This is a genomic window from Nocardioides sp. NPDC127514 (assembly GCF_040302125.1).
Taxonomy (GTDB): domain Bacteria; phylum Actinomycetota; class Actinomycetes; order Propionibacteriales; family Nocardioidaceae; genus Nocardioides.
In genome coordinates this window covers 56398-111346 of record NZ_JBEORF010000010.1, presented here as the reverse complement: position 1 = coordinate 111346, position 54949 = coordinate 56398, and the positions used below count along the sequence as shown (strand labels likewise).

The following is a 54949-nucleotide window of genomic DNA, read 5'->3' as shown; positions in this document are numbered from 1 at the left end:
CACGGCGAGGAGACCGAGCACCGCGAGATCGGGCTCGACGAGGTGATGGCCTACCTCGAGGAGCTCGCGGTCCCGCTCACCGACGACGAGCGGGACCGCCTGCGCGAGAGGCTGGCCGGCCTCAGCTCGTGACGGCGCCCGTCACCGGCGACGCGTTCCGAAGGGCCCAGTCCAGGGCGTGGTCGGCCACCTCCTCCCACCCTGGAGCGGCACAGATCCAGTGATCGCGGCCCGGGAACTCGTGGTAGTCGGTGAGCGCGGGCGACTTGGCGTAGTGCTTGGCGTTCGACCTGTTCACCGACGGCGGCATGATGTGGTCCTTCTCCCCGGCGATGAACAGCAGCGGTGCCCGGTCGGCGCCGTAGTCGACCCAGGTGTCCTGGTGGCCCGGCTTGAAGTTGGCGAACAGGCCGTACTCCCACACCCAGTTTCCGGGAGCGGCGATCGCGTAGCGCTCCCAGGCCGCGAGCGACTCCTCCTCGGTGAGCGTGTTGGTGAAGGCGTAGTGGAACTCCTCGGGTGTGAACGCGACCGCCTTGTGCCGGTTGGCGGGGTTCTTCAGGGCCGGGAACAGCGAGCGGGCCTGCGAGATCGGGTTGACCCGTACGCCCTCGGTGGGTGCCGAGTCCACGACGACCCCGGCGGCGCCGAGCCCGCGTGCGAGCAGCAGCTGCGTCAGGGTTCCGCCGAAGGAGTGACCCATGATGATCGGCGGCGCGGAGAGCGACTCGATGACCTTCGCGAGGTGGTCGACCGTTTCGGTCACGGTCAGGTTCGCGATGATGTCGGGGTTCTCGCGCAGGGCCTCGACCTCGATCTCGAAGCCGGGGTAGGTGGGGGCGACCACGGTGAGGCCCTTGGCCTCGTAGTGCGCCACCCACCCCTCCCAGCTGCGTGGAGTCATCCACAGTCCGTGGACGAGGACGACGGTGTCGGGGGCGGTGTTCGGGCGGTCAGGCATGGTGTGCTCCTTGTCTGTCGAGCGATGTCGGTGATGAGTCGAGGAACCGGAGCAGGTCGGCGCTGAGCTGCTCCTTGTGGGTGTCGGTGATGCCGTGCGGGGCGCCGGGGTAGACGACCAGCTCGGCGCCGTCGACCAGCTCGGCCGACCGGGCGCCACCCACGGCGAGTGGCACGACCTGGTCGTCGTCGCCGTGGATGACCAGGGTCGGTACGTCGAGCCCCGTCAGGTCGGCGCGGAAGTCGGTCGCCGAGAACGCCGCGATGCACTCGTAGGCGTTCCGCGCGCCCGCCTGAAGCCCCTGGAGCCAGAACGAGTCGCGTACGCCCTGGGAGACGGTCGCGCCCGCGCGGTTGTTGCCGAAGAACGGGCCGTCGGCGAGGTCCCGGTAGAGCTGGGAGCGGTCGGCCCGCGAGCCGGCGCGCAGCGCGTCGAAGCCATCCGCCGGCAGGCCCTCGGGATTGTCGGGCGTACGGAGCATGAACGGTGGCACGGCCGAGACCAGAACGAGCTGGCGTACCCGGGCGGACCCGTGCCGGGCCAGGTAGCGGACCACCTCGCCGCCTCCGGTGGAGAAGCCGACCAAGGTCACCTCGCGCAGATCGAGGGTCGAGATCAGGCAGTCCAGGTCGTCGGCGTAGGTGTCCATGTCGTTGCCCTCCCACGTCTGGGTCGAGCGGCCATGGCCGCGCCGGTCGTGGGCGATCGCCCGGTAGCCGTGCTCGGCCAGGAACAGCTGCTGCGACTCCCAGCTGTCGGCGTTGAGCGGCCAGCCGTGCGACAGCACGACGGGCCTGCCGCTGCCCCAGTCGCGGTAGTGGATCTCGGTGCCGTCGTCGGTGATGATCGCGTTCATCACGGTGCTCATGGCCGGCCGGACCGGCTGGTGGCGTAGGCGGCCTGGAGGATCATCTCGGTCGTGGCCCGAGGGTGGCTCATCATCGCGACGTGCGAGCTGTCCACGGTGCGGGTGCGAGCGCCGGCGCGCTCGGCCATCGCCGCCTGGGCGAGCGGCGGGATGAGGTGGTCGTCGCCGGCGATGAGGTACCAGGACGGCACCGTCCGCCAGGCGGGCTCGGCCGACGGTGTGACCAGCGCTCCGAAGGTCGCGGGCCGCTGCCCGGCCGCCATCGCCACGGTCTGCGCGCGCGGCAGGTCATGGGCGAAGATCGAGCGGAACGCCGCGGGGTCGACGTAGACGTCTCCGTCGCCTTCAGGGGCGCCCGGGTAGGGACGTACGACGATGTGCTCGAGCAGGTCGGAGTGCCCGCCGCCGAGCTCGTTGGCCGCGGCGACGTTCTCGCCCTCGTCCAAGGCGTACGCCGCGATGTAGACGAGCGCCTTGACGTCCGGGTCGCCGGTGGCGGCGTTGGTGATCACGGCGCCGCCGTAGGAGTGGCCGACCAGGACGATCGGTCCCGAGATGGTGGAGAGGAACGTCTCCAGGTAGGCGGTGTCGGAGGTCAGCCCGCGCAGCGGGTTGGGCGGCGCCACCACGGGGTATCCCTTCGCGGCCAGGCTGGCCGCGACGTCGTTCCAGCCCGACGCGTCGGCGAAGGCGCCGTGGACGAGGACGACGGTCGGCTTGGCCGCCGATGTTCCCGCCGGGAGAGCCGTGCCGGCCACCGAGGGCTGGGTCGCGCCGGTCAGGAGAGCAGTCAGCAGGACGAGGATCGGTGCCAGCACCGCTGCACGGGCCGGCCTGGGTGAGAAGTGAGGTCGTGACATCGGATGCTCCTTGGGTCGGATGCGTTGCGTCGACACCACCCGATCGGTGCCTGACCTCGATCGTGGCGCCGGCGGCCGCCCTACGCGCCGGTCGCGGCCACGGAGGGCGCGTAGGGGCATGCGCTGTGCACCCAGGGACGCGGATTCCGGGATATCGTCGTCACGTCGGGCACCTCGGGCTCCCGTCAGCCCGTCCCCACCTCCGGAAGGCTGTCATGCTCGTCTTCGACAGTGCCTCAGTGCCGGTGCGCGAGCGACGCTCGGCGATCACCGAGACCATCACCAGAGCCGCGTCCGCGACGTTCATGACTCCCGACCGCGCCGGCGAACGTCTCCACATGGCCATGGACGTGTGGGACGTCGGCGGGGTGACCGTCTTCGACACCCGCTGCTCGGCCCACACGCTGCGTCGTTCACGACGTAGCCCGGCCCCCGAGGAGGACGCGGTGCTCGTGACGTGCGGTCTGGAGGGGCGCGGCATGCATCAGCATCTCGGTCACGACATCTCGGTCGCGCCCGCTGGTATCTGGGCCACGCTCGTCACCGAGCCCTATCTCCATCATGTGACCGACACCCGTACGTTGACGGTCAAGGTCCCGCTGCGTCTGCTCGGTATGCCCGAGGGCATGGTCGCGCCCGCCCTCAGGCTCATCGGCACCAGTCCGCTGGCGCCGCTGTTCTGGCACCATCTCGCCGGTGTACGCCGCGTGGCGGACGATCTCAACGCCGCCGCCGCGACCTCCTTGGGGACATCGACGGTCGCTCTCACGCGGGCCCTGCTGGCCAGCGCGGTCGGAGACGAGCTGGATCGTGAGGAGCACGAGGACGCGTTGTTGATGAGCGTGAAGGCGTACGTCTCCCAGCATCTGGGGGAGGCCGACCTCGATGCCTCGCGCATCGCGGCGGACCACCACGTCTCCGTCCGGCAGCTCTACAAGGTGTGCGCGCGTTCCGGCGTGCACCTCGAGCAGTGGATCATCCGTCAACGGCTCAACAGGGCGCACGAAGAGCTCGCCCGCGCCTCCATCACAGGTGTCTCGGTCGCCGGCGTCGCGTATCGCTGGGGTTTCAAGAGCCTCTCCCACTTCGGGCGACGGTTCCGGGCCACGTACGGGATGTCGCCCAGCGAATGGCTCGAGATGAGCCGTTAGACGTCGCGGACGATCTGCATAGCCATCGTGGGGTCGTCGGAGAGATCGGTGATCAGCTGCCGGCGGTCCAGGACGGCCTCGTCCAGGTGCGGGCCGAGCGTGCCGAGCAGCTCGCCGGTGGTGGTGGCCGGCATCGCGTTGAGCACGCGCGGCGTACGGCGCCCGGAGTAGGGCACCACGCGCGCCAGCGCACCGGCCACCGACCGGGTCGCCTCCGCGAACGGTGCGGTGATCGGGTCGGTGATGGGGCTGAGCCAGTCGGCGGCGCGCTCGGCCTCGGCGAGCGAGGTGCGCGCCTTCAGGTCCGCGAGGCGTACGTCCTCCAGGGCCTGCTCCAGACGTCGCTGCTCCAGGAGGGCGAGAGCGACGACGACGCCGGTGCCGAGCACGCCGAGCAGGGCGAGGCTAGCGACCAGCATGGACCTTGACCTCCGCCACGACGCCCTCGTCGGCGAGCCGCTCGCGCAACGACTCGGCGGCCTGGTCGTAGACCATCTTGGAGAGCAGCGCCGGCCGCACCTTGTGCAGCATCGTCGCCGCCTTGGTCTGGGCGGAGGCCAGCTCGAGCGGGTTGAGGATGCGGATGCTCAGCAGCCGGTCCTCGGGCGGAAGCTCGGCGTAGGCGGTGCGCGGGGCCGAGATGTCGGCCTGCTCCAACCGCCACAGCAGACCGATGGTCTCGGCACGCAGCGCCTTGTTGGCGCGCCGCAGGCGCCATGCGACAGCGGCGGCGGCCACGGCGATCACCAGCGCCACGACGGCGATCAGGGTGCTCAAGGCTCTCCTCAGTTCATCGGGGTCGGGCCAATCATGGAGCATCCGAGGATCGCTGTCAGCGGCGGTGGTCACAACACGGCGCGCCGTGGTGATTCGAAATGTCGTTCGACATCATGTATCTTGATATCAAGAGATCGACGGCACGTCCGTCGTAAAAGGTTAGGTGAGCCTTTGTTTTCCCGGCCCGGGTGGCCGGGGCAGGATGGGCCTCAAAGACTTGAATTCGTACGTCTGTAGACGCGAGCAAGGAGATGAACGCGTTGGCCAGCAAGGACAGCTTCGGTGCCAAGAGCACCCTGGACGTGGACGGTAAGTCCTACGAGATCTTCCGCCTGGATGCGGTCAAGGGTGAGGGCCTCGACGTCGCGTCGCTGCCCTTCTCGCTGAAGGTGCTGCTGGAGAACCTCCTGCGCACCGAGGACGGCGCGAACATCACCGCCGAGGACATCAAGGCGCTGGCGGGCTGGGACGAGACCGCCGAGCCCGACAAGGAGATCCAGTACACGCCGGCGCGCGTGATCATGCAGGACTTCACCGGCGTGCCCTGCATCGTCGACCTGGCCACCCTGCGCGAGGCTGCGGCCGAGCTCGGTGGCGACCCGACCAAGATCAACCCGCTCTCGCCCGCCGAGATGGTCATCGACCACTCCGTGATCGCCGAGGTCTTCGGCACCCCGGAGGCCTTCGAGCGCAACGTCGAGATCGAGTACGAGCGCAACCGCGAGCGCTACCAGTTCCTGCGCTGGGGCCAGACCGCGTTCGAGGACTTCAAGGTCGTCCCGCCGGGCACCGGCATCGTCCACCAGGTCAACATCGAGCACCTGGCCCGCACCGTCTTCACCCGTGAGGTCGACGGCGAGCTGCAGGCCTACCCCGACACCTGCGTCGGCACCGACTCCCACACCACCATGGTCAACGGGCTGGGCGTCCTCGGCTTCGGCGTCGGCGGCATCGAGGCCGAGGCCGCGCTGCTCGGCCAGCCGGTCTCCATGCTGATCCCGCGCGTGGTCGGCTTCAAGCTCAACGGCGACCTGCCCGAGGGCTCGACCGCCACCGACCTGGTGCTCACCATCACCGAGATGCTGCGCAAGCACGGTGTGGTCGGCAAGTTCGTCGAGTTCTACGGCGACGGCGTCACCGCGCTGCCGCTGGCCAACCGCGCCACCATCGGCAACATGAGCCCGGAGTTCGGCTCCACCATCGCGATCTTCCCGGTCGACGAGGAGACCATCAACTACCTCAAGCTCACCGGCCGCTCCGAGGAGCAGCTGGCGCTGGTGGAGAAGTACGCCAAGGAGCAGGGCCTCTGGCACGACCCGGCCGCCGAGCCGCGCTTCTCGGAGAAGCTCGAGCTCGACCTCTCCACGGTCGTCCCCTCGATCGCCGGCCCGAAGCGCCCGCAGGACCGCGTCTCGCTCACCGACGCCAAGACCTCCTTCGAGGGTCACCTGCCGACGTACACCTCCAAGGCGACCGACGCGAAGATCCCGGTCACCCTGGCCGACGGTCAGCAGTTCGAGCTGGAGAACGGCGCGGTCACGATCGCCTCGATCACCTCCTGCACCAACACCTCCAACCCGTCGGTCATGATCGGCGCGGCGCTGCTGGCCAAGAAGGCCGTCGAGAAGGGCCTGACCCGCAAGCCGTGGGTCAAGACCACCCTCGCGCCGGGCTCGAAGGTCGTCACCGACTACTACGACAAGTCGGGCCTCACGCCCTACCTGGAGAAGGTCGGCTTCAACCTGGTCGGCTACGGCTGCGTGACCTGCATCGGCAACTCGGGCCCGATCATCCCCGAGGTCTCCGCCGCGGTGAACGAGCACGACCTCGCCGTCGTCTCGGTCCTCTCCGGCAACCGCAACTTCGAGGGTCGCATCAACCCCGACGTGAAGATGAACTACCTCGCGTCGCCGCCGCTGGTCATCGCCTACGCCCTGGCCGGCAACATGAACCTGAACCTGTTCGAGGACCCGCTGGGTCAGGACCAGGACGGCAACGACGTCTTCCTCAGGGACATCTGGCCGACCCCGGCCGAGGTCGAGGAGACCATCGCCACCGCGATCTCCTCGGACATGTTCACCAAGGACTACTCCGACGTCTTCGCGGGCGACGAGCGCTGGCAGAACCTGCCGACCCCGACCGGTGACACCTTCACCTGGGACGAGGAGTCGACCTACGTCCGCAAGGCTCCCTACTTCGAGGGCATGGCGAAGACCCCGGCGCCGGTCACCGACATCGAGGGCGCGCGCGTGCTGCTGAAGCTGGGCGACTCGGTCACCACCGACCACATCAGCCCCGCGGGCAACATCAAGAAGGACTCGCCGGCCGGCAAGTACCTCATCGAGCACGGTGTCGAGCAGCGTGACTTCAACTCCTACGGCTCGCGCCGAGGCAACCACGAGATCATGATCCGCGGCACCTTCGCCAACATCCGGATCAAGAACCAGGTCGCCCCGGGCACCGAGGGTGGTTACACCCGCGACTTCACCCAGCCCGACGCTCCGGTCAGCTTCATCTATGACGCGGCGCAGAACTACGCCGCGGCCGGCACCCCGCTGGTCGTCCTCGGTGGCAAGGAGTACGGCTCCGGCTCGTCTCGCGACTGGGCCGCCAAGGGCACCTCGCTGCTGGGCGTCAAGGCGGTCATCACCGAGTCGTTCGAGCGCATCCACCGCTCCAACCTCATCGGCATGGGCGTCATCCCGCTGCAGTTCCCCGCGGGCCAGAACGCCGACAGCCTCGGCCTGACCGGTGAGGAGACCTTCTCGATCTCCGGCATCACCGCGCTCAACGAGGGTGTCACCCCGAAGACGGTCAAGGTCACCACCGACACGGGCGTCGAGTTCGACGCGGTCGTCCGCATCGACACCCCCGGTGAGGCCAACTACTACCGCAACGGCGGCATCCTGCAGTACGTCCTGCGCAGCCTGGTCAACGCCTGAGTCTGACCTGACGAACGGCCCGTCGCCCCGAGTGGGTGGCGGGCCGTTCCCCATCCTGCCGAGCGGTCAGCCAGGTCGGCCGAAGCGTCGCGTACGCCGGTCGAGATGGCAGCGGTGTGCCAACTCGGCCGACGCGGGTGACGTCTCGGCCTCAGGTCAGTGAGGCGATCCTGGCGCGGCTGTCCTCATGGAGCGCCGCGAGAAGGGCGTCGGCGGCCTCGCCGTGCTCGGTAGTGGCGGCAGCGATCTCCGCGACGGTCTCGTCGGAGAGCCCGGCGAGGATCGGGTCGACCACGGCGGGCTCGTCGATGAAGAGCGCGAGCTGGAGGATCTCGGCGCCGGAGGCGCCGTCGACGACCTCGAGCGACGTCTCGGGGCGTACGACGCCGGTGAACCTGGCCAGGGTGAGCAGATGTCCCGCCGCGAGCAGCCGGCGGCCGACCTCGACGACGAGAGCGCTGTCGAGCTTGGCGATGATGCCCTCGACCCGGCTCGGGTCGAGGTGGACGGAGAGCTCGGCGAGGAACTCCGGCTTCAGGTGGCCGGCGAGCTTGGCGGCATCGGCCGGGTCCATCACCGCCGCGACCCGGGCGCTGAGCATGGGACCCATCGCGATCTCGGTGATCTTGGCGGTGACGGCTGCGGGGAGCTTCTTGCTGACCGCGGCCAGCCCCTTCACCCGGGACTCGTGACGGCTGAACATCGCGTGCGAGACGATCCCGCGCAGGTCGCGGAGGTCATCAGGAGAAGTAGTCGCGAGGAAGGCGAGCTCGGACTCGTCCACGTGCATCTCGTGGGCGAGCTTGGTGATCTCCAGGGAGCTGGTCAGGGCGGTCATCGGCCACCTCCGAGCATCTTCTGCACGACCCCGCGCAGCATCTTCGGCACCAGCTTGAGCGCCTCGTCGAGGGAGGCGTCGAACGCCTTGTCCTCCGCGGTCATCGCGCCCTGGACCAGATCGTTGAACCGGCCCAGCTGCTGGTCGTCGTACGCCTCCAGCGGCGCGAGCCGCGTGGCCGGCACGCCCAGCGTGGCAGCGAGCCGTTCGAGTCCCTCACTCATCGCCTTCCTTCCCGCCGGCGGTGCGCCTTCGGCCCCCGGCGGCGCCACTATATGCAGGGCGCCGAAACGTTTGGATAGTGTTTCGACATGCTCGTCGCCTTCTCGATCGCCCCCACGACCACCGACGACCCCGATGGTTCGGTGGCCGCGTCTGTCGCGGAGGCGATCCGCATCGTCCGCGAGTCCGGACTGCCCAACGAGACCAACGCGATGTTCACCAACCTGGAAGGTGAGTGGGACGAGGTCATGGGTGTCATCAAGCAGTGCGTCGACGCGGTCGCCGCCGTCTCCCCGCGGGTCGGGCTGGTGCTCAAGGCCGACATCCGGCCCGGCTACACCGGCCAGCTCACCGCGAAGGTCGAGCGGATCGAGCAGGAGCTCTCCGAAGACTGACCGGGGCTAGAGACCCCGGGCCATCGCGTCCTGACCGGTCTTGATGGCCTCCCGGATCCGGGAGTAGGTCCCGCAGCGGCAGACGTTGCGGATCGTGTCGAGGTCGGCCTCGGTGATGGCTCGGCCCTCCTTGCGGACCTTGTTGACGAGGGCGACCGCGGTCATGATCTGGCCGGGCTGGCAGTAGCCGCACTGGGCGACGTCGTGCTCGAGCCAGGCCTCCTGCATCGGGTGCAGGCCGTCGCCCGGCGCGGTGTCCGCGAGGCCCTCGATGGTCGTGATCTCGTCGTCGGCGCCGATGTCGGCGACGCGCACCGAGCACGGGTTGAACGCCTTGCCGTTGATGTGCGACGTACAGGCCTTGCAGACGTTGATGCCGCAGCCGTACTTCGGGCCGGTGACGCCGAGGATGTCGCGCAGCACCCACAGGATGCGTACGTCGTCCTCGACGTCGACGGTGACGGTCTCGCCGTTGAGCTGGAAGGTGTGAGAAGGCATCGAAGACCTCAGAACGTGTAGGCGAGGCCGTCGGTCGGCGACTCGGGAACGGACGGGATGAAGGACTTGGGCTCGAAGTGGAGCGGCTCGTGGAAGTTGATCGGGAACTCGGTCGGCATCTTCCCGGTGGCCCGGGCGTAGGCGCAGGCGACGGCGGCCATCGAGGCGGCCACACCGGCCTCGCCGACCCCGCCCGGCTGGCTGCCGTGCGACTCCATGACCTCGCACTCGAACTCGAACGGCACGTTCCACTGACGGGTGTAGGCCGAGTTGTCCCAGCTGGCCTCGAGGAATTGACCGTCGATCAGGTGGTTGCTGTAGGTCAGTGCCTGGCACATCCCGTCGGAGAAGCCACCCATCATCTGGGCCTTGACCCCGGCGGGGTTGATCACCAGGCCGACGTCGGCGACCACGACGGCCTTGGTGACCCGCGGTCCGGTGACCGCGTCGCGCACCTCGCGGTTGACCGTCTCGGGGCGGCAGTCGATCTCGACGAGGACGGCGGTCGCGCCCTTGTACTCCTTGTGGACGGCGATGCCCTGCGCCGTGCCGGCCGGCATCGATCGGCCCCAGTCGCCGATCTCGGCGGCCCGGTCGAGCACCCGCTTGACGGTGTCGCTCTTGAGGTACCTGCGCCGGAAGGCGACCGGGTCCTGCTTCAGCTTCTTGGCGAGCTGGTCGACCATCAGCTCGCTGGCCGTGGCGACGTCGGGGGAGTAGATGTTGCGCACCGAGCTGGTGTTGAACCGGTCGACGGCCGGCTTCGGCTCGTTGAGCAGCTGGGTGACGACCCCGAAGTTGTAGGGCAGCTCGGTGGCGAGCATGAAGATCGTCTCTGAGAAGCTCAGGTTCGACAGGCCGGTCGGCAGCGCCGCCACCTCGGCGGTCAGTCGCTCGCCGAGCCCATGGGTGAAGTCACAGGCCACGCTGGCGTGGCGCTGCTCGAAGGTGAGGATGCTGCCGGCCAGCACGGTCGCCCGGACCTGGGAGACGGCCATCGGGTGCACCCGACCCTGGCGCGGCTCGTCGGCGCGGTGCCACATCAGCTTGACCGGCGCGCCGAACGCCTTCGACGCGTGGGCGGCTTCGAGCGCGGCATCGAAGAACAGCTTGCGCCCGAAGGAGCCGCCGCCCTGGACGACGTTCACCGTCACATCGGTCGGCAGCAGGTCGAGAGCTGCGGCGATCTTCTCCTGGGCTGTGATCGGCGACTTCAGGCCTCCCCAGATGGTGGCCTTGCCGTCGCGTACGTCGGCGACCGCGCAGTTGGGCTCGAGGGCCGAGCCGCTGCGGAAGTGGAAGGTGAACTCGCCGTCGACCGAGGTCGCCCCGATCTTCGGCACCGCCAGCGGGATCTGCCCGGCCTTGAGCTCTGCCTTGATGTGCTTGGCCGACATCGTGGTCACGGTGCCCGAGTTCCAGGTGACGTCCAGCGCACGTACGGCGTCGATGCACTGACCGAAGGTCTTGGCCCGGACCGCGACGCCGGTGGGGATGGTCGCGACATGGGTGACGCCGGGCATCTTCTCGACGTCGGCCTTGTTGTTGATCGAGTCCGGGGTGCCGTTGAGCTCGGGGGCGCGGCAGACCATCGTGGGCAGCGCGTCGGGGACGTCGAGGTCCATCGCGAACTTCTTCTTGCCGGTGACGGCGTCGCGCGCGTCGACGCGGCGATGGGGCTTGCCGACGACGGTGTGCTCGGAGGTCTCCTTCAGCTCGACCTCGACCTTCTCGGTCGTCGGCTGGGCCGCCTTGGCGGCCGCCTCGCCGTACGTCACCGAGGAGCCACCCGGGGCGCTGATCACGCCGCCCTTGGCGATCAGCTGGGCCGCGGTGGTCCCGAGCAGGATCGCGCCCGCCTCGAGAAGCGCCTTGCGGGCGATGGCGGCGGCCACGCGCACCGGGGTGTAGACGGAGATGATCGTGTTGGACCCGCCGGTGAGCTGGTTGAAGAGCAGCTCGGGCCGCGCCGGCGCGAGCGTGACGTGCACGTGGTCGACCGGGAGCTCCAGCTCCTCGGCGATCAGCATGGCGACGGCCGTGGTGATGCCCTGGCCCACCTCCATCCGCGGGAGTGCGAAGTGGGCGTGCCCCTTCTCGTCGACCTCGATCGCGATCAGGTTCGAGGTCGGCATCGCGCAGTGGGTCAGGAAGTCGTTGAGGTCATAGATCTCGGGGACCTGTGGAACCGATGGGATCGGTGCGGCGTGGGCAGCCGGCGGAGCCAGGCCCAGGTCAGCGGCTGCGATCAGCGTCGTGCCGCCGATGACGTATCCGACGAACGATCGTCTGGAGACCCGAGCAGGGCCCTCCGGGTTGTGCGTCCCCATGTGTAATCACTCCTGGCGTGGGCAGGGTCCGAGTTTTGTGACCCCCGACACATAGCACCATTCACCAGCCAGATCTCGGTTGGGAAGGGCGCGTCGGGAAATGTGTGAGGGCGCGACAACGCGGATGGAGACAGATCACAAACGAGTTGGAGCGTGACCGTCGCCACACTCGTACGTTGATCTGGTTGACGCCGCAACCGCCAGCGAAACACCGAGGGAGCGCGATGAGCATGGAGCCGATCAAACGCATCGTCGCGGGCATCAGGGAGGACCTCCCGCACACCGTGGAGCTGTTCCTGAAGCACAACTGGGACCAGGTCCCGGCCTACGCCGTCAGCCCCGATCCCGAGCTGCGCAAGGAGGTCGGCGACCACGCCGAGGCGGTCTTCCTGGCGGTGCTCACCACGCTGGAGGAGGGCCGCCCGGCCGTACGCGAGGACTTCCGGTTCACCGTGGACCAGGCGACCCGTCGGGTGCGTCAGGGGGTCGCGCTCGCCGACTTCCTGCAGGCGTTCCGCATCGGCCAGGTGGCGCTGTGGGAGCGCATCGTCGAGATCGCTGCCGCCGACCCGGAGACCAGCCGCGCGGCGCTCCCGGTGGCCTCGCACGTGATGCAGGTGATCGAGGTCGGCAGCACGGTTGCGGCCGAGGCCTACCTCGCCGCCCACCAGGTCGAGCTCGCCGAGGGCGACCGGATCCGCCGGGACCTGGTCGAGGATCTGCTCGCCGGGCGCGGGGTCCGGCCGGGCCCGATGCTCGAGGTCGCCCGCCGGTGCGGGCTCGAACCGGACGACCGGATCATCGTCCTGGTCGCGGTGCCGGTGCGGCCGCTACGCCCGGGACGGAGCCTGCGGGAGGCGCTGCGGCACGTGCGCACCGAGCTGGGCCCGGCGCGGGAGGGGGTCACGGTGATTCGTCAGGAGCAGCTCGTCGGCATCCTGCCCGTCGCCACCGACGACGTCCGGACGATCGTGCCCGACCTGAGACGGATCTACCGCCAGCTCGCCCGGGAGGGGTTCGAGCTGGCCGTTGGCGCCAGCACCGTGCACACCGGCCTGGGTGCGGCGCCGGCCGCGTACGCAGAGGCCGCGATCGCTCGCGACGTCCTCGGTGCGGATCCGGGTGTCGTCGCCCTTCCGATGATCTCGACGATCGACTACCTGGTGCTGCGCGAGGACCCGACCGCCCGCCGGCTGGTGCGCCCGGCGCTGCGCCAGTTCGTCGAGGAGGACCTCGCGCGCGACTGCGTGATGATCGAGACCATGCTGGCGTACGTCGCCTGCGACCTCAACGCCAAGCTGGCGGCCGAGCGTCTGCACGTCCATGTCAACACCGCCTACCACCGTCTCGAGCGGATCGCCGAGCGCACCGGCTGCGATCTGCGCCGGTTCGCAGACGTCGAGGAGCTGATCTTCGCGATCCGGCTCCTCACCGAGCCTCGCGGCGTGGCGAGGGCCTAGGCGGCGGTCGGCTTGCGACCGTAGAACCAGTAGACCGCCGCGCCGAGCAGGTTGGTGCTGCCCCACAGTCGCCACAGCGTCCGCGGCCCGCGGATCTCGTCGTCGGAGCGGGTCTGCAGGTCGCGAAGGATCACCGGGGCGACTGCCGCCTGGGCCACGAGCGCGCTGGTGGTCAGGATCGTCTTCTGCTTCTTGGTCAGTGCCATGGAGCCAGTCTTTGCCTTGGCTTGTGTCCAGTCAAGGAAGGTAGGTCTCACAGGAGTGTCGGCAGGTCGGCCGTCGAGGCGAGGAGGTGGGTGTGCGGCTCGGCGGCGAGCCGGTCGTGGGTGAAGGAGCCGGTGGCGACGCCGACGACCAAGCCGGCCCCGGCGTTGGTGCCGGCGCCGAGGTCGTTGGGGGTGTCGCCGGCGACCAGCACGCGGCGTACGTCCCAGATGCCGGTGGCCTCCATGCAGTGGAAGACGAGATAGGGGGCGGGGCGGCTGGCGGCAACGAGGTCGGAGGTGATGAGGGCGTCGACGGTCGAGTCGGCGCCGGGACCGACGGTCCAGCCGAGGCCGTCGAGGATGGCGGCGGCGATCTCGGTGGAGTAGCCGGTCTGCAGCGCGACCTTGACACCTCGCGAGCGCAGCGTCGCGAACATCTCGGGCACGCCCGGGAACGGCTGCGGCGGGGTCTCCCGGTAGACGGTGACGAGGCGCTCGCCGAAGCCGTCGAAGATCTTGTCGACCTGGGCGGTGGTCGGGTCCTGACCGAGCCCGCGCAGAAGCCCCTGGATCGCCTCCCACTTCGAGGTGCCCTTCCACCGCAGCAGCAGGTCGTGGGGGACCGGCTCGCCGGCGGCGTCGGCGACGGTCGACTCGAGCACGTCGTAGACCAGTCCGCCCTCGTCGACGGTAGTGCCGGCCATGTCGAGGGCGGCGAGCTGGAAGGCGGTGGTCACGAGATCTCCTTGAGGATGCGTACGTCGGTGCGGATCCCCGCCGCGGACGGGCGGGTGTTGTCGATGGTGAACGTGACCCGGTCGGGCCGGTAGCGGTCGTCGGCGTACTCCAGCGGGGTGCCGTCGGTGGCGGTCGCCCGGCGGCGTTCGCGCAGGAGCGGGCTGCCCACCGCGATGTCGAGCAGGTCGGCGTCGGTCTCGTCGGCCGCGACCGCGTCCATGGTGTGGCGCGCGGCGTGCAGGTCGACGCCTGCGGCCGTCAGGTATCCGTAGAGCGAGCCGGTGTCGGGGTCGAAGTCGAAGAGCAGCCGCCCGACACGCTCGACGAAGGTGCTGCGCTCGAGCATCGCGGGATGACCGTCGAGAAGGCGGAGCCGGAGCACGTCGACCACCGGGTCGCCCTCATTGATGTCGAGCGCCTCGGCGGCAGCGGCGGTGGCGCCGCGCCGGGCGACCTCGATGGTGCGCTGCCCGGCGGTGTGGCCGATCTGCTGCACCCACGCGCTGAACGAGAGAAGCTGCTCGAAGGGCTGCCCGAGCGCGGTGTCGCGCACGGTCGGAGGTCGTCCTTGGCCGCCGCTGAGCAGGCCCTCGCGGCGCAGGCTTGCCAGGGCCGTACGGATGGTGCCCCGGGAGGCGCCGAACTGCTCGCACAGCTGCGCCTCGGAGGGGATCGGCGCGCCGGTCGGCAGCTCGCCGGCGATGATCCGGGCGCGGATGGCCTCGGCGACCTGGACGTGCAGCGGGCTCCTCATGGGCAGCAGGTTACAACTTGATCAGACAAGTGTGATGAAGCGCTTCGTGAACGCCCGGATAACGCTCAGAGGACCAAACGGTGCGCAGGAAAACGACTGGTTAACTTGTATGTACATGTTTGTCGGGCCTGTTGACCGGTGCTGTCGCGAGACAGAAGTGTTCGGGCCGTGCCAACTCATACGACCACCCCCGACGGTGCCGCCGACCTTGTCGTCGTCGGTGCCGGGATCGTCGGCCTCGCGCATGCCGTCGAAGGGCTCGCGCGCGGCCTGAAGGTCCACGTCATCGAGCGCGACGAGCGCGCCGTCGGCGCCTCGATCCGCAACTTCGGGCACATCTGCGCCACCGCCCAGTCGGGCCAGGCGCTGGCCTACGCCCTCGCGGCCCGTGAGCACTGGCTCACCCTCGCCGCCAAGGCGGGCTTCGGTCTCCGGGAGACGGGCACGGTCGTCGTCGCGCGGACCGAGGCCGAGATGGCCGTGCTCGAGGAGTTCGCGGGCAACCGTGGCACCGAGCAGGCCCGCCTGCTGGACGCCGACGCCACCCGCGAGCTGTTCCCGCCGGCCACCGGAGAGGTTCTCGGCGGCGCACACCTGCCGCTCGACCTGAGGGTGGACCCGCGCGAGGCGCTGCCGACGATCGCCGCATGGCTGGAGTCCGAGGGCGTCCGGTTCAGCTGGGCGACCCACGTCGGTGCCATCGACCCGGTCGCCGATGGGATCGACGTCCGCACCAGCCGCGGAACCATCCGTTCCGCCCGGGTCGTCCACGCCGCCGGCCATGACATCGACCGGCTCTTCCCGCAGGTCGCCGAGGAGGCAGCCGTACGCCGCTGCCGGCTGCAGATGCTCGAGGTCGCGCCTCCGGGCGATGTCGAGATCGGGCCGGCGGTGCTGACCGGACTCTCGATGCTGCGCTACGGCGGGTTCGCCGAGACCGCGGCGGCCACCGGCGTACGCAATGAGCTCGCGGCCACCGCTCCCGAGCTCCTCGACGTCGTCATGAACCTCATGCTCACCCAGCGTCCCGGGAGCGGCGGCCGACCCGGGTCGATCGTCCTGGGCGACACCCACCACTACGACCGCACCCACCTGCCCTTCGACGACGAGCACGTCGCCGAGCTGGTGCTGCGGGAAGGGGCGCGGCTGCTCGGGGCTCCGCTCAGCGTCCGACGTCGCTGGCGAGGGGTCTACGCGGACTCCCCGCGGACCGACTTCCTCGACACCGAGCCGTTCCCGGGCCTCCGGGTCGTCTCGGTGACGTCGGGCATCGGCATGACCACCGCACTGGGCCTCGCGCCCACCGTCCTCGATCAGCTGTTCTGACCACAGGAGAAACCGAACATGTCCCCCCTGCGCTCCCTCACCGCCCTCGCCGGCGCCGCCACCCTGACTCTCGCCCTGGCCGCCTGCGGCAGCGAGGCGACGACCGACAAGGCCGCCGCGGGCGGCGAGGTCGGTCCCGACCAGATCTGCCCCGACGGCACCCTGACGATGGGCGTCGAGCCCTTCGAGGACCCCAAGAACCTGATCCCCGTCTACGAGACCCTGGGCAAGGCCCTCGGCGAGGAGCTCGGCTGCGACGTCGAGGTCCAGATCTCCGACACGTACGTCGCCGAGATCCTGGCCATGCAGAACGGCAAGCTCGACATCGGCCAGTTCGGGCCGCTGGGCTACGTCTTCGCCCAGAAGCAGGCCGGCGCCACGCCGCTGGCCTCCTTCGCGGGCGAGGACGGCCAGGTCTCCTCCTACACCGGCGGCATCTGGGTTCCGAAGGACTCGCCGATCCAGTCCGTGGAGGACCTGGCGGGCAAGACCCTGGCGCTGTCCGAGTCCGGCTCCACCTCCGGTGACGCGGTGCCGCGCAAGGCGCTCATCGACGCCGGGATCGAGAAGGACGTCAAGGCCGAGTACGCCGGCGGCCACACCGAGGCGCTGCTGGCCCTGGTCAACGGCAAGGTCGACGCCGCCGAGATCAACAGCCAGACCCTGGCCTCGGCGACGGCCGAGGGCCAGTTCGACGAGTCCGCCTTCCGCCAGATCTGGATGTCCGAGCCGATCCTGAACGACCCGATCGCGGCGGGCCCGAACATGACTCCCGAGGTGTCCAAGGCCGTCCAGGAGGCGCTGCTGAACCTGCCTGCCGACTCGGTCGCTGAGATCGGCGAGTACCTCGACTTCACCCCGCCCGCCGGCAAGCCGGCGCTGGTGGCGGTCACCGACGAGGACTACCAGCCGGTGACCGAGCTCGCCGAGGCCCTCGACCTGACCACGGACGACCTCTGATGGGCGCTGATCACCTTCCCGGGGCGGCCATGCTGCGTATCGACGGCCTGAGGAAGGCGTTCGGGGAGAAGACGGTCCTGGACGGCCTGGCCTTCGAGGTCGCCTCCGGGGAGGTGGTCAGCCTCCTCGGAGCCAACGGCTCCGGCAAGTCCACCTCGCTGCGCTGCGTGGTCGGTCTGGAGCGTCCCGACGGTGGCACGATCACGGTCGACGGCGTCAGAGCCAAGCCCGGCGAGGCGGTGCCGACGGTGGCGATGGTCTTCCAGAAGATCCATTTGGTGCCCAGTCGCAGCGTGCTCGACAACGTCTGCGCGGGTGCGCTCGGGCGGCTCGGCCTGAGCCGGTCCTGGTCGGTGCTGGCCTTCCCGCGCGAGGTGCAGGCGGAGGCGATGGCCTGCCTGGACCGGGTCGGTCTCGCCGACCGGGCCCGGGAGAAGGCGGGTCGCCTCTCCGGCGGCCAGCAGCAGCGGGTCGCGGTGGCCCGCGCGCTGTGCCAGCGCGCCAAGGTGCTGCTCGCCGACGAGCCGGTCTCGGCGCTCGACCCGGCCGCCTCCGAGCAGGTGATGAACCTGCTCCGTTCGCTGGCCGACGACGACGGTCTCGCGGTGGCAGCGGTCCTCCACCAGCCTGACCTGGCGCGCCGCTTCTCCGACCGGATCCTCGGGCTGGCCGGTGGCCGGCTCGTCTTCGACAGCAGCAGCGCCGAGGTCACCGACGAGACCGTCGCGGGTCTTTACCGGCCCGCCCTGGAAGCGCTGGAGGCCGCCGAGGCGGCCCAGGTCGCTGCGGGCGCCGAGATGAGGGAGTTCGCATGAGCAGTCTGACCAAGGCCCCGGAACCACGTCTCGATATCCCACCCCGGTTCCGGCCCTCCGGCATCGCCGTCGGGGCGGCCATCACGGTCGCCCTGGTCCTCGTGCACTGGTACGCCGCGGTGCAGACCAACACCTCGCCCAAGGAGCTGCTCGAGGGCTGGCGGGGACTGTGGAACTTCCTGTTCGGGGTCGACCGCACCTACCCGAACGGCAAGACCATCCATCACGACGGTGCCTTCCCGCTCGATCTGCGCTGGTCGGAGACCATCCGGCCCGGCCTGGAGTACTGCCTGCTCACCATCTGGATCGGCCTGCTCGGCACGACCCTGTCGATACCGGTGGCGCTGCTGTTCGCGGTCATCTCCTCGCGTACGACCAACCGGTTCGTCCCGCTGTGGCTCCTGGGTCGCGCGGTGATGTCGGTGCTGCGGGCCATCCCGGAGACGGTCTATGCGCTGATGTTCATCGCCGCGGTCGGCTTCGGCGCGTTCCCGGGGGTGATCGCGCTGGCGATCCACAACGTCGCGGTCATGGGCAAGCTCTGGTCCGAGGCCATGGACGAGGTGGACCAGGGACCCGTCGAGGCGCTCCGGGTGGCCGGAGCCTCGCCCGCGCAGTCGGCCGCGCACGCCGTGCTGCCCGCGGTGATGCCGTCCCTGCTCGGCCTGCTGCTCTACCGCTTCGACACCAACGTACGCAGTTCGGTCATCCTCGGCACGGTCGGTGCCGGCGGCATCGGGTTCTTCATCAAGACCGAGGTGGACAGCTTCCACTTCGACACGATGATGACGTACGTCTGCATGGTGATCGTCCTGATCATCGTCATCGACCTGTTCAGCGCCTGGCTGCGCCGGAAGGTCGGCGCGCTCTGATGGCACGGCCCGTGGCGCGGCTCGCGGTGTGGCGCGGTGGCGCCGAGGTGACGCTGGAGACCGTCGACCTGCCGGAGCCGGGGCCGGGGGAGACGCTGGTCGAGATCGACCTCGCGACGGTGTGCGGCTCCGACCACCACACGGTCTCCGGTCGGCGTCCCGGAGCCTGCCCGAGCGTGCTCGGGCACGAGGGCGTCGGCCGGATCATGGGCACGGGCCGGCGCGTGGTCTGGGGCGTCACCGTCTCGTGCGGAACCTGCGACCGCTGCAGCCGGGGGCTCACCGCGAAGTGCCGCTCCGTGCGCAAGCTCGGCCATGAGCCGTACGAGCCGGCCTGGCCGCTGTCAGGCACCTACGCGACCCACGTGCTGCTGCCCGACGGCACCGCCGTCGTGCCCGTCCCCGACACCCTGGCCGACGAGGTCGCCGCGCCCGCCGGGTGCGCGACTGCCACCGTGATGGCGGCCCTGGAGCGGGCCGGCTCGCTGCGCGGCAAGCGGGTGCTGGTGGTCGGCGCGGGGATGCTCGGGCTCACCGCGGTGGCCGCCGCGGCCGACGCCGGGGCGGCCGAGGTCGTGGTGAGCGACGTCGACCCCGCTCGGCTGGAGCTGGCCGTCGGCTTCGGCGCGACGTCGACGCTCTCCGCGGGGCAGGCGCTGGCGCCGGTCGATGTCGCCATGGACTTCTCCGGCGCCGCCTCGGCGGTCGAGGCGGCGCTCGGGGCCCTCGACATCGGTGGCTCCCTCGTCCTGGTGGGCTCGGTCACCCCGGGGCGCGCGGTCTCGGTCGACCCGGAGGCGATCGTGCGCGGTTGGCGGTCGGTCAGTGGCGTACACAACTACGAGCCGCGGCACCTGGAGCAGGCGATCGCCTTCCTCGCCGCGTCGAAGCGACTGTGGGCGGAGCTGGTGGAGGAGCCCGTCGGGCTCGGCCGCGTCGGGGACGTACTGAAGAGCGAGCTGGGCAGGCCGCGGGCCTCGGTGCGTCCACGCAGCAACTAGGCTCGCGGATCATGACCGAGTTCGCCGCTGTGATCCTTGTCGACCGTCGTGGCTGGGTGCTGCTCCAGGAGCGTGACGAACGCCCCGTGATCGCGCCGGAGAAGTGGGCCTTCTGCGGCGGCCACCTGGAGCCGGGAGAGGACCCGCTGGCCGGCGCAGTGCGCGAGCTCGAGGAGGAGACCGAGGTGCGGCTCGCTCCCGAGGACCTCGAGCTGGTCGCCGTCCAGGAGCTCCGCCAACCCGAGACCGGCACCGACGACAAGATCCACCTGTACGCCGCGGCCGTCGATCTCGCCGACGCCGACATCGTGTGCCACGAGGGCCGTCAGATCGTCTTCGTCGACCCGGCGAAGGCGCCTGACCTGGACCTCAGCGACTCTGCTCGGATCGGGCTGACACCCTTCCTCGGATCGCCGCAGCATGCGGCCCTATCCGGGTCGGCGGCCCTCAGGGCCGCGCCGTAGAATCCTCTCCTATGGGTCTCCTCGAACGCATCGCCGCGCCGCAGGATCTTCGTGATCTCTCCGATGACCAGCTGGAGCTCCTCGCGAGCGAGATCCGGGACCTGATGATCCGGACGGTGGCCACCAACACCGGCCACCTGGGGCCGAACCTCGGCGTGGTCGAGCTGACCCTGGCCATGCACCGGGTCTTCGACAGCCCGCGCGACAAGATCGTCTTCGACACCGGACACCAGTCGTACGTCCACAAGCTCGTCACCGGCCGGGCCGGCGACTTCGGCACGCTGCGCCGCGAGGGCGGGATGAGCGGCTACCCGAGCCAGGCCGAGTCCGACCACGACGTGGTCGAGAACTCGCACGCCTCCACCGCGCTCTCCTACGCCGACGGCCTGGCCAAGGCCTACACGATCCGCGGCGAGGACCGCCACGTGGTCGCGGTGATCGGCGACGGCGCGCTGACCGGCGGGATGGCCTGGGAGGCGCTCAACAACATCGCGATCCAGCACGACTCCAAGCTGGTCATCGTGGTCAACGACAACGGCCGCTCCTACACCCCGACCATCGGTGGCCTGGCCACGGCGCTGACGGCGCTGCGTACGAACCCGCGCTACGAGCTGGTCCTCGACATGGTCAAGCGCCGCCTCAACGCGGTGCCCGGGATCGGCGCCATGGCCTACGACGCGCTGCACGCGGTGAAGAAGGGACTCAAGGACGCGGTCGCGCCCCAGGGCCTCTTCGAGGACCTCGGTCTGAAGTACGTCGGCCCCGTCGACGGCCACGACCGGCACGCCGTCGAGCAGGCGCTGACCTCGGCCAAGCGGTTCGGGGGTCCGGTGATCGTGCACGCGATCACCCGCAAGGGCTACGGCTACGACCCGGCCGAGCGCCACGAGGCCGACCAGTTCCACTCGCCGGGTCCCTTCGACGTCCAGACCGGCGCCGAGAAGCCCAAGGGCCGGATCTGGACCGACCACTTCTCCGACGCGATGGTGCGGCTGGGAGACAGCCGCCAGGACATCGTCGCGATCACCGCGGCGATGATGCACCCGGTCGGCCTCGACGCGTTCCAGGCCAGGTTCCCCGAGCGCACCTTCGACGTCGGCATCGCCGAGCAGCACGCCGCCACCTCGGCCGCCGGCCTGGCGTTGGGTGGCCTGCACCCGGTCTTCGCGGTCTACGCGACCTTCCTCAACCGTGCCTTCGACCAGGTGCTGATGGACTGCGCCCTGCACCGGGCCGGGGTGACGTTCGTCCTCGACCGCTCCGGCGTGACCGGCGACGACGGCGCCTCCCACAACGGCATGTGGGACATGTCGCTCCTCCAGGTCGTCCCCGGGCTCCGCCTGGCCGCGCCGCGCGACATCGCGCGCCTCAACGAGCTCCTCGACGAGGCGGTCGAGGTCGACGACGCGCCCACCGTCGTACGCTTCCCGAAGGGCCCGCCGCCCGAGGACATCCCCACGATCGCCAAGCTCGGTGAGGCCGACGTGCTCGTGCGCAACGGCACCAAGGACGTCCTGGTCGTCGGCGTCGGCTCCATGGCCGAGGTCGCCGTGGGCGTCGCCGAGCGGCTCACCGCCCAGGGCATCGGCGTCACCGTCGTCGACCCGCGCTGGGTCAAGCCGATCGACCCGGCCCTCATCGAGGCGGCCGCCGACCACAGCCTGGTCGTCACCATCGAGGACAACGGCGTCGCCGGCGGTGTGGGCTCGTCCTTCCTGCAGGCGCTGACCGCCGCCGACGTACGCACCCCGGTGAAGATCCACGGCATCCCGCAGGAGTTCCTCGACCACGCCAAGCGGCCCAAGATCCTGGAGAGCATCGGCCTGACCCCCCAGGCGGTCGCGCTCGACACCATCGAGCGCCTGGGCGCTCTGACCCCGAGCCCGCTGCCCCGGGACGTCAGCCTCTGACGCCCGGAAGCGCCGAATTTTCACCCTACGGGGTTGGTCTCTCTGGTCGAGCCCCTGGCGAAGATCGATCGTTCTGGGCTTAGAGTGGGGTCCGTCGGGGGCGACGAGGGCCCTCGGTAACGTCACCACACAGCACTCGGGGGATTCAATGCTCTATGACGACCTCGTGGCCGAGTTCCGTTGGTCACCTGAGCAGATGTCGGCGCCGTTCGATCTCAGAGCGGCGGACGAACAGATCCGCAAGAGGATCGAGGGCCGGCGCGGATCGGCGCAGGCCTCGGGTCGCCAGCAGCGACCCCGCGCGCGGCAGAACATGGGCACGCCGGAGTCGGCGGTCGGAGGCGGCAAGGTGGCCACCGACAAGGCCTGAGTCCCTGCTGAGGTGCGTCCGGGACCGCCCCGGCCCAGCATGGGACCGCCCCCGACCGATCAGATCGGTCGGGGGCGGACTTGGTTCGGTCAGTGGAACTTCTTGCCGGTGACCTTCTCGGAGATGCCCTCACGGTCGAGCAGCTGGGTGATGCCGCCGTTCCAGAACTGGAAGCCGGCACCGGTGATCATCGCCAGGTCGATGTCCTCGGCGGCCTGGGCGACGCCCTCCTCGAGCATCCGGCCGATCTCGTCGGCGATGGCCTCCAGCGACTGCTGGCGGGCCTCCTCGGCGGTCTTGACCACGTCGCCGGAGACGAGCAGTGCCTCGACCTCGGGGTCGAGGGTGCGCCCGTCGGGACCGAAGAAGGAGCTCTTCTTGGCCTCGACGACCCGGTGGAGGTTCTCGGAGAGGTAGAACCGGTCCGGGAAGGCCTTCGCGAGCGTCTCGTTGTTGTGGTACGCGATCGCCGGACCGACCAGGCCGATCAGCGCGAACGGGCCCATCGGCGCGACACCGGCGAAGGCGGACTCGACGACGTCGACCGGGGTGCCCTCGTCGGCGACCTTGGAGACCTCGCCCATGAAGCGGCCCAGGAGCCGGTTCACGATGAAGGACGGGCTGTCCTTGACCAGGATCGAGGTCTTCTTCAGCGACTTCGAGACGGAGAACGCCGTGGCCAGGGCCGCGTCCGACGTCTTCTCGCCGCGGATGATCTCGAGCAGCGGCATCACCGCGACCGGGTTGAAGAAGTGGAAGCCCACGACCCGCTCGGGGTTCTTCAGGTCGGCCGCCATCTCCGTGATCGAGAGGCTCGAGGTGTTCGTGGCGAAGACCGCGGTCTCCGGCGCGACGGCCTCGGCGTTGGCGAAGACGGTCTTCTTGACGCCCATCTCCTCGAAGACGGCCTCGATGATGAAGTCGGCGTCGGAGAAGGCCTCCGCGTAGTCGATCGACGACGTCACGAGCGCCTTGAGGCGGTTGGTCGCGTCCTGCGAGGCGCGGCCCTTGGCGAGCTTCTTGTCGAGCTCGGCGTGGACGTACGCCACACCCTTGTCGGCGCGCTCCTGGTCCAGGTCGACCATGACGACCGGCACCTTGAGACGCTGGACGAAGAGCAGCGCGAACTGCGAGGCCATCAGACCGGCACCGATGATGCCGACCTTGGTGACCTTCTGGGCCAGCGCCTTGTCAGGGGCACCGGCCGGACGCTTGGCGCGCTTCTGCACCAGGTCGAAGGAGTAGAGCGAGGCGAGCAGCTGCGGGGTCTTCGACATCGCCACGAGCGCGTCGTCCTCGGCCGCGAAGCCCTCGTCGCGGGTCGCGGTCTTGGCCAGGGTGAGCAGCTCGACGGCCTTCTTGGCGGCCGGGGAGGCGTCGCCGGTCTTGGCCCAGGCGAAGAAGCCGGCGTTCTTGGCGGCCTCGTCCCAGGCTGCGCCGCGGTCGATCTCCTCACGGGAGACCTCGACGGTCCCGGAGAGGACGCCGTCGGCCCACAGCAGCGACTGCTCGAGGTAGTCGGCGCCGCCGAAGATCGCGTCCGCGATGCCGAGCTCGTAGGCCTCAGTGCCCTTGAGCACCTTGCCGTTGTTGAGCGGGTTCTCGATGAAGACCTTGGCGGCCTTCGCTGGACCGATCAGGTTCGGCAGCAGGTAGCCACCGCCCCAGCCCGGGATCAGGCCGAGCATGACCTCGGGCAGGCCGACGGCCGGCACCGAGTCCTGGATGGTGCGGTAGTCGGCGTGCAGCGCGACCTCGAGGCCGCCACCGAGCGCGAGCCCGTTGATGAAGCCGAACGACGGCTTCTTCGTCGTGCCGTCGCCGTCGCCCAGCTTGCGGAAGACCGCGTGACCGAGCTCGGCGATCGTACGGATCCCGTCGGGGCCGCCGGCCTGCAGCGAGGTCAGGTCGGCACCGGCCGCGAGGATGAACGGCTTGCCGGTCACCGCGATCGCGTCGATGTCGGGGTCGGCCAGGGCCGCGTCGTACGCCGTGTTGAGCTCGACCAGCGACTTGGGCCCGAAGGTGTTCGGGCGGGTGTGGTCGTGGCCGTTGTCGAGGGTGACCAGGCCGAGGACCTTGCCGGAGGGCAGGTTGACCTTCTGCAGCTTCGCCGCGGTGACGACCTCGTCGTCGGAGTAGAGCTTCTCCACGTCGGCGAGGAGCGAGTTGATGTCCGTCATGTCAGGCCTCCTTGCCGTTCCAGTTCGGGTTCTCCCAGATGACCGTGCCGCCCATACCCAGGCCGATGCACATGGTGGTGAGGCCGTAGCGGACCTCGGGGCGCTCCTCGAACTGGCGCGCGAGCTGGATCATCAGCCGCACACCGGAGGAGGCCAGCGGGTGACCGAAAGCGATCGCGCCGCCGTACGGGTTGACCCGCGAGTCGTTCTCGTCGATGCCGAAGTGGTCGAGGAATGCGAGCACCTGGATCGCGAACGCCTCGTTGACCTCGAACGCCTCGATGTCGTCGATCGTGAGACCGGCCTTGGCCAGCGCCTTCTCGGTCGAGGGGATCGGGCCGACGGCCATGACCTCGGGGGCGACGCCGGCGAAGGCGTACGACACCAGCCGCATCTTGATCGGCAGACCGAGCTCGCGGGCGACGTCCTCGGAGGCCAGCAGCGAGGCGGTCGCGCCGTCGTTGATGCCCGCCGCGTTGCCCGCGGTCACGCGGCCGTGCGGACGGAACGGGGTCTTCAGCTTGGCGAGGTCCTCGGTGGTGGTGCCGGGACGCATCGGCTCGTCGGTGGTGGCCAGGCCCCAGCCGTTCTCGGCGGAGCGGGTGGCGACGGGGACCAGATCGGGCTGGATCTTGCCGTCGGCGTACGCCTTGGCCGCCAGCTCCTGGGAGCGGACGGCGAACGCGTCGGTGCGCTCCTTGGTGATCGCCGGGTAGCGGTCGTGGACGTTCTCGGCGGTGTTGCCCATGACGAGCGCCGAGGGGTCGACGAGCTTCTCGGAGATGATCCGCGGGTTGGGGTCCACGCCCTCACCCATCGGGTGGCGGCCCATGTGCTCGACACCGCCGGCGATGACGACGTCGTAGGCACCGAAGGCGATGCCGCCGGCGGTGGTGGTGACGGCGGTCATCGCGCCGGCGCACATCCGGTCGATCGCGTAGCCGGGGACGGACTGCGGGAGTCCGGCGAGCAGGCCGGCGGTGCGGCCGATCGTCAGGCCCTGGTCGCCGATCTGCGTGGTCGCGGCGATCGCGACCTCGTCGATCCGCTCGGGGGGAAGCTCGGGGTTGCGGCGCGTGAGCTCACGGATGAGCTTGACGACCAGGTCGTCTGCGCGGGTCTCGGCGTACTGGCCCTTGGCCTTGCCGAAAGGTGTGCGTACGCCGTCGACGAAGACGACTTCTCGCAGCTGTCGGGTCACCGTGTCACTCCATGTGGGTTGCCGGTCGGTTGTCGCCTGGCGGCGCTGTTGGTGCGGGCACGGGTGGTGCCCGTCGAGTACATTACCCGCTAGTAACAACGGCCGCACCGAGGGGGAGGTCACACCGGCTGTTCGAGGGGAGGTCGCCGGTCTCCGCGCGTCGGCTTGGGAATAACGTGGGCGTCCAGGATGCTGCGCTGTCGTCATGTGGAAGCGTGTATTGAGAAGGTTGAGCCCCAGGGTCGCGATCCCTGGCGAGGCGAGCGACGACGGGGTCCGCGAGGGCCGTACGCAACGGGAGGAGACACCGATGGCCGGATCACGACTGGTGCACATCGTCGACGACCTGCCCGAGGAGATCATCCTTGCCGGAGGCGACCGGCTGCCGCTGGTGGTCGTCCTGGACGGCTTCCTCGACGCGGGCAAGGCCGCCGAGCGTGCCGCGGCCCATCTGATCCAGACGTCGAGGCGAGCGCCGGTGGTGGCGACCTTCGACGTCGACGAGCTCCACGACTACAGGGCCCGACGCCCGGCGATCTCGTTCGTCAGTGACCACTACGAGTCCTTCGACGCGCCGCGGCTGGTCGTCCGGCTGCTCAAGGACACCGGTGACAACCCCTACCTGCTGCTGCACGGCCCCGAGCCGGACAACCGCTGGGAGGCCTTCGCCGGCGCCGTACGCGAGGTCATCGAGCGCCTCGGCGTGACCGAGGTGATCGCGCTCGCCTCGGTGCCGATGGCGGTGCCGCACACGCGGCCGCTGACCACGACCCGGCACGCCAACGACCCCGCGCAGGAGCTCGCCGGCCAGGTCTGGGAGAGCCCCTGGAAGGGCGAGATCAGGATCCCGGCCTCCGCCCAGGCCTTGGTGGAGGTACGCCTGGGGGAGTGGGGGCACCCGGCGGGCGGCTTCGTGGTGCACATGCCGCACTATCTGGCTCAGAGCGACTACCCGGCCGCGGCGGTGGTGCTCGTCGAGGAGCTGGAGCGCGCGGCCCGGCTGACGATCCCGGTCTCCGACCTGGAGGCCGAGGCGCAGCGCCGCGAGGAGGAGATCGCGTCCTACATCGAGGACAATGCCGAGGTGCGGGAGGTCGTGGCCGCTCTCGAGCAGCAGTACGACACCTTCCAGCGCGGCGAGGAGTCCGGACGCTCGCTCCTGGCGCCCGACGAGCCGCTGCCGACCGGGGACGAGCTCGGCGAGCAGTTCGAGCAGTTCCTGGCCGGGCTCAACGGTCCCGACCCCGATGACAACCCTGAGAAGGATTGAGAGAAACTCAACGCATGACGACCGACGCCGTAGCGGCGGATCAGGCAGTGGCTGAGCTGGTAGGCGTGCTCGACCTGGTCGAGATCGACAAGGACCTCTTCCACGGTGCCACCACGACCCGCAACTCGCGCGGGCGCGCCTACGGCGGCCAGGTGGCCGCCCAGGCGCTGATGGCCGCGGTCCGGTCGGCCGACCCGGCCTTCACGGTGCACTCGATGCACTCCTACTTCCTGCTGCCGGGCGACCCGTCCTACCCGATCGTCTACGACGTCGAGCGGATCCGCGACGGGCGCTCCTTCGAGACCAGGCGGGTCCGGGCGCGTCAGAAGGGGCGCGACATCTACTACCTCACCGCCAACTTCCAGCGTGAGGAGACCGGCTTCGAGCACCAGGACGCGATGCCGGCCGTCCCGCCGCCCGAGAAGTGCATCGACTTCCTGAAGATGATGGCCGACTCCGGCAGCCCCGAGGCGGTCTCGCTGGCGCGCGAGTGGGAGGCGGTCGAGATCCGCGCTGTCGGCAACTCGCTGCTCGGCATCGAGCCCGACCCGGCACGTCCGGCGCAGCAGCGCCTCTGGATCCGTCTGGGCGCCTCGCTTCCCGACGATGACAACATCCAGCGCGGCGCCTTCGCCTGGGCCTCCGACATCTCGCTCCTCGGCGCCTCCCTGGCGGCCCACTCGCTGGACCACAAGGGCATCCAGATGGCCTCGCTCGACCACACCATCTGGTTCCACCGCCCCTTCCGCGCCGACGAGTGGTGGCTCTACGACCAGGAGAGCCCTTCCGCCTACGGTGGCCGCGGCCTGTCCATCGGCCGGGTCTTCACCGCCGACGGCATCCTGGCGGCCACGGTCGCGCAGGAAGGCCTCATCCGCCCGCCTCGCGGCTGACCCTTTCGCCGAGTCGGCTCGTCCTGACGAGCCGACTCGGCGTGACTGTCTCAGAATCCAGGCTCGAGTCGGCGCAACTGTCCCACTTCCGCTCCTGAAGTAGGTCGGCGCACTATCGCACACGGTGGTCGCCCGCCGCGATAGCGCACCGATCAGCGGGCTAGGGTGGCGCCGTGGACCAGATCACCGTGTACGAGAAGCCGACCTGCACGACGTGTCGGAACCTGTTCGTTCTCCTCAAGGAGGAGGGCGTCGACTTCGAGAAGGTCGACTACCACGTGCTCGGCCTGCGGACCGAGGAGGTCAAGGACATCCTTGCCAAGACCGGCCTGAGCGCTCGTGACGTGCTGCGGAAGCGGGAGCCGGTCTACAAGGAGCTCGACCTGGCCAACCGCGACCTCTCCGAGGACGAGCTGGTCGCGCTGATGGTCGAGCACCCGGCCCTGCTGCAGCGCCCGATCGTGATCAAGGGCGACCGCGGCGTGCTCGCCCGGCCGATCGAGAAGGTCCGCGAGCTCTTCTGAGTCTCAGGCTCGCAGCCGCTCGACCGGCTGGCCGGTCGTACGGGTGATGAGGTCGACGTCGTTGTCGGCGTGGAGGACGGTGAGATCGGCCTCTTCGGCGACCGCGGCCACCAGGAGGTCGGGCACCGATGGTGCCCGGTGGCGGCCGTCGCGCAGCACGATGCGCTGGATCTCCAGCGCGCGTGCCTCCGTACGCGGCGTGAGGGTCGCTAGCGGCATGTGGATCACCGGCACGTCCTCGACGAGATCGGACCACTCCTGCTCCGAGCGGGCCAGGTGGCCGATCTCGAGCAACGTCGTGGTGGTGATGCGTACCTGTCCCAGCTCGATCAGGCGGGACCACTTCTCAGCGTCGGGGCTGGTGGACATCCGGGCGAGTGCCGACCGGTGCATCAGCCAGGGTCGCCTCACGACCATGCGTCACGCATCAGACCCCGGTCGGCGAGCGGAGCGAACTTCGCGAAGTCGCCGCCGGCCACGGGTCGCGCCGGTGGCAGCGGACGCAGCGCGTCGGGCGTGAACCATCGGCGGAGATACTCGTTGCGGGTGAGCCCGAGCCGCGCCGCCTCGGTGTCGATGCGCGCGAGCTCGTCATCCGAGAGTCCTCGGATCAGTACGTCGGACATGTCTGTCCACCTCCTGGACGCACGATAGTAGCCGAGGCCGGGGCGTCGACGTGGGATCAGGGCCGGGTCGCCCGGTGGACCCAGGTGGACTCGACCTCCATGCCGACGTGGAGATAGAGGTCGAGGGCGCCGGTGCGGGAGTCCGTCGACAGGGTCGCGCGCGTGGCCCCGTGGGCACGGGCGACGCCGAACGCGTCGGCGAGGAGCGCCTGGGCAAGGCCGCGGTTGCGCTGGTCCTTGCGGGTGGCCAGCCGGCTGACGTACCCCTCCCGGCCGTCCTCGGTCATCACCAGCACCGCGGCGGCGACCACAGCACCGTCCGGGCCGGTCACCACACGGACGTTCCACGGCTCGGCGCCGGGCCGCTCGATGGTCGTGGCGACCCAGTCCGCGTAGGGTTCCCGCTCGCGCTCGGACCACTCCAGGAAGGCGTCCTCGATCACGGTCCACACCTGCTCGTGGTCCTGCGGTGTGGCGGCCCGGATGGCGTACGCCTCCGGCAGCTCTCGCACCGGGATCGCCGCGTCCTGCGGCAGCGCCAGCACCCAGGACTCCCAGCGCGGGAACCAGCCCAGGGACTCGAGCAGCCGGTCGCCGGGCGAGCCCTGGGGGACCGGCATGCCGATGACCGGTTCCCCGAGCTCGGCCGCGCGGGCGCTGATCCAGCCGGCCAGGGCGGTGCCGATCCCGTGATCCCAGTGCTCGGGGTCGACGGCCGCGTCGGCACGGGCGCCGCCGGAGCACTCCGCGTAGCCCACCAGGTCGCCGTCGTGTCCGAACACGCCGACCGTGGCCGCACCGACGTCGAAGGAGGGCCGCTGCCACTCCGCGACGATGTCGGCCTCCTCGATGAGGACCTCGCCCACGGTGGCCAGCTCGTTCGCCGCCATCACGCGAGTCACGGCAGCGGCATCGGCGAGAGTCAACGGCCGCTCGGTGTAGCGCGGCGGGAGCTGGAGTGGGGCAGGCATGCGAGCACCGTCTCACCTGCGAGACCAGGGCCGCCACGGGTTAAATCGTGGCGGCCCTCGGCGTCACAGAGTGGTGGTGCGTCCCACCAGGTGGAGCGTGTCCGAGCCCCGCTTGTGGAGCGAGAAGTCGTAACCGTCCAGGTGCTTGAGCGACCCGAACGCGACCGAGGAGGGCAGGAAGACCGGCTTCTTGAACGCCACGTCGACGCGTACCGCATCGCTCAGCCGGTTCTCCAGCGCCGCGATGCAGCGCGCCTTGGTCCACATGCCGTGGGCGATCTGGCGCTTGAACCCGAGCGCCTTGGCGGTCAGCGGGTAGAGGTGGATCGGGTTGTAGTCGCCGGCGACCTTGGCGTAGCGCCGCCCCAGGTCGGCCTTCAGTGGGAAGACCGGGCCGGACGGGTCCACCTCGATGAGATCGGACTTCCACGACACGTCGGGGTTGCGCTTCCCGCGGACGAGGTACGTCGAGGTGGACTCCCACACGACCTCGCCCTCGATGGTGGCGACGGTCAGAAATCGGTACGCCTTGCCGACCGGGTGCGGCTCGGGCTGGCCCACGGTCGCGGTGACCGCGACCGCCTCGCCGACCGAGATCGGGCGGTAGCCGCTGATCGAGTTCTCGATGTGGACCATCCCCATCGCGGGCGAGGGGAAGTCGGGCGAGGACATCAGCGCCATGTGCAGCGGGAAGGCCAGCATGTGCGGGTAGGGGAGCGGCACGGTGTCCTTGATCGGGAAGCCGCACAGCTCGGCGTACGCGTCGACCGCCTTCCGCTCGAGGGCGACCGGCTCGCGGGTGAGGCTGAGCTCCTCGTAGGCGACGCCGGTCTTCTTGATCCCCGGGAGCGCGTTGATGCCCGGGATGGCCGGCAGCGCCGCCCGGACGAGCAGGGCGGGACCGGACCTGCCGGTGAAGCTGGGCTCGGTCTTCGGCGTGCTCATCAGGCCCCCAGCATCATCTGGCCGCAGACCCGCACGACGTTGCCGTTGACGCCGGTGGAGGCCGGCGAGGCGTACCAGGCGATGGTCTCGGCGACGTCGACCGGGAGGCCGCCCTGGGCCATCGCGTTGAGCCGCTGGCCGACCTCGCGCGTCGCGAACGGCACCGCTGCGGTCATCTGGGTGATGATGAAGCCCGGCGCGACCGCGTTGATCGTGATCCCGTCGGGAAGCTCCTCGGCCAGCGAGTCGACGAAGCCGATGACGGCGGCCTTCGAGGCGCCGTAGGAGGTCTGGCCGACGTTGCCGGCGATGCCGGCGATCGAGGAGACGCCGATGATGCGGCCGTTGGGGCGGATCAGCTTCTGCTCGAGCAGCTCGGCGGTGATCCGCTCGGGGGCGCTGATGTTGATCTCCAGCACGGTGCCGAAGCGATCGGCTTTCTGGTTGGCGAGCTTCTTGTCGAGGGTGACGCCGGCGTTGTGGACGACGATGTCGACGCCGCCGAACTTCTCCTGAAGGTAGGAGGCGATCGTGGCGGGGGCGTCCTCGGTGGTGATGTCGGCGGTGATGTAGTCGGGGGTGACCTTCTTCAGGTCGGCCTCGGACGGCGGGATGTCGAGACCGACGACGGTCGCGCCGTCGCGCTGCAGGACCTTGGCGATCTCCTCGCCGATGCCGCGCGCGGCGCCGGTGACGAGCGCGACCTTGCCGGTCAGCGGCTTCTTCGGGTCGACCTGCTCGGCCGCGGGCGAGGCGTTCTTGGTGCCGATCCGCACGACCTGGCCGGAGACGTACGCGCTCTTCGGGGAGAGCAGGAAGGCCAGCGTGGAGAGCAGCGAGCCCTCGAAGCCCTCGGCGACGTAGACGAGCTGGACGGTGCCACCCTTGCCGATCTCCTTGCCGAGGCTGCGGGTGAAGCCCTCCAGTGCGCGCTGGGCGACCCGCTCAGCGCCCTTGAGCTGCTCGGGCGGGGTGCCGATCACGACCACGCGCGGGTTGTTCTCCAGGCTGCGCAGCACCGGGGTGAAGAACTCCTGGAGCGCGACCAGGTCGGCGGTCGAGGTGAGGCCGGTGGCATCGAAGACCAGCCCCTTGAACCGGTTGCCGGCCTGCGCCGTGTCGGTCGAGGTGATGTCCAGCTCGCCGAGGAGCCCGCCCAGCGACTCCGCCAGACGACCACGCCCGCCGACGAGGACGGTGCCCTTCACGAGCGGGGCACCGGCTGCGTACCGCTCGAGCTTGGCGGGGCTCGGCAGCCCGAGGTTCTTGACGAGGACCTTGCCGATCGCCGACTGGGTGAAGCTCTGGTACTTGTCGCTCATGGTCTCTCTGATCCTTCTGGACGTGGTCTCTGAGGCGTACGTTGGTATGTTACTGGCCAGTTGTAACTAGGCGTGTAACTCGGTGTCCACTTTTCGTGATCTCCCTGACATACCCTTCTCCAAAGCGCTTCATCAGACAAGGATGAACTCATGACCACCACTCGTCGTGTCGCCATCGTGGGCGGCAACCGCATTCCTTTCGCCCGCTCCAACGGTGCGTACGCGACCGCGTCCAACCAGGAGATGTTCACCGCCGTCCTCGACGGGCTCGCCGCTCGCTTCGGCCTCGAGGGCGAGCGCATCGGTGAGGTCGCCTCCGGCGCGGTGCTCAAGCACTCCCGCGACTTCAACCTGACCCGCGAGTCGGTGCTCGGCTCCAAGCTGGCGCCCGAGACGGCCGCCGTCGACCTGCAGCAGGCCTGCGGCACCGGCCTCCAGGCCGCGACCTACATCGCCAACAAGATCGCGCTCGGCCAGCTCGACTCCGGCATCGCGGGCGGCACCGACACCACCTCCGACGCGCCGATCGCGCTGGGCGAGAAGCTCCGCAAGGTCCTGCTCGAGGCCAACCGCGCCAAGACCAACATCGACCGGGTCAAGGCCTTCGCCAAGCTCCGCCCCGCCGACGTCATCCCCAACATCCCGGCCAACGTCGAGCCGCGCACCAAGCTCTCCATGGGTGAGCACGCCGCGCTGACCGCGCAGGAGTGGGGCATCACCCGCGAGGCCCAGGACGAGCTGGCCGCCGCCTCCCACCAGAAGCTCGCCGCAGCGTACGAGGCCGGCTGGTTCGAGGACCAGATCACCCCGTTCCGTGGTCTGGAGAAGGACAACAACCTCCGCCCGGGCTCGACCGTGGAGAAGCTCGCGACCCTCAAGCCCGTCTTCGGGGTCAAGGGCGAGAACCCGACCATGACGGCCGGCAACTCGACGCCGCTGACCGACGGCGCCTCCGCCGTGCTCTTCGCGAGCGAGGAGTGGGCTGCCGCCAAGAACCTGCCGGTGCTGGCGTACTTCGTCGACGCCGAGGTCGCCGCTGTCGACTACGTCGCCGGTGGCGAGGGCCTGCTGATGGCTCCCGCCTACGCCGTCCCGCGCCTCCTCGCCCGCAACGGCCTCACCTTCGACGACTTCGACTTCTTCGAGATCCACGAGGCGTTCGCCTCGCAGGTCCTCTCCACCCTCGCCGCCTGGGAGTCCCCGGACTTCTGCAAGGACAAGCTCGGCCTCGACGCCCCGCTCGGCACCGTCCCGCGCGAGAAGCTCAACGTCAAGGGCTCCAGCCTCGCCGCCGGCCACCCCTTCGCCGCCACCGGCGGCCGGATCATCAACAACCTCGCCAAGCTCCTCGACGAGAAGGGCTCGGGCCGCGGCCTCATCTCCGTCTGCGCCGCCGGCGGCCAGGGCGTCGTCGCCATCCTGGAGAAGTAGCCCGAGACGTCACGCCCGTCGGCCGAGTTGGCACCTGGTTGCCCACTCGGCCGACGCATGTGACGTCTCGCGCGCCGGAACTACCTTCTCGCGCGCCAGAACTGACGGCTCGGCCGACGTACGTGACGGCTCGGCGCTATTTGGCGGTGAGGGCCAGGGCGGATGTGACGAGGAAGTCGCGGACCTGGTCGGGGGAGACGGAGCCGACGGTGGGTACGCCGGGGGCGGACTCCGAGACGAGGATGCCGACGCGGGCGAGCTGGAGGGCGCCGAGGCCGGAGGCGTAGAGGGTGTTGGCGAGCAGGTTGGCATCCTTGACGTGGAGCTCGCCGGAGGCGGCACCGTCCTCGAAGACGGTGGTGAGGATGGTGAGGCAGCCGTTCATCGCCCGGCCCAGGCGGAACAGGGCGCTCTCGGAGAGCTCGTCGAGCAGGTCGGAGCCGCTGCGGCGCATCAGCGTCTGGGCGCAGTCGACGAAGGCGGGATGTTCGATCCCGTAGTCGACGAAGGTGCCGACGACGTCACGGACGACGTCGGTGGGTGCGCTGTCACCCTCGGTCGCGGAGAGCATCCGCTCGCGGAGCTCGTCGAGGTAGCCGACCAGGGTCAGTGCGAAGATCTCGTCCTTGCCGGTGAAGTGCCGGTAGACGATCGCGCGGTTGATGCCGACCGCCTTGGCGATGTCCTCGATCTGGGCGTCGCTCACTCCGCGCTCGTCGAAGAGCTTGCGGGTCGCGGCGACGATGTCTGCCTCGCGGGCACGGCGTCGGGCGGCGGCGGCCGAGCGGCGTCCGTCGGGCTCGGTGCCGCGGGCCGAAGCGGAGCCCGAGGGGGAGTGGGAACTGATTGATCGGCTGCTCACACGCACACTGTACGCGGCGTGCAACTCGGAGTTGCACTGTCAGTGTCAGTCCTCACAGTCCTCGCATCCGCCTAGTGGAGCAGTGCGCGCCGAGCGCCCGCGACGTCATCGGTGGTGACGTAGTCGACCCCCGCGACCGCGGCGCGGAGCACGGACGCGGTGTTGACCGCCGGCCAGGTGCCGACCTCGGCGCCCTGGTTGCGGTAGCGGTCCACGAGGGCGGCGTCGAGCAGCCGGGTGTGGAGGTGCACCTGGGTGAACTCGTCATCGTGGAGGTCCGCGGGATCGGGCTCGTCCTTGACGGCGACGGTCTCCATCCCGGTTCGCTCGAAGCCGGGGAAGTCGAAGTGGCTCGCGTCGAAGCTCATGAAGATCGCCTTGTCGCCGTGTCCCTTTCTGGAGACCCAGTCCGGGCGCAGCGAGACGACCTTGCGGTAGAGCGCGCGCATCTCGGCGGCACTCTCGCCCTTGAGCTCGACCACGAGCCGGACCCGGTGGCCGTAGAGCCTCTCGGCCACGTCGATGGCGTCGAAGGTCTCCTCGATGGTCGGCACGCGGACGCCGCGGAACTGCGGCCCCATCCACGAGCCGGCATCGAGCGACTGCACCTCGGCGAGGGTGAACTCCCGCGGGCTCGCCCTCCGGCGCTCGGGGAAGCGGTCCTCGACGTCGGTCGTACGCCTGAAGTCGCCGTCGTGCAGCAGCACCCACTCGCCGTCGGCCGTCGGCTGGAAGTCCATCTCGATGAAGTCGGCCCGCTGCCGCACGGCGCTGCGGAACGCGTCCAGGGTGTTCTCCGGATGGTTGAGCGAGTCGCCGCGCCAGGCCATCACCCCGACCGGCCTGCTCCCGAGGGCGTAGACGGCCGCCGAGGATCCCACGAACGCCGGCGCACCGTGATGCGCCCTGGCGACCGTCCGGAACCGCGTCTTCGCCACCTCCCGGGTCCTGAAGACGTACGTCGCATGGCCGGTCGGGCCGGTGGTGAGGTTGGCGACGTTCGTCCATCCGTTGCCGCTGTCGCGCTGGAGCGTGAGCACTCGGCCGGGGCGGGCCGGGGCGGCGAACAGGGTGAGCCGCACGGCGCTCCCGGCGCGCACCGACCTCGCCATGCTGGTCGTGACGGCCTGCGGCTGCCCGAAGAGCGTACGCGGCACCGTGGCCAGCTCCGGCCAGTTCCGCCCCTCCCGCTCGACGCCGGGGGCGAGGACCCGCCAGCGCATCCGCCACGAGGACTGGCTCACGACGAAGGAGTAGTGGCCGGTCTGGTCGGCGATCTGCTTCTGTACGCGTTGCCAGTCGCCGTCGTGGTAGCGCTCCAGCCAGACCACCCGGCTCACGCCGGGCCCGAGCGAGCCGCTCAGCGTGAACGACTCACCCAGAATCGGCCGGGAGACGCTGGCGCTCGGCGCGGCGACGGACTGGTCGGCGGAGGCGTCGGTGGCGGCGGGGGCCGGGTTGACGGCGGCGGACCCCACGATCATCGTCAGCGTCGCGAGAAGCGCAACGAGGCGGGCATAGGCGTGTGGGGGCACGCGCAGTGAGGTTAAAGGATCGTTCGGGGCCACCTGCACCCGGTATCCCGATCAGGTCACTGAAGATACATTCTGACGGCATCTATCGTGTCCGCCTCCGCCGGCGTCTTGTCCTCGCGGTAGCGCACCACCCGGGCGAACCGCAGCGCGACGCCGCCCGGATAGCGCGTCGAGCGCTGCACCCCGTCGAAGGCGATCTCGACCACCTGCTCGGGGCGGACCTTCACCTGCCAGTCGTCGGTGCCGCCGATGGCGAGCTCGGTGAAACGCTCGGTCTGCCAGGCCAGCATCTGGTCGGTCATGCCCTTGAACGTCTTGCCGATCATCACGAACTCGCCGTCGGCACCCCTGGCGCCGAGGTGGATGTTGGAGAGCCAGCCCTTGCGGCGTCCCGAGCCCCACTCGATGCCGATGACGACCAGATCGAGGGTGTGGACGGGTTTGACCTTGATCCAGCCCGAGCCTCGCCGCCCCGCCTCCCAGGGCAGGCCGACCCCCTTGACGACGACGCCCTCGTGGCCGGCGGCGAGCACGTCGGTGGCGAACCGCTCCGCCTCCTCGGTGTCCACGGTGACCAGCCGCGGCGCCCGATGCCGCTCGGGGACGACCCGGTCGAGCTCGGTGAGGCGCTGGTCGAGCGCGAGGTCGATGAGGTCGCGGCCGTCGACGTGGAGGATGTCGAAGAAGTACGGCGCGACGACCGTGTCCGCCGCCGATCGGGTCGCGGTGCGCGAGGCCGTCTCCTGGAACGGCCGCGGTCGACCATCCGGTCCGAGCGTCATGGCCTCGCCGTCCAGCACCAGCGTGTCGGCCGGGAAGGAGGCGACGATCTCAGCCACCTCGGGCAGCCGCGCGGTGATGTCCTCCAGGGTGCGGGTCGCGATGCGTACCTCCGAGCCCGACTTGTGGGCCTGGATCCTGATGCCGTCGAGCTTGGTGTCGACCACGACCGCCTCGCCCAGCTTGGCCATGGCCTCCTCGACCGAGCCCGCCGACGAGGCGAGCATCGGCAGCGCGGGCCGCCCCACGACCAGGCCGACCTCGGCGAGCGCCTCCTCGCCGTCGAAGGCGAGCCCCGCAACTACCACGGTCGAGCCCGCCAGCATCGCGGCGCGGCGTACGGCGGGCAACGGCACCCCGGCAGCCACCGCGATCGCCTCCTGCACGAGCGAGTCCAGTGCTCCTTGGCGTACCTCTCCGGTGATGACGCCTCGCAACCACACCTGCTCCGCTGCTGTCGCCGCGCCGAAGAGCGTCTCGGCCTCGGCGGCCCGGGCGACCTGCGAGCCCGAGCCCGCCAGCAGCGACATCCGCTCGAACGCCTCGTGCACGTCGCCGACCGTGAGGGTCGCCTCGGCCGCAGGGGAGGGGAGCGTGGTGAGCGAGCGCCACCCCAGCCCCGTACGCCGCTGCAGCAGCGTGCCGGCGAGGTAGGCGGTCACCACCGGCAGCTCGTCGCGCGTGGCCGCGCCGAGGCATTCCGCCAGCGCGGCGACCTTCGCCTTCCGTGACCGGGTCGCGGCGACGGCGTTCGAGGTGGAGACGATGTCGGCGAGCAGCATGTCTCCAGTGAACATCACGCCACCGACATCCGAGCCTTGCCCGGCGCTTGCGCCGGGCAAACGGGAGGAGGCCGAGCGCAGCGGATGAGCCCGCGAACCCGCGAAGCGGGTCGAGACCCACGTCGCGCGACGCGTTCAGCTGGCCCCCGGATCGCGCCCGAGAAGGCGCAGCGCGTCGCCCCAGGGGTCCTTGCCACTCTCGGCGAGCGGTGCGGCGAACACCGGCGTCCCGCCCGGGGTCGCGGCGATCTGCCGGGCCAGGTCGAGGACGAAGGTGACCGTGGCCTCGGCCGGGCGGTAGGTCTGCCCGAGTGCCGTGGCGACGTCCCAGGCGTGCACGGCGGCGTCGAGGAGCTGCATCCCCAGTGCGACTGTGACGGTCGGGCGGAAGCCGAACTCGGCGAGGTGCACGGTCGACTCCGGGTCGGCGGCACCGAACGCGTCCCGCACCCGGGTGGCCGAGTCCTGCCATCTCTGCGCGACGTCGTCGCCGGTGACCGCCACGGACTCGTACGCAGCCACCGGCGCGTCGCCGTCGGCGACCGCGGCGGCGAAGCCGAGGTTCTGTCCGATCATGTGGCCGAAGAGGTCGGCGAGGTCCCAGTCCGCACAGGGGGTGGGAACGGTCAGATCGCCGGCCGCAGCGGCGAGCGTGGTGGTGTCGTCGAGGGCGCGGCCGTAGGCGGCGAGCGTCTGTGAAAAAGTAAGCATTAGTAGATCGTAAGCACACGTAGACGATATGTCGAGCGGTTAGGATTCTGCGGTGGATCGACCCGAGCTCGGCTTCCTGCTGTCCCGTCTGATGCGCGAGGTGATGGCCCGTGAGAAGCCGATCCTCGACGCCGCTGGGCTGGAGATGTGGGACTACGCGGTACTGAGCTCGTTGGCCGACTCCGACGCGCCCACCCAGGCGCAGCTCGCCGCCACGACCGGCCGCGACAAGACCCGCCTGATCGGCAACCTGGACCGCCTCGAGACCCAGGGGATGGTCCAGCGCGAGCCCGACCCGGCCGACCGCCGCAACCGGATCGTGTCCCTGACCCCGGCCGGCGCTCGGGTCCTCCGCGGCTGCCGTGATGCGATCGAGGCCATGGAGACGGAGCTGTTGGCCGATCTCGACCCGGCCGACCGGATGGCGTTCGAGCGCGCCCTGACAGCTCTCGCCGACATCGGGCGCTGAGCCGCTCCGACCTATCCTCGCCCCATGCCGCTTGCCGTTGCCCGCTCCTGGATCGAGTCCGAGCTGCCCGCCCTGATGGCGCGTCGCCGCGTGCCGGCGGCCGCTGTCGGAGTGCTCCAGGACGGCCAGGTCATCGACCACGCCTACGGCATCCTCAACCTCGCGACCGGCGTGGAGGCGACCACCGACTCGCTCTTCCAGGTCGGCTCGATCACCAAGCTGTGGACCACCGACCTGGTGATGCAGCTCGTCGACGAGGGCCGGGTCGGCCTCGACGACGAGATCAGGCGTCACCTGCCGGGGTTCGCGGTCGCCGACGAGGAGGCGGCCGAGACGATCACGATCCGTCAGCTGCTCTCCCACACGGCCGGCTTCGAGGGCGACATCTTCACCGACCACGGGCCGGGCGATGACGCGGTCGAGCGGTTCGTCGCGTCGATGGGTGACCTGCCGCAGATCTTCGCCCCGGGGGAGCGGTTCTCCTACTCCAATGCGGGCTTCGCCGTGCTCGGGCGCCTGGTGGAGGTGCTGCGCGGCACCACCTGGGACCGGGCGCTCCAGGAGCGTCTCGCCGCCCCGTTGGGTCTCAGCCACATCGCCACCACGGCCTACGACGCGATCCGGTTCCGCGCGGCGATGGGTCACATCGACCCCGCTCCCGACCATGTCCTCCGACCGGGACCGGCGTGGGGGATGGCCCGGGCCAGCGGCCCGGTCGGCGCGATGCTGTCGATGCGCGTACGCGATCTGCTCGGTTTCGCCGCCATGCATCTCGCCGGCGGGGCGGCTCCTGACGGCACCCAAGTCGTCTCGGCGGCCTCGTGCGCCGAGACGGTCACCCGACAGGTCGACCATCCCGCATCGACCCGTTCCGACGCGCGCGGCCTGGGCTGGTCCCTCGACGACCTCAGTCAGGGAATCGTCGGCCACGACGGCCAGACGATCGGGCAGTCGGCCTTCTTCAGGATGGTGCCCGAGCACGGGCTGGCGGTCGCGCTGTTCACCAACGGCGGCGACACCTACGGGCTCTACCACGACGTCGTCGGCCACCTCCTCGACGACCTCGCGGGCGTCCGGATCGCGCCCGACCCGGTGCCACCGTCCGAGCCGCCCGCTGGCTTCGACGCCGGCCGGCTCCTCGGCACCTACCGCGCCCGCATCGTCGACTGGACGCTGCACCAGAGCTCCGACGGCCGGCTGTGGGTCGACGAGGTTCCCGGCCCTGAGGGGGTCGCCATCGGCGACGAGCCGCAGAGCTACGAGGTCCTTCCGTACGACACCGACCAGGTCGTCACCGCCGACGCCCTCCACGGCGCACACCGGGTCTTCGGCTTCACGGGCCGCGACCCTGCCGGCCGGGCGACCCATCTGACCACCAGCCGGGTCTTCCCGCGGGCTAACCTCGGGGCATGAGTCAGCAGAGGACGGTTCGCCCGGGCTACGCCGTGGGCCTCGCCTCGATGCTGCGGCCGCTTCGTCGTGGGCTGGGTGACCCGACGTACAAGATCCTCGGCGAGGACCACTGGCGAGCCGTCCGTACGCCGCAGGGCCCCGTCACGCTCAGGCTGCGCCAGCGCGACGCCGAGGTGGAGTCCGAGGCGTGGGGCGAGGGCGCGGAGTGGGCGCTGGAGCACGTGCCCGGACTGCTCGGAGCGGGCGACCGCCCGGAGGAGTTCCACACCGACGATCCGCTGCTCGCGGGCCTGCTGGAGCGGTTCGAGACGCCGCGCTTCGGACGTACGGGTCTGGTGATGGAGGCGCTGGTGCCCTCGATCATCGAGCAGAAGGTGACCAACAACGAGGCTTTCCGTGGCTTCGGCAACCTGGTCAGGCGCTTCGGTGAGGTCGCCCCGGGTCCGGGTGCCGACCACGGGCTGCGCCTGCAGCCGACTCCGGAGGCGCTGCGGACCATCCCGAGCTGGGACTGGCTGCGCCTGCCCGTCGACCCGGCCCGGTCCAAGGCCGTCCTCCAGGCCGCCCGGGTCGCGACGGCGGTCGAGCGCACCGCCGGTCTCCCGGGTGAGGAGGTCGAGCGGCGGCTCACCACCATCCCGGGCATCGGGGAGTGGACCGTCGCCGAGGTGCGGCAGCGGGCGCTCGGTGACCCCGACGCCGTCAGCTTCGGCGACTACCACCTCGCCAAGGACGTCGGCTGGGCGCTGACCAACCAGGCTTGGGACGACGACCGGCTACGCGACTATCTGGAGGCATTTCGGCCCCATCGTGCTCGTGTTGTCGCGCTGATCTATCGCGGGGCTGGGAAGCGGCCTCGGCGGGGGCCGAAGATGTCGCCGCGGACGCATCTGCCGCGTTGACTGCAGGCCCGCGGGTCAGAGCAGGGGTCGGAGAGGGGTGAGGACGAGCTCGGTGAACTTGCGGTGGATCTCGCGGGAGGCCCACTCGTCGGCGGTCAGCTCGATCGCGTTGGACTCGTCGCGGGAGAAGATCTCCTCCATCTGCTTGGCGACGTCTTGGTCGAAGATCTCCAGGTTGATCTCGTAGTTGCCGGTCAGCGAGAGCCGGTCGATGTTGGCGGTGCCGACGGTCGACCAGAAGCCGTCGACGGTGGCGGTCTTGGCGTGGATCATGGCGTCCTTGAACCGCAGGATCCGCACCCCCGAGCCGAGCAGCTGGGAGAAGTAGCCGCGCGAGATCCAGTCGACGACGATGTGGTTCGACTTCAGTGGCAGCAGGATGCGTACGTCGACGCCGCGCTGCGCAGCGGCCTTGAGCGCGTCCACGAAGTCCTCGTCGGGGACGAAGTAGGCGGTGGTCAGGTAGATGTTGCGGGAGGCCCGGTTGATCGCCTCCAGGTACATCGACCGGATCGGGAACATCCACAACCGGGGCACGTTGCGGTGGAACCGGAGATCGGGCTCCCACGACGGTGCGGTCTCGATGAGCAGCGGACCCTCGGCGGCGTTCGCGTGGGTCAGCGGGTGCGGTCGCCGCCGGTTGAGGTTCCAGAAGTCGGCGAACGCGCGCCGCAGGTCCCACACACCGGGGCCGGTGATGCGCACGTGCGTGTCGCGCCACTCGGTGGCGTACGCGGTCCCGATGTTGTAGCCACCGACGAACCCGACCGTGTCGTCGACGACCAGGATCTTGCGGTGGTCGCGGCCGTAGCGGGAGAGATCGAAGAAGCGCCACCCCGCCGCGTAGGTGGGGTAGCGCAGGACGTGCATCCCCTCGGGGAAGCGCTTGAACCGGGAGGGCACCACGAGGTTGGCGAGCTCGTCGAAGATGCAGTAGACGTCGACGCCTCGTTCGGTCGCCGAGGCCAGCGCCTGTTTGAACCGCTGACCGACCTCGTCGCCCTTCCAGATGTACGTCTCGAGGAAGATCTGCTTCTTGGCGCCGTCGATGGCGGCGATCATGTCCTCGTAGAGGTCGTTGCCGAAGGTGTAGGTGGTGACCGTGCCGTCGCCGACGCTGTTGGTCAGCGGTGGCGTCACCGGGAACGGCTTGCCCCTGAGGCCTCGCTTTCCTCGGCTGCGGTAGCCGTCGACGAGGCTCATCACGACGGCCAGCGCCACCGGCACGCCGAACACGGCGAGGAGCAGGCGGCGCAGGAACCTCATGACGCCCCCCGGCGACAGTTTCATCACAGTTCCCAATCTAACCGCCCCGGCGCGGCGAGACACACCGGTGCGGGCTTCTGGCCCCGCCGAGAGCCGCAGCGCGTGCGATCACGCTCATGACCAGCATGCGAGAGCCGGCCTTCTCCGGCCGCGGCGCAGGCATGGAGGATCCTGTGATCCGCGTCACCTACCGGCGGGTAAGTCGTTGGACCGGAATACCTCCCACCCTGTTCCCGGGCATGTCGCGGCGGGTCGTTGCCCTCAGAACTGAAACATGTTCTACTACAGGCTTGAAACGTGAGCCGAGTCACAAGACCACCCGAAAGGTGCAGGATGGCAGTGCAGTTCGCCTCGCTGGTCCGAGGCGTCGGCGGGATGGGCCTGATGACCGGAGAGGTCGTCAAGGGGACGTTCACGACCAAGTTCCAGATGCGCGAGTTCCTCGAGCAGGCCTGGTTCATCACGAGCGTCACGCTGCTGCCCGCGGTGCTGGTCTCGATCCCGTTCGGGGCGGTCATCTCGCTGCAGGTCGGCAACCTCGCCGGCCAGCTCGGAGCACAGTCGTTCGCGGGGGCGACGGCGGTGCTCGCGGTGGTCAGGGAGGCGGCGCCGATGGCGGCCGCGCTGATCATCGCCGGAGCGGCCGGGTCGGCGATCTGCTCCGACATGGGTTCGCGCAAGATCCGTGAGGAGATCGACGCGATGGAGGTGCTGGGCATCGACCCGGTGATCCGGCTGGTGATCCCGCGGGTCCTCGCGTGCCTGTTCGTCTCGGTGATGATCAACGGGATCGTGATCGCGACCGGCATCGGTGGCGGCTACTTCTTCACCGTGATCGTCCAGGGCGGCTCGGCCGGCGCGTTCCTGTCGAGCTTCACCGCGCTGGCGAGCCTTCCCGACCTCTACATCTCGATGGTCAAGTCGGCTCTGTTCGGGTTCCTGGCGGCGATCATCGGCGCCTACAACGGCCTCAACGCCCAGGGTGGTCCCAGCGGCGTCGGCCGAGCGGTCAACGAGGCCGTGATCATCGCGTTCATGATGCTGTTCGTCCTCAACTCCATCATGACCGCTGTCTACTTCCAGATCGTTCCTCAGGACGGGTTGTGATCCCCCGGTGACCAACACGCTCGCCCAGGTGGGCAACCAGATCGTCAAGGAGCAGCGCCAGGCCATCGAGGGCTACGGCGACCAGCTGCTCTTCTACGCCAAGGCGCTGGCCTGGGCTCCCCGCGCCGTGCGCCGCTACAAGCGGGAGATCCTCAACATCCTCGCCGAGGTCGCCTTCGGAGCCGGTGGCCTGACGATGATCGCCGGCACCGTCGGCGTGATCGCGTTCATGGCGTTCTTCGCCGGCTCCGAGGTCGGCATCCAGGGCTACGCCAGCCTGAGCCAGATCGGTGTCGCGAAGTTCTCCGCGTTCATCTCGGCCTTCTTCAACACCCGCGAGGTCGCGCCGCTGATCTCCTCGATCGCGCTGGCCGCGACGGTCGGCTGCGGCTACACCGCCCGCCTGGGCGCGATGCGCATCAGCGAGGAGATCGACGCGCTCGAGGCGATGGGCGTGCCGAGCCTGCCCTACCTGGTGACCACCCGAATGATCGCCGGGTTCCTGGCCGTCATCCCGCTCTACATCGTCGCGCTGTGCGCCTCCTACCTCAGCCCGCGCCTGATCACCACGCTGATGTACGGCCAGTCGGGCGGCACCTACGACCACTACTTCCTGGCGTTCCTGCCGCCGATCGACATCCTCTACAGCTTCCTCAAGCTGATCATCCTGGCGGTCGCGATCATCCTGATCCACTGCTACTACGGCTACACCGCCTCCGGCGGTCCCGCCGGCGTCGGCATCGCGGTCGGCAAGGCGATCCGTACGTCCATCGTCACGGTCGTCGTCGCGGACTTCTTCCTGAGCTTCGCGATCTGGGGCTCGACGACCACGGTCCGGATCACGGGGTGAGCGCCAGATGTTGATGGGCATCCAGCGCGACACCCGCGCCGAGCACACCAAGCTCTTCGTCTCCGGGATCGCCTTCACGGTGACCCTCGCCCTGCTGATCACGCTCTGCATCGCGATCTACCAGAAGGCGTTCGTGCAGTTCACCACCGTGAGCGTCGAGGCGGACAGGGCCGGCCTGCAGCTGCCTCGCTACGGCGACGTACGCATGCACGGCGTCATCGTCGGCCAGATCCGCGAGATCGACCAGGACGGCAAGAAGGCCGTCATCGAGCTCGGCCTGGAGCCGGAGCAGGCCGAGCAGATCCCCGCCAACGTCAGCGTCGCCATCAAGCCGACGACGCTGTTCGGGCAGAAGTACGTCGAGTTCATCGACCCCGAGGGGGAGCGCACCGGCGCCCTGAGCGACGGCACCGTGATCCCCGCCGACCGGGTCCGCACCAGCGTCGAGCTCGACGTGATCCTGGCCCGGCTCTTCCCGCTGCTGAAGTCGATCCGTCCCCAAGACCTCAACAGCACCCTGCACGCCCTCGCCACCGCGCTCTCCGGCAACGGGGAGAAGCTCGGCGAGACCTTGGTCCAGCTCAACGACTACCTCGAAGAGATGAACGTCCACCTCCCCACACTCGAACGCGATCTCGAGGACATGGCCGACGTCGCCGAGACCTACTCCATGGCCGCGCCCGACCTGGTCAAGGTCCTCGAGAACACCACGACCACCGCCAACACCATCACCGAGCAGCGCACCCGCCTCGGTGGCCTGCTGACCTCGGTGACCGGAGTCGCTGACACCTCCGAGAACCTGCTCGCCACGAACGAGAAGGCGATCAGGTACGAGACCGAGCTGGCCGTCCCGCTGCTCAAGCTGCTCTCCGACTACTCGCCGGAGTACACCTGCCTGCTGCGAGGCCTCGACGACTACACCGAGCTCCTAGCGACCGTCTTCCAGCAGAACCGCGTGCGCCAGACGATGGTCCTCGACGGCACCCAGAAGCCGGCGTACGGCCGCGACGACCGCCCCGAGTGGGGCGAGATCGGCCACGGCCCGTGGTGCGACGGCCTGCCGAACCCGAAGGTGCCGGCCGGCCCGAAGGAGCTGGAGAACGGCACCGAGGACGTCCCGTGGGCACCGGGGAACGGGGGTCTGCAGTGAACAAGCGCGATCTGAAGACCGCGGTGGCCGGGATCAAGCTGGTCATCTTCACCGTGCTCTCGATCCTCGTCACCGGCACCCTGGCCTCGATCATGGGCAACGTCGGCTTCGGCGACCGGGTGCCCTACCGTGCCGAGTTCACCACCGCCTCGGGCCTGAGCGAAGGGGACGACGTACGCGTCGCCGGCATCACCGTGGGCGAGGTGCTCGCCGTCGAGATCGAGGACGGCGACCACGCGATGGTCACCTTCCGGGTCGACAAGACGGTGCCGCTGACGACCGCCAGCGGCGCCCAGGTGCGCTACCTGAACCTGGTCGGCGACCGCTACCTGGCGCTGACCCAGGACGCCGGGCAGCAGGAGCCGGGATCGGAGAGCACCCCGCTGCGGCAGGGCCAGGCCATCGCGATGGCCAACACCACTCCCGCCCTCGACCTGACCGAGCTCTTCAACGGCTTCCAGCCGCTCTTCCAGGCGCTGCAGCCCAAGGACGTCAACAAGCTCTCGCTCAACCTGATCCGGGTGCTGCAGGGGGAGGGCGGCACCGTCGCCAGCCTCCTCTCGGAGACGGCCGAGCTGACCAGTGCGCTCGCCGAGCGCGACCAGCTGATCGGTGACGTGATCACCAACCTCTCCAAGACGCTCAACACCGTCAACGAGCACCACACCGAGCTGGCCGAGCTCATCCAGCAGCTCAGCGGCTGGATGAAGGACCTGGCGCGCGACAAGGAGGCGATCGGTGACTCGATCTCCTCGATCGGCGACCTCACCGACGAGCTGGCCGGGCTGCTCACCGACGTACGCCCGTTCCTCAAGGAGGACATCAAGCAGCTCAAGCGGGTGGTGGACATCCTCAACAAGCCGGGCAACCAGAAGCTGCTCGACAGGACGCTCGAGCGGCTCCCGGAGACCCTCGAGTCGCAGGCGCGGATCGGCAGCTACGGCTCCTGGTACAACTACTACCTCTGCGACCTCGACTTCTCGATCAAGCTGCCCTCGCTCGGTGAGCTGCTCGACAACTCGCCCGCCGTGAAGGCCATCCAGAAGCAGCTCGACAACGTGGCCTTCTACAGCCGGGCCGAGAGGTGCAAGCTCTGATGGCACACCACAGCGACACCCAGCTCAAGCGCACCGGCGTGATCACGATCGTGGCGATCGCGCTGGCGCTGACCGCGGCGTTCAACCTGCGCAAGCTCCCGTGGTTCGCCGGCACCACCTACCAGGCCGAGTTCTCCGACACCAGCGGCCTGCACGTGGGCAACCGGGTGGAGATCGCCGGCATCCGGGTCGGCCGGGTCAGCGACATCGAGATCGAGGGCGCCAAGGTGGTGGTCTCGTTCTCGGTCGAGGGCACCGAGATCGGCCATCGCAGCGAGGCGAAGATCGGGGTGCTCAACCTGCTGGGGGAGAAGTACCTCGACATCACCCCGCAGGGCGGCCGCACGCTCGAAGCCGGCTCGAAGATCCCGTTGGCCCGCACCAGCGCCGGCAGCGACATCGTCGGCACGTTCGGCGATCTCGCCGAGACGACCGAGGCGATCGACACCCAGCAGCTGGCCAAGGCGCTGACCACGATGTCGGGCACGCTCGACAAGGCTGGGCCCGAGGTACAGGGCGCCTTCCAGGGCATCGCCGCGCTCTCCCAGACGATCGCCGCCCGCGGCGACGAGCTCGAGTCGCTGCTCGAGGACGCCGAGAAGGTCGTCCAGCTCGTGAACCAGCGCAAGCAGGACATCATCAGCGTGATGGAGAACGGCGACCAGGTCTTCGCCGAGCTCATCCAGCGCCGCCAGGCGATCCACCAGCTGCTGGTCAACGCCACCGCCCTGGCCGAGCAGCTGCAGGCCTTGGTGAAGGAGAACCAGAAGCAGATCGGGCCCGCGCTGGACGCGCTCAACCAGGCGCTGAAGTTCCTCAACGCCCGCGACGAGGACCTGACCAAGACCATCCAGAACTACGGGCCGTACGCGTCGATCCTGATCAACATCATCGGCACCGGCCCCTGGTTCGACGCCTACCTCGCCAACCTGACCGGCATCGTGAGCGGCGAGTTCGTGCCCGGACGACGACCAGGGATCGTGCAATGACAAAGAACTTCTGGGGCCGAAAGTGGGCCGCGTTGCCCATCGCGCTGGTGGTGATGTGCGGGCTGTTGCTCGTCTCCGAGGTCGCCGCCCCCGACACCAAGCTGGTGACCGTCAGCTTCCCGCAGGCGGTGAGCATCTACGAGGGCTCCGACGTGGTCATCATGGGCGTCAAGGTCGGCAAGGTCGCCTCGCTCGAGCCGAAGGGCGACCACGTGGACGCGGTGATCGAGTACGAGAGCGACTACAAGCTCCCGAAGGACGTCAAGGCGGCGATCGTCACTCCGACGCTGGTCGCCGACCGGTTCGTGCAGCTGACCCCGGCCTACACCGGCGGGCCGGCCATGGCCGACGGCGGCGAGATCCCGATCGAGCGCACGGCGGTCCCGGTCGAGCTCGACCGCATCTACGCCAGCCTCTCCGAGCTCACCACCGCGCTGGGACCCAACGGCGCCAACAAGAACGGGGCACTGAGCGACGTCCTGCGCGAGGGCGCCGACGCCCTGGAGGGCAACGGCAAGATCGGCAACCAGGCGATCGCCGACATGTCCGAGGCGGCCCAGGTGCTCGGCGGCAACTCCGAGCAGCTCTTCAGCACCCTCTCCCAGCTCTCCGAGGTCACCCGGACGCTGGCCCGCAACGACGACACCACCGAGAAGTTCCTGACCGACCTCGGGACCGTCTCCACCCAGCTGGCCGGCGAGAGCGACGAGCTCGACCAGGCGCTCGCCGCGATCGCGCAGGCGGTCAAGGTGACGAAGTCCTTCGTGGAGAACAACCGCGACGCCCTGGTCGGCGACGTCAAGGAGCTCAACAAGACGCTCAACATCCTGGCCAAGGAGAAGGAGACGCTCGGCACCGTCATCGACCTGGCGCCGCTCGGTATCGGCAACCTGGCCGAATCCTTCGACCCGGCGTCGGGCTCGGTCGGCTTCCGGCTGCAGGTCGGGCCGATCGGGTCGGATCTGTCCAACATCCTCTGCATGGTCGTGGAGAACGACAAGATCCCCGGAGCCAAGGAGATCTGCGCACTGTTCAAGGCGCTGCTTCCGACCGGGTCGACCGCGCCGGCGGGCAAGGCGCTCACCGATGCCAGCGCCCCGACCGACCGCGACACCGCCACCGGGCTGCCGCTCGACACCGGCACCCCGGCCAAGCAGCCGGAGGTGGAGCCGGAGGTCGTCACCCAGGGCGGCATCACCGAGCTCAGCGGCTCGCTCCAGGAACTGATGTCGGGAGGCAAGAGATGAGGACGCGCGTCTTCCTGGCCATGGTCGGCCTCGTCGCGATGGCGAGCGGGTGCGGCGTACAGGCCTATGACCTGCCGCTTCCCGGCAAGGAGGTCGGCGAGGGCGACGGCTATGTCGTCACCGCGGAGTTCAACGACGTCGTCGACGTGGTGCCGCGCACCAAGGTGATGGCCAACGACGTTCCGATCGGCCAGGTCGACAAGGTCGAGCGGGAGGGCTGGCACGCGAAGGTCACCATGACCCTCCGCAAGAACATCGAGCTCCCTGCCGACGCGCTGGCCAACGTACGCCAGACCAGCCTGCTCGGGGAGAAGTACATCGCTCTGGTGGCGCCCGAGGGGTCCACCATCGCCAGCGCCGGCAGGCTGGGCGACGGCGCCACCATCGGGCTCGACCGCACCAACCGCAACCCCGAGGTCGAAGAGGTGCTCGGCGCGCTCTCCTTCCTGCTGGCAGGTGGCGGAGTCGGGCAGCTGAAGACGATCAGCGACGAGCTCAACACCATGATGGACGGGCGCACCGGCGACATGCGGGCGCTGCTGGGCAACCTGGAGACCACGGTCGCCTCGCTCAACCAGCAGAAGGGCTCGATCATCAGGGCGATGGAGCAGGTCGACCGGCTGACCCGCACCCTCAACAAGGAGTCCGAGAAGATCGAGGCGGCCATCGACTCCTTCGGCCCGGCGCTCCAGGTGCTCCGTCAGCAGCACGCCGACCTGCTGAAGATGATGAAGGCGCTCGACCGGCTCGGGGTCGTCGCGACGCGGGTGATCAACCAGAGCGGCGCCAACCTGACCACGGCGCTCGACGAGCTCGCCCCGACGCTGCGCGAGCTCGCCGACGCCGGTGACTCGCTGCCGCGCGGCCTGATGATGGCGGCCAGCTTCCCGTTCCCCGAGAACGCCTCCGGGCTGGCGATGGGTGACTACTCCAACGCGCTGTTCCACATGGACCTCGACCTCGGCAAGCTGGTCGGCAGCCTCACCAACGGCGAGTCCAGCGGCATCATCCCGCAGGTCTTCCAGATCTGCCTGTCCTACTCCAAGGGCTGCGAGGCGATCCAGCCGCTGGCCAAGGCGCTGTGCGACCTGACCAACCTGCAGCTGGTCTGCTCGGTGGTCGGCAAGGAGGACACGGCGGCGAAGCCGGGGGAGAAGACGCCGAAGCTGCCCGACATCTCCGACCTGCTGCCCAAGAGCTCCACCTCGACCAAGACGCCGGGGCTCAACGACCTGGTGCCGGAGATAGCCGAGGGCCTCTCGAGCCCGACCGAGACCGAGTCGCCCACGGCCGAGCCGACGACCGGGGGCCTGGCCGGCCTCCTCGGACTGCTGGGAGGCGGTAGCTGATGACACGGAGCGTCCGCAACAAGCTGGTCATCTTCCTCATCCTCGCCGCGGTCGGGATCTTCTACGTCTCGGCCGCCTACCTCGGCGTCGTCGACCGGGTCCTCGGCCGTCACGTGGACGTCTCGGTCGACCTGCCGGCCTCGGGTGGCCTCTACGAGGGCAGCGAGGTCAACTACCGCGGCGTCAGCATCGGCCGGGTCGCCTCGATGACCGTCACCGACGAAGGCGTACGCGCCGAGCTCGAGCTCGACCCCGGCACCGAGGTGCCGCGGGACGCCGAGGTGGAGGTCCACAACCTCTCGGCGGTGGGGGAGCAGTACATCAACTTCATCCCCGACTCGGCCGCCGGGCCCTACCTGGCCGAGGGCGACGTCGTGACCGCCGGCCCGGAGTCGATGCCCGGCACCACCGACGAGCTGCTCACCGAGCTGAACAGCTTCACCACCTCGATCAACGGCCAGGACCTGAGCACCGTCGTCGCCGAGCTCGGCACGCTGTTCCGCGGCAACGCCGAGAACCTGCGTACGCTGCTCGACTCGGGCTCCACCCTGGTCGACCAGGCCTCCGCCCACCAGAAGGAGACCGTGCGGCTGCTCAACACCAGCCAGACCGTGCTCCAGACGCAGAAGGAGCACAGCGGCGACATCCGCGAGTTCGCCGACGGGCTCGAGGAGGTCACCGCCACGCTGGACAAGCGCGACCCGGAGCTGCGCGAGATCCTGCAGGGCGGCGAGGCGACCGCGGTCCAGGTGCAGTCGCTGCTCGACGGTCTGCAGCCGCTCCTGCCGGTCTTCCTGGCCAACCTCAGCACCGTCAACGAGGTCCTCACCGCCCGGCTGCCCGCGATCGAGCAGACCCTGGTGACCTTCCCGCGCGTCGTGGCGACAGGGTGGACCGGGTCGCCCGGCGACGGCTACGGTCACCTGTCGATGGGCTTCGTCTACACCACACCGCCGTGCCAGGAGGGCTACAAGCCCGCCGACCAGTGGATCCCCGGCACCGTGATGGAGGACCAGCCGCTCTACCCGGCCAAGTGCACCGACGAGCGTGCCCAGCCCGGCTACCAGGGTGACAACCCGATCATGCAGCGCGGTGTCAACATGGTCCCCAAGCCCGAGGGCGTGGGGAAGTACGTCACGACCTACGACCCGAAGACCGGGCGCACCAAGCTCCCCGATGGAAAGACGGTCACGATGTCCACCCCGACCGATGACGGAGGCCTGGTCTCCGCCCTGTCCGACGACTCCTGGCGATCGATGATCCTGGGAGAGGAGTGAGCCAGATGCCATCCGACAACTCGCTCGACGTCAAGCTCTCCCTGGCCAGACTGGGGCGGCTCAACACCGTGCTCGCGGCGGTGGTCGTGATCCTGGTCGTGCTGGCCGCGGCAGTCTTCATCGGCGGCGCCCGGGTGCTGCCCTGGACGACGCCCGCCGAGGCCGCGGCCGCCGACTACGACGAGGTGAAGGCGGTCGCCGAGGACGGCGTGATCGCCTTCCTCGACGTCGACTACCGCGACATGGACCCGCGGATCCAGGCCGTCAAGGAGATCTCCACCGGCACCTTCGGCAAGGAGTACACCGCCATCGCCGAGCAGATCCGGCAGGCCGCGATCCCCGCCCAGACCATCTCGAAGGGCAAGGTCAAGCAGGTCGGCATCCGCGCGATCGGGTCGAAGAAGGCGGTCGTGCTGGTCGCCGTGGACTCGGTCGTCACCAGCAGCCAGACCGCTGAGCTGAAGAAGAGCGACACCTGCCCCTACGACGGTGCGCGGTGCTCGAAGTACCGCTTCAAGGTGTCGCTGGCCAAGACGAAGGACGGATGGCGCATGTCCGACCTGGCAGGAGTCAACTGATGACAGGCGTACGAGCGAACGGATCGGTCTCCACCGGCCAGAAGGAGTGCCCCTTCTGCGCGGAGACGATCAAGGCAGCCGCGATCAAGTGCCGTTACTGCGGCTCCGACCTGCTTCCTCCGGCCCACGACCAGGACCAGGACGTACGTGACGAGGTCGCTGCTGCGGAGGAGACGGAGGCCGGCGCGGCCGAGTCCGAGGACGTCGAGACCGACCCCGCAGAGCCTCAAGCTGAGGTTGAGGGTGAGGGTGAGACCGAGGAGAGCGCCGGGTTCGCCGAGCGGTGGCTGGGTGACGGTAGCCGGGTGCTGACGGCCGTTCTCGGCGTACTCGTCCTGGTCGCGGGCGGCCTGCTGTGGCTGGCCGTCGACCTGGCGTCGAAGGACGACGTGGCGCCGAGCGGGGAGCTGACCGCGGCCGGGTCCCGGGCGGCGATCATGGAGCACTCGGTCGGACTGGCGCAAACGGTGATGTCCTACCAGGCCGCCAGTGCGGAGAAGGACATCGCGGCGGCGAAGAAGCTGATGACGCCGGCGATGCAGAAGGACTACGAGAAGACGCTGCCCGGCGAGGACAAGCGCAAGGAGCAGGCCGACCTCGGCATCAAGGTCGACGCCGAGGTGGCGCCGCTCTCCGAGGAGGGTGCGAAGGCCGCCGAGGAGGGCAAGGCCTGCGTCGACGAGGACTGTGCCGCGTCCATCATCTCGGCCACCGAGGAGACCGCGCAGGTGCTGCTCTTCGTCAACCAGAGCGCGACCGCGCCGAAGACGAAGAACACCGTGGTCAGCCCGACCTGGGAGGTGCTGACGCTGGTCAAGGACGACGGCGGCTGGCTGATCTCCGAGATGAAGGCCGCCTCCTAGCTCCCGCCGTAGGGTCGCTTCAAGGGGGACGCCCGTTCCTGATATGGTAGAACGTGTTCTAGTTTGATGCTCTAGGAGGGCACATGGCCGGGTCCCGCCAGTCCGTACAGCTGACCGACGCCGAGATCGAGGACTTCCTCGGCTCGCAGATGAAGGTGCAGGTCGCGACCGTCGGTCCCGACGGCGCTCCACACCTGACCACGCTGTTCTACGTGCTCGACGAGGGCAAGATCGTCTTCTGGACCTACGGGTCCTCGCAGAAGGTCCGCAACCTGCGGCGTGACCCGCGGGTCACCTGCCTGGTCGAGGACGGCGTCGACTACTTCGAGCTGCGCGGGGTGAGCATCACCGGCAAGGCGCGGCTCGTCGAGGAGTACGACGAGATCAAGGGGATCGGGTTGCGGGTGATGACCCGGATGGCCGGCGGAGCCGACCTGGGTGAGCTCGGCGAGGACCTGGTCTCGAAGCAGGCGCACAAGCGCGTCGGCATCGTCATCGAGCCCGACAAGGTCGCAAGCTGGGACCACCGCAAGCTGGGCGCGCTGCCCGGCCAGGGCTCTGGTGAATGACGGCTCGACGACGGCGTGAGGACAAGGAGACGGACATGGCAAAGGTGATCGCGGACTTCGACCTGTGCGAGTCCAACGGGATGTGCGAGGCGTTCGCTCCCGACGTGTTCGAGATCGATGACGACGACTACCTGCAGATCGAGGACCCGACGGTGACCGACGAGAACCGCGGCCGCGTCGAGCAGGCCGTGGCCGGCTGCCCCAAGGCGGCCCTGAGGATCGAGGAGTAGCACCACGTGAGCGTTGACCTGGACGGAAAGACGGCGATCGTCACCGGCGCGGGCGCCGGTCTCGGGCGCGCCGAGGCGGTCGCCCTGGCCCGGGCGGGTGCCCGGGTGGTGCTCAACGACCTCCCGGGCGCTGCCGAGGAGGCGGCCGAGGAGATCCGCGGATTCGGCGGCGAGGCGGTGATCGCGGCCGGCGACGTGAGCGAGCGGGCCACCGCCGACGCGATGATGGCTGCTGCCGTCGACGGCCTCGGCGGGCTCGACATCGTGGTCAACAACGCGGGCATCACCCGCGACAAGATGCTCTTCAACATGTCCGACGAGGAGTTCGACCTCGTCGTACGCGTGCACCTCCGCGGCCACTTCCTGCTGACCCGCAACGCCTCGGCCCACTGGCGCTCGGTGGCGAAGTCGACGGGTGCACCGGTGGACGCCGCCGTCGTGAACACCTCCTCGGAGGCGTTCCTGTCCGGGCCTCCGGGACAGGCCAACTACGGCGCCGCGAAGGCCGGGATCACCGCGCTGACGATGTCGGCGGCGCGCTCGATGGGCCGTTCCGGCGTACGCGCCAACGCGATCTGCCCGCGGGCCGCGACCGCGATGACCGAGGGCGTGCTCTCGGGTGACTCCTACGGGCCCGAGCACGTCGCGCCGCTGGTCACCTACCTCGCCTCGCCGGCCGCCGCCGCGATCACCGGGCAGGTCTTCGTCGTCTACGGCGGGATGATCGCCGTGCTCGCGCCGCCCACGGTGGCCGAGCGCTTCGACAACGCCGCCTGGGACCTGGACTCGCTCGACAAGCAGGTCGGCGGCTGGTTCGCCGACCGCGACCCCGCGGCCGG

57 protein-coding genes (2 of these 57 running past the window's edge) are annotated in these 54949 nt (G+C 69.6%); 33 read left to right on the top strand and 24 right to left on the bottom strand.

Annotated elements, in window-relative coordinates:
* Positions 1-132 carry the 3' end of an arylamine N-acetyltransferase family protein gene (locus ABTX24_RS10130; RefSeq protein ID WP_350839292.1) on the top strand. 690 nt of this gene lie to the left of the window's left edge, so only the last 132 of its 822 coding nucleotides appear in the window; its start codon lies beyond the left edge, outside the window; the stop codon is at positions 130-132.
* Here the strand turns inward: ABTX24_RS10130 and ABTX24_RS10125 are convergent.
* From ABTX24_RS10125 to ABTX24_RS10115, 3 genes are read right to left on the bottom strand one after another with little or no spacing between them, the layout of a single operon-like run.
* Positions 122-961: an alpha/beta hydrolase gene (locus ABTX24_RS10125; RefSeq protein WP_350839290.1), complete on the bottom strand. Its 840-nt coding sequence runs from the start codon at positions 959-961 to the stop codon at positions 122-124. The genes ABTX24_RS10130 and ABTX24_RS10125 overlap by 11 nt on opposite strands.
* Positions 954-1817 carry an alpha/beta fold hydrolase gene (locus tag ABTX24_RS10120; RefSeq protein ID WP_160023130.1) on the bottom strand — a complete coding sequence of 288 codons (864 nt, stop codon included), beginning with the start codon at positions 1815-1817 and terminating at the stop codon, positions 954-956. The genes ABTX24_RS10125 and ABTX24_RS10120 overlap by 8 nt, the downstream gene beginning before the upstream one ends.
* An 8-nt stretch (positions 1818-1825) precedes the next feature.
* Positions 1826-2689: an alpha/beta fold hydrolase gene (locus ABTX24_RS10115; protein WP_160023132.1), complete on the bottom strand. Its 864-nt coding sequence runs from the start codon at positions 2687-2689 to the stop codon at positions 1826-1828.
* Between the two features lie 215 nt (positions 2690-2904).
* On the opposite strand from ABTX24_RS10115, the gene ABTX24_RS10110 reads away from it, so the two are divergent.
* Positions 2905-3840 carry a helix-turn-helix domain-containing protein gene (locus ABTX24_RS10110; RefSeq protein WP_350839288.1) on the top strand — a complete coding sequence of 312 codons (936 nt, stop codon included), beginning with the start codon at positions 2905-2907 and terminating at the stop codon, positions 3838-3840.
* On the opposite strand, the gene ABTX24_RS10105 is transcribed toward ABTX24_RS10110, so the two are convergent.
* The gene (locus ABTX24_RS10105) at positions 3837-4259 is read right to left on the bottom strand and encodes a hypothetical protein (protein WP_160023136.1); all 423 of its coding nucleotides are present in this window, start codon (positions 4257-4259) and stop codon (positions 3837-3839) included. The genes ABTX24_RS10110 and ABTX24_RS10105 overlap by 4 nt on opposite strands.
* Entirely contained in the window at positions 4246-4617 is a 372-nt protein-coding gene (locus ABTX24_RS10100; protein WP_141804792.1) for a hypothetical protein, read from the bottom strand. The genes ABTX24_RS10105 and ABTX24_RS10100 overlap by 14 nt, the downstream gene beginning before the upstream one ends.
* A 251-nt stretch (positions 4618-4868) precedes the next feature.
* On the opposite strand from ABTX24_RS10100, the gene acnA reads away from it, so the two are divergent.
* Positions 4869-7559: an aconitate hydratase AcnA gene (gene acnA / locus ABTX24_RS10095; RefSeq protein ID WP_350839286.1), complete on the top strand. Its 2691-nt coding sequence runs from the start codon at positions 4869-4871 to the stop codon at positions 7557-7559.
* 151 nt (positions 7560-7710) lie between these two features.
* Here the strand turns inward: acnA and ABTX24_RS10090 are convergent, their stop codons facing one another.
* Both ABTX24_RS10090 and ABTX24_RS10085 read right to left on the bottom strand, forming a co-directional pair.
* Positions 7711-8397 (bottom strand): hypothetical protein, encoded by a 687-nt coding sequence (locus ABTX24_RS10090; protein ID WP_350839284.1) that lies wholly within the window; start codon positions 8395-8397, stop codon positions 7711-7713.
* Positions 8394-8621 carry a hypothetical protein gene (locus tag ABTX24_RS10085; protein WP_350839282.1) on the bottom strand — a complete coding sequence of 76 codons (228 nt, stop codon included), beginning with the start codon at positions 8619-8621 and terminating at the stop codon, positions 8394-8396. The genes ABTX24_RS10090 and ABTX24_RS10085 overlap by 4 nt, the downstream gene beginning before the upstream one ends.
* An 87-nt stretch (positions 8622-8708) precedes the next feature.
* On the opposite strand from ABTX24_RS10085, the gene ABTX24_RS10080 reads away from it, so the two are divergent.
* Positions 8709-9014 carry a thiamine-binding protein gene (locus ABTX24_RS10080; protein ID WP_160023144.1) on the top strand — a complete coding sequence of 102 codons (306 nt, stop codon included), beginning with the start codon at positions 8709-8711 and terminating at the stop codon, positions 9012-9014.
* Positions 9015-9020: 6 nt separating this feature from the next.
* Here the strand turns inward: ABTX24_RS10080 and ABTX24_RS10075 are convergent, their stop codons facing one another.
* Positions 9021-9512 carry a (2Fe-2S)-binding protein gene (locus ABTX24_RS10075; RefSeq protein ID WP_160023146.1) on the bottom strand — a complete coding sequence of 164 codons (492 nt, stop codon included), beginning with the start codon at positions 9510-9512 and terminating at the stop codon, positions 9021-9023.
* A gap of 8 nt (positions 9513-9520) precedes the next feature.
* Positions 9521-11842, bottom strand: a complete 2322-nt coding sequence (locus ABTX24_RS10070; RefSeq protein WP_350839280.1) for a molybdopterin cofactor-binding domain-containing protein — start codon at positions 11840-11842, stop codon at positions 9521-9523.
* Between the two features lie 224 nt (positions 11843-12066).
* Here ABTX24_RS10070 and ABTX24_RS10065 point away from each other — a divergent pair, with 224 nt between their 5' ends.
* Positions 12067-13302 (top strand): PucR family transcriptional regulator, encoded by a 1236-nt coding sequence (locus ABTX24_RS10065; RefSeq protein WP_350839278.1) that lies wholly within the window; start codon positions 12067-12069, stop codon positions 13300-13302.
* Here the strand turns inward: ABTX24_RS10065 and ABTX24_RS10060 are convergent.
* The 3 genes from ABTX24_RS10060 to ABTX24_RS10050 are packed head-to-tail and all read right to left on the bottom strand — an operon-like array spanning position 13299 to position 15000.
* Entirely contained in the window at positions 13299-13508 is a 210-nt protein-coding gene (locus ABTX24_RS10060; protein ID WP_160023152.1) for a hypothetical protein, read from the bottom strand. The genes ABTX24_RS10065 and ABTX24_RS10060 overlap by 4 nt on opposite strands.
* A 47-nt stretch (positions 13509-13555) precedes the next feature.
* Positions 13556-14245, bottom strand: a complete 690-nt coding sequence (locus ABTX24_RS10055; RefSeq protein ID WP_350839277.1) for a phosphonatase-like hydrolase — start codon at positions 14243-14245, stop codon at positions 13556-13558.
* Positions 14242-15000, bottom strand: a complete 759-nt coding sequence (locus ABTX24_RS10050) for a GntR family transcriptional regulator (RefSeq protein WP_350839275.1) — start codon at positions 14998-15000, stop codon at positions 14242-14244. The genes ABTX24_RS10055 and ABTX24_RS10050 overlap by 4 nt, the downstream gene beginning before the upstream one ends.
* A gap of 168 nt (positions 15001-15168) precedes the next feature.
* On the opposite strand from ABTX24_RS10050, the gene ABTX24_RS10045 reads away from it, so the two are divergent.
* The 8 genes from ABTX24_RS10045 (at position 15169) to ABTX24_RS10010 (ending at position 22718) form a co-directional block, all read left to right on the top strand.
* Positions 15169-16326: a TIGR03364 family FAD-dependent oxidoreductase gene (locus ABTX24_RS10045; RefSeq protein ID WP_350839273.1), complete on the top strand. Its 1158-nt coding sequence runs from the start codon at positions 15169-15171 to the stop codon at positions 16324-16326.
* Between the two features lie 18 nt (positions 16327-16344).
* Positions 16345-17286 (top strand): phosphate/phosphite/phosphonate ABC transporter substrate-binding protein, encoded by a 942-nt coding sequence (locus ABTX24_RS10040; protein WP_350839271.1) that lies wholly within the window; start codon positions 16345-16347, stop codon positions 17284-17286.
* Positions 17286-18101: a phosphonate ABC transporter ATP-binding protein gene (locus tag ABTX24_RS10035; RefSeq protein ID WP_350839270.1), complete on the top strand. Its 816-nt coding sequence runs from the start codon at positions 17286-17288 to the stop codon at positions 18099-18101. The genes ABTX24_RS10040 and ABTX24_RS10035 overlap by 1 nt, the downstream gene beginning before the upstream one ends.
* The gene (gene phnE / locus ABTX24_RS10030; protein WP_350839268.1) at positions 18098-18973 is read left to right on the top strand and encodes a phosphonate ABC transporter, permease protein PhnE; all 876 of its coding nucleotides are present in this window, start codon (positions 18098-18100) and stop codon (positions 18971-18973) included. Before ABTX24_RS10035 ends, phnE begins: the two co-directional genes overlap by 4 nt.
* Positions 18973-19974: a zinc-binding dehydrogenase gene (locus ABTX24_RS10025; protein WP_350839266.1), complete on the top strand. Its 1002-nt coding sequence runs from the start codon at positions 18973-18975 to the stop codon at positions 19972-19974. The genes phnE and ABTX24_RS10025 overlap by 1 nt, the downstream gene beginning before the upstream one ends.
* A gap of 11 nt (positions 19975-19985) precedes the next feature.
* Entirely contained in the window at positions 19986-20438 is a 453-nt protein-coding gene (locus ABTX24_RS10020) for an NUDIX domain-containing protein (RefSeq protein WP_350839264.1), read from the top strand.
* 11 nt (positions 20439-20449) lie between these two features.
* Positions 20450-22348: a 1-deoxy-D-xylulose-5-phosphate synthase gene (gene dxs, locus ABTX24_RS10015; RefSeq protein WP_350839262.1), complete on the top strand. Its 1899-nt coding sequence runs from the start codon at positions 20450-20452 to the stop codon at positions 22346-22348.
* Positions 22349-22496: 148 nt separating this feature from the next.
* Positions 22497-22718 carry a hypothetical protein gene (locus ABTX24_RS10010; RefSeq protein WP_160023170.1) on the top strand — a complete coding sequence of 74 codons (222 nt, stop codon included), beginning with the start codon at positions 22497-22499 and terminating at the stop codon, positions 22716-22718.
* Between the two features lie 89 nt (positions 22719-22807).
* Here ABTX24_RS10010 and ABTX24_RS10005 read toward each other — a convergent pair whose 3' ends face one another.
* Both ABTX24_RS10005 and ABTX24_RS10000 read right to left on the bottom strand, forming a co-directional pair.
* On the bottom strand, positions 22808-24901 hold the full coding sequence (locus tag ABTX24_RS10005) for a 3-hydroxyacyl-CoA dehydrogenase NAD-binding domain-containing protein (RefSeq protein WP_350839260.1): 2094 nt from the start codon (positions 24899-24901) through the stop codon (positions 22808-22810).
* Between the two features lies 1 nt (position 24902).
* Positions 24903-26102: a thiolase family protein gene (locus ABTX24_RS10000; protein WP_160023174.1), complete on the bottom strand. Its 1200-nt coding sequence runs from the start codon at positions 26100-26102 to the stop codon at positions 24903-24905.
* A 310-nt stretch (positions 26103-26412) separates the two neighbouring features.
* Here ABTX24_RS10000 and ABTX24_RS09995 point away from each other — a divergent pair, with 310 nt between their 5' ends.
* The 3 genes from ABTX24_RS09995 (at position 26413) to ABTX24_RS09985 (ending at position 28789) form a co-directional block, all read left to right on the top strand.
* Positions 26413-27372 (top strand): proteasome assembly chaperone family protein, encoded by a 960-nt coding sequence (locus ABTX24_RS09995; RefSeq protein WP_350720259.1) that lies wholly within the window; start codon positions 26413-26415, stop codon positions 27370-27372.
* Positions 27373-27419: 47 nt separating this feature from the next.
* Positions 27420-28265 (top strand): acyl-CoA thioesterase, encoded by an 846-nt coding sequence (locus ABTX24_RS09990; protein WP_160028827.1) that lies wholly within the window; start codon positions 27420-27422, stop codon positions 28263-28265.
* Positions 28266-28438: 173 nt separating this feature from the next.
* Positions 28439-28789, top strand: a complete 351-nt coding sequence (locus tag ABTX24_RS09985; RefSeq protein ID WP_160023178.1) for an arsenate reductase family protein — start codon at positions 28439-28441, stop codon at positions 28787-28789.
* A gap of 3 nt (positions 28790-28792) precedes the next feature.
* On the opposite strand, the gene ABTX24_RS09980 is transcribed toward ABTX24_RS09985, so the two are convergent.
* The 5 genes from ABTX24_RS09980 to ABTX24_RS09960 all read right to left on the bottom strand — a co-directional run bounded on the left by ABTX24_RS09980 (position 28793) and on the right by ABTX24_RS09960 (position 32653).
* A complete protein-coding gene (locus ABTX24_RS09980) occupies positions 28793-29182 on the bottom strand; it encodes a PIN domain-containing protein (RefSeq protein WP_350839258.1) in 390 nt (129 codons plus the stop codon).
* A gap of 14 nt (positions 29183-29196) precedes the next feature.
* On the bottom strand, positions 29197-29415 hold the full coding sequence (gene vapB / locus ABTX24_RS09975) for a type II toxin-antitoxin system VapB family antitoxin (RefSeq protein ID WP_160023182.1): 219 nt from the start codon (positions 29413-29415) through the stop codon (positions 29197-29199).
* A 56-nt stretch (positions 29416-29471) separates the two neighbouring features.
* A complete protein-coding gene (locus tag ABTX24_RS09970; RefSeq protein WP_350839256.1) occupies positions 29472-30386 on the bottom strand; it encodes a GNAT family N-acetyltransferase in 915 nt (304 codons plus the stop codon).
* A gap of 63 nt (positions 30387-30449) precedes the next feature.
* Positions 30450-31331: a MaoC family dehydratase gene (locus ABTX24_RS09965; protein WP_350839254.1), complete on the bottom strand. Its 882-nt coding sequence runs from the start codon at positions 31329-31331 to the stop codon at positions 30450-30452.
* Positions 31331-32653 (bottom strand): 3-oxoacyl-ACP reductase, encoded by a 1323-nt coding sequence (locus ABTX24_RS09960; protein WP_350839252.1) that lies wholly within the window; start codon positions 32651-32653, stop codon positions 31331-31333. The genes ABTX24_RS09965 and ABTX24_RS09960 overlap by 1 nt, the downstream gene beginning before the upstream one ends.
* Before the next feature lie 150 nt (positions 32654-32803).
* Here ABTX24_RS09960 and ABTX24_RS09955 point away from each other — a divergent pair, with 150 nt between their 5' ends.
* On the top strand, positions 32804-34084 hold the full coding sequence (locus tag ABTX24_RS09955) for an acetyl-CoA C-acetyltransferase (protein WP_160023190.1): 1281 nt from the start codon (positions 32804-32806) through the stop codon (positions 34082-34084).
* A gap of 136 nt (positions 34085-34220) precedes the next feature.
* Here ABTX24_RS09955 and ABTX24_RS09950 read toward each other — a convergent pair whose 3' ends face one another.
* The 4 genes from ABTX24_RS09950 to ABTX24_RS09935 form a co-directional block, all read right to left on the bottom strand.
* Positions 34221-34946: a TetR/AcrR family transcriptional regulator gene (locus ABTX24_RS09950; RefSeq protein WP_350839250.1), complete on the bottom strand. Its 726-nt coding sequence runs from the start codon at positions 34944-34946 to the stop codon at positions 34221-34223.
* A gap of 71 nt (positions 34947-35017) precedes the next feature.
* Entirely contained in the window at positions 35018-36481 is a 1464-nt protein-coding gene (locus ABTX24_RS09945) for a glycerophosphodiester phosphodiesterase (RefSeq protein ID WP_350839248.1), read from the bottom strand.
* A gap of 56 nt (positions 36482-36537) precedes the next feature.
* Positions 36538-38058 (bottom strand): ATP-dependent DNA ligase, encoded by a 1521-nt coding sequence (locus ABTX24_RS09940; RefSeq protein ID WP_502890784.1) that lies wholly within the window; start codon positions 38056-38058, stop codon positions 36538-36540.
* A 120-nt stretch (positions 38059-38178) separates the two neighbouring features.
* Positions 38179-38754, bottom strand: a complete 576-nt coding sequence (locus ABTX24_RS09935; protein ID WP_350839246.1) for a TIGR03086 family metal-binding protein — start codon at positions 38752-38754, stop codon at positions 38179-38181.
* Positions 38755-38806: 52 nt separating this feature from the next.
* On the opposite strand from ABTX24_RS09935, the gene ABTX24_RS09930 reads away from it, so the two are divergent.
* The 3 genes from ABTX24_RS09930 to ABTX24_RS09920 are packed head-to-tail and all read left to right on the top strand — an operon-like array spanning position 38807 to position 41538.
* Positions 38807-39223, top strand: coding sequence for a MarR family winged helix-turn-helix transcriptional regulator (locus ABTX24_RS09930; protein WP_160023198.1), 417 nt, complete (start codon positions 38807-38809; stop codon positions 39221-39223).
* A 24-nt stretch (positions 39224-39247) separates the two neighbouring features.
* The gene (locus tag ABTX24_RS09925) at positions 39248-40636 is read left to right on the top strand and encodes a serine hydrolase domain-containing protein (protein WP_350839244.1); all 1389 of its coding nucleotides are present in this window, start codon (positions 39248-39250) and stop codon (positions 40634-40636) included.
* A complete protein-coding gene (locus tag ABTX24_RS09920) occupies positions 40633-41538 on the top strand; it encodes a DNA-3-methyladenine glycosylase family protein (protein ID WP_350839242.1) in 906 nt (301 codons plus the stop codon). The genes ABTX24_RS09925 and ABTX24_RS09920 overlap by 4 nt, the downstream gene beginning before the upstream one ends.
* A 15-nt stretch (positions 41539-41553) precedes the next feature.
* On the opposite strand, the gene ABTX24_RS09915 is transcribed toward ABTX24_RS09920, so the two are convergent.
* Positions 41554-42828, bottom strand: coding sequence for a phospholipase D-like domain-containing protein (locus ABTX24_RS09915; RefSeq protein WP_350839240.1), 1275 nt, complete (start codon positions 42826-42828; stop codon positions 41554-41556).
* 309 nt (positions 42829-43137) lie between these two features.
* Here ABTX24_RS09915 and ABTX24_RS09910 point away from each other — a divergent pair, with 309 nt between their 5' ends.
* The 13 genes from ABTX24_RS09910 to ABTX24_RS09850 all read left to right on the top strand — a co-directional run.
* Complete coding sequence (locus ABTX24_RS09910; protein WP_091041520.1) at positions 43138-43911, top strand: MlaE family ABC transporter permease; 774 nt, start codon at positions 43138-43140, stop codon at positions 43909-43911.
* Between the two features lie 7 nt (positions 43912-43918).
* Entirely contained in the window at positions 43919-44761 is an 843-nt protein-coding gene (locus ABTX24_RS09905) for an MlaE family ABC transporter permease (protein WP_350839239.1), read from the top strand.
* A 7-nt stretch (positions 44762-44768) separates the two neighbouring features.
* Positions 44769-45911: an MCE family protein gene (locus ABTX24_RS09900; RefSeq protein WP_350839237.1), complete on the top strand. Its 1143-nt coding sequence runs from the start codon at positions 44769-44771 to the stop codon at positions 45909-45911.
* Complete coding sequence (locus ABTX24_RS09895) at positions 45908-47008, top strand: MCE family protein (RefSeq protein WP_350839235.1); 1101 nt, start codon at positions 45908-45910, stop codon at positions 47006-47008. The genes ABTX24_RS09900 and ABTX24_RS09895 overlap by 4 nt, the downstream gene beginning before the upstream one ends.
* The gene (locus tag ABTX24_RS09890; RefSeq protein WP_350839233.1) at positions 47008-47997 is read left to right on the top strand and encodes an MCE family protein; all 990 of its coding nucleotides are present in this window, start codon (positions 47008-47010) and stop codon (positions 47995-47997) included. Before ABTX24_RS09895 ends, ABTX24_RS09890 begins: the two co-directional genes overlap by 1 nt.
* Complete coding sequence (locus tag ABTX24_RS09885) at positions 47994-49244, top strand: MCE family protein (RefSeq protein ID WP_350839231.1); 1251 nt, start codon at positions 47994-47996, stop codon at positions 49242-49244. The genes ABTX24_RS09890 and ABTX24_RS09885 overlap by 4 nt, the downstream gene beginning before the upstream one ends.
* Positions 49241-50593: an MCE family protein gene (locus ABTX24_RS09880; RefSeq protein WP_350839230.1), complete on the top strand. Its 1353-nt coding sequence runs from the start codon at positions 49241-49243 to the stop codon at positions 50591-50593. The genes ABTX24_RS09885 and ABTX24_RS09880 overlap by 4 nt, the downstream gene beginning before the upstream one ends.
* Positions 50593-51870, top strand: coding sequence for an MCE family protein (locus ABTX24_RS09875; protein ID WP_160023218.1), 1278 nt, complete (start codon positions 50593-50595; stop codon positions 51868-51870). Before ABTX24_RS09880 ends, ABTX24_RS09875 begins: the two co-directional genes overlap by 1 nt.
* A gap of 5 nt (positions 51871-51875) precedes the next feature.
* Positions 51876-52448: an Rv1363c family protein gene (locus ABTX24_RS09870; RefSeq protein ID WP_160023220.1), complete on the top strand. Its 573-nt coding sequence runs from the start codon at positions 51876-51878 to the stop codon at positions 52446-52448.
* The gene (locus ABTX24_RS09865; RefSeq protein WP_350839229.1) at positions 52448-53311 is read left to right on the top strand and encodes a hypothetical protein; all 864 of its coding nucleotides are present in this window, start codon (positions 52448-52450) and stop codon (positions 53309-53311) included. The genes ABTX24_RS09870 and ABTX24_RS09865 overlap by 1 nt, the downstream gene beginning before the upstream one ends.
* Before the next feature lie 83 nt (positions 53312-53394).
* Positions 53395-53880, top strand: a complete 486-nt coding sequence (locus ABTX24_RS09860; protein WP_160023222.1) for a pyridoxamine 5'-phosphate oxidase family protein — start codon at positions 53395-53397, stop codon at positions 53878-53880.
* Positions 53881-53915: 35 nt separating this feature from the next.
* Entirely contained in the window at positions 53916-54110 is a 195-nt protein-coding gene (locus ABTX24_RS09855) for a ferredoxin (RefSeq protein ID WP_160023224.1), read from the top strand.
* A gap of 6 nt (positions 54111-54116) precedes the next feature.
* Positions 54117-54949, top strand: partial view of an SDR family NAD(P)-dependent oxidoreductase gene (locus ABTX24_RS09850; RefSeq protein WP_350839226.1) — the 5' portion only. 46 nt of this gene lie beyond the right edge of the window; the window shows 833 of its 879 coding nt (coding positions 1-833); its start codon is at positions 54117-54119; its stop codon lies beyond the right edge, outside the window.

What these genes read in the sequence shown, in the direction of transcription:
- ABTX24_RS09865 (WP_350839229.1), top strand. Translation starts at nt 52,448, where the DNA reads ATGACAGGCGTACGAGCGAACGGATCGGTCTCCACCGGCCAGAAGGAG.
- ABTX24_RS10035 (WP_350839270.1), top strand. Translation starts at nt 17,286, where the DNA reads ATGGGCGCTGATCACCTTCCCGGGGCGGCCATGCTGCGTATCGACGGC.
- ABTX24_RS09875 (WP_160023218.1), top strand. Translation starts at nt 50,593, where the DNA reads ATGACACGGAGCGTCCGCAACAAGCTGGTCATCTTCCTCATCCTCGCC.
- ABTX24_RS09960 (WP_350839252.1), bottom strand. Translation starts at nt 32,653, where the DNA reads ATGAGCGACAAGTACCAGAGCTTCACCCAGTCGGCGATCGGCAAGGTC.
- ABTX24_RS10040 (WP_350839271.1), top strand. Translation starts at nt 16,345, where the DNA reads ATGTCCCCCCTGCGCTCCCTCACCGCCCTCGCCGGCGCCGCCACCCTG.
- ABTX24_RS09925 (WP_350839244.1), top strand. Translation starts at nt 39,248, where the DNA reads ATGCCGCTTGCCGTTGCCCGCTCCTGGATCGAGTCCGAGCTGCCCGCC.
- ABTX24_RS09995 (WP_350720259.1), top strand. Translation starts at nt 26,413, where the DNA reads ATGGCCGGATCACGACTGGTGCACATCGTCGACGACCTGCCCGAGGAG.
- vapB (WP_160023182.1), bottom strand. Translation starts at nt 29,415, where the DNA reads ATGTCCGACGTACTGATCCGAGGACTCTCGGATGACGAGCTCGCGCGC.
- ABTX24_RS09855 (WP_160023224.1), top strand. Translation starts at nt 53,916, where the DNA reads ATGGCAAAGGTGATCGCGGACTTCGACCTGTGCGAGTCCAACGGGATG.
- ABTX24_RS10070 (WP_350839280.1), bottom strand. Translation starts at nt 11,842, where the DNA reads ATGGGGACGCACAACCCGGAGGGCCCTGCTCGGGTCTCCAGACGATCG.
- ABTX24_RS10115 (WP_160023132.1), bottom strand. Translation starts at nt 2,689, where the DNA reads ATGTCACGACCTCACTTCTCACCCAGGCCGGCCCGTGCAGCGGTGCTG.
- ABTX24_RS09870 (WP_160023220.1), top strand. Translation starts at nt 51,876, where the DNA reads ATGCCATCCGACAACTCGCTCGACGTCAAGCTCTCCCTGGCCAGACTG.
- ABTX24_RS09920 (WP_350839242.1), top strand. Translation starts at nt 40,633, where the DNA reads ATGAGTCAGCAGAGGACGGTTCGCCCGGGCTACGCCGTGGGCCTCGCC.
- ABTX24_RS10005 (WP_350839260.1), bottom strand. Translation starts at nt 24,901, where the DNA reads ATGACGGACATCAACTCGCTCCTCGCCGACGTGGAGAAGCTCTACTCC.
- ABTX24_RS10075 (WP_160023146.1), bottom strand. Translation starts at nt 9,512, where the DNA reads ATGCCTTCTCACACCTTCCAGCTCAACGGCGAGACCGTCACCGTCGAC.
- ABTX24_RS09880 (WP_350839230.1), top strand. Translation starts at nt 49,241, where the DNA reads ATGAGGACGCGCGTCTTCCTGGCCATGGTCGGCCTCGTCGCGATGGCG.
- ABTX24_RS10125 (WP_350839290.1), bottom strand. Translation starts at nt 961, where the DNA reads ATGCCTGACCGCCCGAACACCGCCCCCGACACCGTCGTCCTCGTCCAC.
- acnA (WP_350839286.1), top strand. Translation starts at nt 4,869, where the DNA reads ATGAACGCGTTGGCCAGCAAGGACAGCTTCGGTGCCAAGAGCACCCTG.
- ABTX24_RS09885 (WP_350839231.1), top strand. Translation starts at nt 47,994, where the DNA reads ATGACAAAGAACTTCTGGGGCCGAAAGTGGGCCGCGTTGCCCATCGCG.
- ABTX24_RS09965 (WP_350839254.1), bottom strand. Translation starts at nt 31,331, where the DNA reads ATGAGCACGCCGAAGACCGAGCCCAGCTTCACCGGCAGGTCCGGTCCC.
- ABTX24_RS10050 (WP_350839275.1), bottom strand. Translation starts at nt 15,000, where the DNA reads ATGAGGAGCCCGCTGCACGTCCAGGTCGCCGAGGCCATCCGCGCCCGG.
- ABTX24_RS09970 (WP_350839256.1), bottom strand. Translation starts at nt 30,386, where the DNA reads ATGCCTGCCCCACTCCAGCTCCCGCCGCGCTACACCGAGCGGCCGTTG.
- ABTX24_RS09915 (WP_350839240.1), bottom strand. Translation starts at nt 42,828, where the DNA reads ATGAAACTGTCGCCGGGGGGCGTCATGAGGTTCCTGCGCCGCCTGCTC.
- dxs (WP_350839262.1), top strand. Translation starts at nt 20,450, where the DNA reads ATGGGTCTCCTCGAACGCATCGCCGCGCCGCAGGATCTTCGTGATCTC.
- ABTX24_RS09890 (WP_350839233.1), top strand. Translation starts at nt 47,008, where the DNA reads ATGGCACACCACAGCGACACCCAGCTCAAGCGCACCGGCGTGATCACG.
- ABTX24_RS09980 (WP_350839258.1), bottom strand. Translation starts at nt 29,182, where the DNA reads ATGCACCGGTCGGCACTCGCCCGGATGTCCACCAGCCCCGACGCTGAG.
- ABTX24_RS09860 (WP_160023222.1), top strand. Translation starts at nt 53,395, where the DNA reads ATGGCCGGGTCCCGCCAGTCCGTACAGCTGACCGACGCCGAGATCGAG.
- ABTX24_RS10085 (WP_350839282.1), bottom strand. Translation starts at nt 8,621, where the DNA reads ATGAGTGAGGGACTCGAACGGCTCGCTGCCACGCTGGGCGTGCCGGCC.
- ABTX24_RS10080 (WP_160023144.1), top strand. Translation starts at nt 8,709, where the DNA reads ATGCTCGTCGCCTTCTCGATCGCCCCCACGACCACCGACGACCCCGAT.
- ABTX24_RS10010 (WP_160023170.1), top strand. Translation starts at nt 22,497, where the DNA reads ATGCTCTATGACGACCTCGTGGCCGAGTTCCGTTGGTCACCTGAGCAG.
- phnE (WP_350839268.1), top strand. Translation starts at nt 18,098, where the DNA reads ATGAGCAGTCTGACCAAGGCCCCGGAACCACGTCTCGATATCCCACCC.
- ABTX24_RS10065 (WP_350839278.1), top strand. Translation starts at nt 12,067, where the DNA reads ATGAGCATGGAGCCGATCAAACGCATCGTCGCGGGCATCAGGGAGGAC.
- ABTX24_RS10060 (WP_160023152.1), bottom strand. Translation starts at nt 13,508, where the DNA reads ATGGCACTGACCAAGAAGCAGAAGACGATCCTGACCACCAGCGCGCTC.
- ABTX24_RS09900 (WP_350839237.1), top strand. Translation starts at nt 44,769, where the DNA reads ATGTTGATGGGCATCCAGCGCGACACCCGCGCCGAGCACACCAAGCTC.
- ABTX24_RS09955 (WP_160023190.1), top strand. Translation starts at nt 32,804, where the DNA reads ATGACCACCACTCGTCGTGTCGCCATCGTGGGCGGCAACCGCATTCCT.
- ABTX24_RS10090 (WP_350839284.1), bottom strand. Translation starts at nt 8,397, where the DNA reads ATGACCGCCCTGACCAGCTCCCTGGAGATCACCAAGCTCGCCCACGAG.
- ABTX24_RS10120 (WP_160023130.1), bottom strand. Translation starts at nt 1,817, where the DNA reads ATGAACGCGATCATCACCGACGACGGCACCGAGATCCACTACCGCGAC.
- ABTX24_RS10025 (WP_350839266.1), top strand. Translation starts at nt 18,973, where the DNA reads ATGGCACGGCCCGTGGCGCGGCTCGCGGTGTGGCGCGGTGGCGCCGAG.
- ABTX24_RS09940 (WP_502890784.1), bottom strand. Translation starts at nt 38,058, where the DNA reads ATGTTCACTGGAGACATGCTGCTCGCCGACATCGTCTCCACCTCGAAC.
- ABTX24_RS09935 (WP_350839246.1), bottom strand. Translation starts at nt 38,754, where the DNA reads ATGCTTACTTTTTCACAGACGCTCGCCGCCTACGGCCGCGCCCTCGAC.
- ABTX24_RS10020 (WP_350839264.1), top strand. Translation starts at nt 19,986, where the DNA reads ATGACCGAGTTCGCCGCTGTGATCCTTGTCGACCGTCGTGGCTGGGTG.
- ABTX24_RS10105 (WP_160023136.1), bottom strand. Translation starts at nt 4,259, where the DNA reads ATGCTGGTCGCTAGCCTCGCCCTGCTCGGCGTGCTCGGCACCGGCGTC.
- ABTX24_RS09910 (WP_091041520.1), top strand. Translation starts at nt 43,138, where the DNA reads ATGGCAGTGCAGTTCGCCTCGCTGGTCCGAGGCGTCGGCGGGATGGGC.
- ABTX24_RS10110 (WP_350839288.1), top strand. Translation starts at nt 2,905, where the DNA reads ATGCTCGTCTTCGACAGTGCCTCAGTGCCGGTGCGCGAGCGACGCTCG.